The organism is Cedecea sp. P7760 (assembly GCF_013386425.1).
In the GTDB taxonomy this organism is placed as follows: domain Bacteria; phylum Pseudomonadota; class Gammaproteobacteria; order Enterobacterales; family Enterobacteriaceae; genus Cedecea; species Cedecea selenatireducens.
Genome location: NZ_JACARU010000023.1, coordinates 1 through 57,671, shown reverse-complemented (window position 1 = coordinate 57,671; position 57,671 = coordinate 1). Strand labels below are relative to the sequence as shown.

49 protein-coding genes and 1 other RNA gene (1 of these 50 running past the window's edge) are annotated in these 57,671 nt (G+C 55.2%); 28 read left to right on the top strand and 22 right to left on the bottom strand.

The window, feature by feature from the left end:
- Together ispA and xseB are read right to left on the bottom strand one after the other, a co-directional pair.
- Positions 1-858, bottom strand: the 5' portion of a protein-coding gene (ispA, locus tag HX778_RS09475; protein ID WP_038475101.1) for a (2E,6E)-farnesyl diphosphate synthase. It extends 42 nt beyond the left edge of the window; 858 of the gene's 900 nt are visible here — the first part of the coding sequence; its start codon is at positions 856-858; the stop codon falls past the left edge of the window.
- A gap of 1 nt (position 859) precedes the next feature.
- The gene (gene xseB, locus HX778_RS09470) at positions 860-1,102 is read right to left on the bottom strand and encodes an exodeoxyribonuclease VII small subunit (RefSeq protein ID WP_038475099.1); all 243 of its coding nucleotides are present in this window, start codon (positions 1,100-1,102) and stop codon (positions 860-862) included.
- Positions 1,103-1,323: 221 nt separating this feature from the next.
- On the opposite strand from xseB, the gene thiI reads away from it, so the two are divergent.
- Positions 1,324-2,772 (top strand): tRNA uracil 4-sulfurtransferase ThiI, encoded by a 1,449-nt coding sequence (gene thiI, locus HX778_RS09465; RefSeq protein WP_038482909.1) that lies wholly within the window; start codon positions 1,324-1,326, stop codon positions 2,770-2,772.
- Between the two features lie 296 nt (positions 2,773-3,068).
- Here thiI and yajL read toward each other — a convergent pair whose 3' ends face one another.
- On the bottom strand, positions 3,069-3,665 hold the full coding sequence (gene yajL / locus HX778_RS09460) for a protein deglycase YajL (RefSeq protein WP_176981842.1): 597 nt from the start codon (positions 3,663-3,665) through the stop codon (positions 3,069-3,071).
- A complete protein-coding gene (panE, locus tag HX778_RS09455) occupies positions 3,625-4,542 on the bottom strand; it encodes a 2-dehydropantoate 2-reductase (protein ID WP_176981905.1) in 918 nt (305 codons plus the stop codon). The genes yajL and panE overlap by 41 nt, the downstream gene beginning before the upstream one ends.
- 140 nt (positions 4,543-4,682) lie before the next feature.
- Between panE and HX778_RS09450 the strand changes: the two genes are divergently transcribed.
- A complete protein-coding gene (locus HX778_RS09450; RefSeq protein WP_008454581.1) occupies positions 4,683-5,174 on the top strand; it encodes a YajQ family cyclic di-GMP-binding protein in 492 nt (163 codons plus the stop codon).
- Between the two features lie 15 nt (positions 5,175-5,189).
- Here the strand turns inward: HX778_RS09450 and HX778_RS09445 are convergent, their stop codons facing one another.
- The 6 genes from HX778_RS09445 to cyoA all read right to left on the bottom strand — a co-directional run bounded on the left by HX778_RS09445 (position 5,190) and on the right by cyoA (position 11,653).
- Entirely contained in the window at positions 5,190-6,554 is a 1,365-nt protein-coding gene (locus HX778_RS09445) for an MFS transporter (protein WP_038475095.1), read from the bottom strand.
- Between the two features lie 299 nt (positions 6,555-6,853).
- Positions 6,854-7,741 carry a heme o synthase gene (gene cyoE, locus HX778_RS09440; RefSeq protein ID WP_038475093.1) on the bottom strand — a complete coding sequence of 296 codons (888 nt, stop codon included), beginning with the start codon at positions 7,739-7,741 and terminating at the stop codon, positions 6,854-6,856.
- 11 nt (positions 7,742-7,752) lie between these two features.
- The gene (locus HX778_RS09435) at positions 7,753-8,082 is read right to left on the bottom strand and encodes a cytochrome o ubiquinol oxidase subunit IV (protein WP_038475091.1); all 330 of its coding nucleotides are present in this window, start codon (positions 8,080-8,082) and stop codon (positions 7,753-7,755) included.
- A complete protein-coding gene (locus HX778_RS09430) occupies positions 8,082-8,690 on the bottom strand; it encodes a cytochrome o ubiquinol oxidase subunit III (protein ID WP_038475089.1) in 609 nt (202 codons plus the stop codon). The genes HX778_RS09435 and HX778_RS09430 overlap by 1 nt, the downstream gene beginning before the upstream one ends.
- On the bottom strand, positions 8,680-10,671 hold the full coding sequence (gene cyoB, locus HX778_RS09425) for a cytochrome o ubiquinol oxidase subunit I (RefSeq protein ID WP_154185351.1): 1,992 nt from the start codon (positions 10,669-10,671) through the stop codon (positions 8,680-8,682). The genes HX778_RS09430 and cyoB overlap by 11 nt, the downstream gene beginning before the upstream one ends.
- 19 nt (positions 10,672-10,690) lie before the next feature.
- Positions 10,691-11,653 (bottom strand): cytochrome o ubiquinol oxidase subunit II, encoded by a 963-nt coding sequence (cyoA, locus tag HX778_RS09420; protein ID WP_176981841.1) that lies wholly within the window; start codon positions 11,651-11,653, stop codon positions 10,691-10,693.
- Positions 11,654-12,195: 542 nt separating this feature from the next.
- Here cyoA and HX778_RS09415 point away from each other — a divergent pair.
- Positions 12,196-13,896, top strand: coding sequence for a molecular chaperone HscC (locus HX778_RS09415; RefSeq protein ID WP_176981840.1), 1,701 nt, complete (start codon positions 12,196-12,198; stop codon positions 13,894-13,896).
- 2 nt (positions 13,897-13,898) lie between these two features.
- Complete coding sequence (locus HX778_RS09410) at positions 13,899-15,218, top strand: J domain-containing protein (protein WP_176981839.1); 1,320 nt, start codon at positions 13,899-13,901, stop codon at positions 15,216-15,218.
- A 47-nt stretch (positions 15,219-15,265) separates the two neighbouring features.
- Here the strand turns inward: HX778_RS09410 and HX778_RS09405 are convergent, their stop codons facing one another.
- Entirely contained in the window at positions 15,266-16,777 is a 1,512-nt protein-coding gene (locus HX778_RS09405) for an anion permease (RefSeq protein WP_176981838.1), read from the bottom strand.
- A 645-nt stretch (positions 16,778-17,422) separates the two neighbouring features.
- Between HX778_RS09405 and HX778_RS09400 the strand changes: the two genes are divergently transcribed.
- The gene (locus HX778_RS09400; RefSeq protein WP_176981837.1) at positions 17,423-20,200 is read left to right on the top strand and encodes a flavocytochrome c; all 2,778 of its coding nucleotides are present in this window, start codon (positions 17,423-17,425) and stop codon (positions 20,198-20,200) included.
- 77 nt (positions 20,201-20,277) lie between these two features.
- On the opposite strand, the gene ampG is transcribed toward HX778_RS09400, so the two are convergent.
- On the bottom strand, positions 20,278-21,753 hold the full coding sequence (gene ampG, locus HX778_RS09395) for a muropeptide MFS transporter AmpG (protein WP_176981836.1): 1,476 nt from the start codon (positions 21,751-21,753) through the stop codon (positions 20,278-20,280).
- 57 nt (positions 21,754-21,810) lie between these two features.
- Complete coding sequence (locus HX778_RS09390) at positions 21,811-22,389, bottom strand: lipoprotein (RefSeq protein WP_038475068.1); 579 nt, start codon at positions 22,387-22,389, stop codon at positions 21,811-21,813.
- A 305-nt stretch (positions 22,390-22,694) separates the two neighbouring features.
- Between HX778_RS09390 and bolA the strand changes: the two genes are divergently transcribed.
- From bolA to HX778_RS09345, 9 genes are all read left to right on the top strand, one after another.
- Positions 22,695-23,012, top strand: a complete 318-nt coding sequence (gene bolA / locus HX778_RS09385; protein WP_038475066.1) for a transcriptional regulator BolA — start codon at positions 22,695-22,697, stop codon at positions 23,010-23,012.
- A 350-nt stretch (positions 23,013-23,362) separates the two neighbouring features.
- Positions 23,363-24,661, top strand: coding sequence for a trigger factor (gene tig / locus HX778_RS09380; protein WP_038475062.1), 1,299 nt, complete (start codon positions 23,363-23,365; stop codon positions 24,659-24,661).
- Between the two features lie 295 nt (positions 24,662-24,956).
- Positions 24,957-25,580, top strand: a complete 624-nt coding sequence (gene clpP / locus HX778_RS09375; RefSeq protein WP_038475060.1) for an ATP-dependent Clp endopeptidase proteolytic subunit ClpP — start codon at positions 24,957-24,959, stop codon at positions 25,578-25,580.
- A 132-nt stretch (positions 25,581-25,712) separates the two neighbouring features.
- Entirely contained in the window at positions 25,713-26,987 is a 1,275-nt protein-coding gene (gene clpX, locus HX778_RS09370) for an ATP-dependent protease ATP-binding subunit ClpX (RefSeq protein ID WP_038475058.1), read from the top strand.
- Positions 26,988-27,163: 176 nt separating this feature from the next.
- Positions 27,164-29,518, top strand: a complete 2,355-nt coding sequence (lon, locus tag HX778_RS09365) for an endopeptidase La (protein WP_052048985.1) — start codon at positions 27,164-27,166, stop codon at positions 29,516-29,518.
- Positions 29,519-29,727: 209 nt separating this feature from the next.
- Positions 29,728-30,000: a nucleoid-associated protein HU-beta gene (gene hupB, locus HX778_RS09360; RefSeq protein WP_008454620.1), complete on the top strand. Its 273-nt coding sequence runs from the start codon at positions 29,728-29,730 to the stop codon at positions 29,998-30,000.
- A 235-nt stretch (positions 30,001-30,235) separates the two neighbouring features.
- Positions 30,236-32,110 carry a peptidylprolyl isomerase gene (ppiD, locus tag HX778_RS09355; protein ID WP_176981835.1) on the top strand — a complete coding sequence of 625 codons (1,875 nt, stop codon included), beginning with the start codon at positions 30,236-30,238 and terminating at the stop codon, positions 32,108-32,110.
- A gap of 139 nt (positions 32,111-32,249) precedes the next feature.
- The gene (locus tag HX778_RS09350) at positions 32,250-32,612 is read left to right on the top strand and encodes a helix-hairpin-helix domain-containing protein (protein WP_176981834.1); all 363 of its coding nucleotides are present in this window, start codon (positions 32,250-32,252) and stop codon (positions 32,610-32,612) included.
- Positions 32,613-32,743: 131 nt separating this feature from the next.
- Entirely contained in the window at positions 32,744-33,145 is a 402-nt protein-coding gene (locus HX778_RS09345; RefSeq protein ID WP_176981833.1) for a YbgC/FadM family acyl-CoA thioesterase, read from the top strand.
- A gap of 34 nt (positions 33,146-33,179) precedes the next feature.
- Here HX778_RS09345 and queC read toward each other — a convergent pair whose 3' ends face one another.
- Both queC and HX778_RS09335 read right to left on the bottom strand, forming a co-directional pair.
- Entirely contained in the window at positions 33,180-33,875 is a 696-nt protein-coding gene (gene queC / locus HX778_RS09340; RefSeq protein ID WP_038475047.1) for a 7-cyano-7-deazaguanine synthase QueC, read from the bottom strand.
- 75 nt (positions 33,876-33,950) lie between these two features.
- The gene (locus tag HX778_RS09335) at positions 33,951-35,654 is read right to left on the bottom strand and encodes an SgrR family transcriptional regulator (protein ID WP_038475044.1); all 1,704 of its coding nucleotides are present in this window, start codon (positions 35,652-35,654) and stop codon (positions 33,951-33,953) included.
- A 93-nt stretch (positions 35,655-35,747) separates the two neighbouring features.
- Here HX778_RS09335 and cof point away from each other — a divergent pair, with 93 nt between their 5' ends.
- Entirely contained in the window at positions 35,748-36,572 is an 825-nt protein-coding gene (gene cof, locus HX778_RS09330) for an HMP-PP phosphatase (protein WP_176981832.1), read from the top strand.
- A 90-nt stretch (positions 36,573-36,662) separates the two neighbouring features.
- Here cof and HX778_RS09325 read toward each other — a convergent pair whose 3' ends face one another.
- A complete protein-coding gene (locus tag HX778_RS09325) occupies positions 36,663-37,718 on the bottom strand; it encodes a PLP-dependent cysteine synthase family protein (RefSeq protein WP_176981831.1) in 1,056 nt (351 codons plus the stop codon).
- A 115-nt stretch (positions 37,719-37,833) separates the two neighbouring features.
- On the opposite strand from HX778_RS09325, the gene HX778_RS09320 reads away from it, so the two are divergent.
- The 5 genes from HX778_RS09320 to amtB all read left to right on the top strand — a co-directional run bounded on the left by HX778_RS09320 (position 37,834) and on the right by amtB (position 43,838).
- The gene (locus tag HX778_RS09320; RefSeq protein WP_038475037.1) at positions 37,834-38,295 is read left to right on the top strand and encodes an Lrp/AsnC family transcriptional regulator; all 462 of its coding nucleotides are present in this window, start codon (positions 37,834-37,836) and stop codon (positions 38,293-38,295) included.
- 74 nt (positions 38,296-38,369) lie between these two features.
- A complete protein-coding gene (locus tag HX778_RS09315) occupies positions 38,370-40,151 on the top strand; it encodes a SmdA family multidrug ABC transporter permease/ATP-binding protein (protein ID WP_038475035.1) in 1,782 nt (593 codons plus the stop codon).
- Entirely contained in the window at positions 40,141-41,916 is a 1,776-nt protein-coding gene (locus HX778_RS09310; RefSeq protein ID WP_176981830.1) for a SmdB family multidrug efflux ABC transporter permease/ATP-binding protein, read from the top strand. Before HX778_RS09315 ends, HX778_RS09310 begins: the two co-directional genes overlap by 11 nt.
- Positions 41,917-42,175: 259 nt before the next feature.
- Positions 42,176-42,514, top strand: coding sequence for a P-II family nitrogen regulator (glnK, locus tag HX778_RS09305; protein ID WP_002891893.1), 339 nt, complete (start codon positions 42,176-42,178; stop codon positions 42,512-42,514).
- 31 nt (positions 42,515-42,545) lie between these two features.
- The gene (gene amtB / locus HX778_RS09300; protein ID WP_038482900.1) at positions 42,546-43,838 is read left to right on the top strand and encodes an ammonium transporter AmtB; all 1,293 of its coding nucleotides are present in this window, start codon (positions 42,546-42,548) and stop codon (positions 43,836-43,838) included.
- Between the two features lie 61 nt (positions 43,839-43,899).
- Here the strand turns inward: amtB and tesB are convergent, their stop codons facing one another.
- Positions 43,900-44,760 (bottom strand): acyl-CoA thioesterase II, encoded by an 861-nt coding sequence (gene tesB / locus HX778_RS09295; protein WP_038475030.1) that lies wholly within the window; start codon positions 44,758-44,760, stop codon positions 43,900-43,902.
- 200 nt (positions 44,761-44,960) lie between these two features.
- On the opposite strand from tesB, the gene HX778_RS09290 reads away from it, so the two are divergent.
- The gene (locus tag HX778_RS09290; protein WP_038475027.1) at positions 44,961-45,533 is read left to right on the top strand and encodes a YbaY family lipoprotein; all 573 of its coding nucleotides are present in this window, start codon (positions 44,961-44,963) and stop codon (positions 45,531-45,533) included.
- Between the two features lie 27 nt (positions 45,534-45,560).
- Here the strand turns inward: HX778_RS09290 and HX778_RS09285 are convergent, their stop codons facing one another.
- Positions 45,561-45,872 carry an MGMT family protein gene (locus tag HX778_RS09285; protein ID WP_038475025.1) on the bottom strand — a complete coding sequence of 104 codons (312 nt, stop codon included), beginning with the start codon at positions 45,870-45,872 and terminating at the stop codon, positions 45,561-45,563.
- Positions 45,873-46,043: 171 nt separating this feature from the next.
- On the opposite strand from HX778_RS09285, the gene ffs reads away from it, so the two are divergent.
- Positions 46,044-46,140: signal recognition particle sRNA small type (gene ffs, locus HX778_RS09280), an RNA gene on the top strand.
- Positions 46,141-46,158: 18 nt separating this feature from the next.
- On the opposite strand, the gene HX778_RS09275 is transcribed toward ffs, so the two are convergent.
- A complete protein-coding gene (locus HX778_RS09275) occupies positions 46,159-47,052 on the bottom strand; it encodes a DMT family transporter (protein ID WP_176981829.1) in 894 nt (297 codons plus the stop codon).
- A 105-nt stretch (positions 47,053-47,157) separates the two neighbouring features.
- Here HX778_RS09275 and HX778_RS09270 point away from each other — a divergent pair, with 105 nt between their 5' ends.
- The 3 genes from HX778_RS09270 (at position 47,158) to HX778_RS09260 (ending at position 48,211) form a co-directional block, all read left to right on the top strand.
- Entirely contained in the window at positions 47,158-47,604 is a 447-nt protein-coding gene (locus tag HX778_RS09270) for an Lrp/AsnC family transcriptional regulator (RefSeq protein WP_176981828.1), read from the top strand.
- A gap of 131 nt (positions 47,605-47,735) precedes the next feature.
- Entirely contained in the window at positions 47,736-47,990 is a 255-nt protein-coding gene (locus HX778_RS09265; protein WP_038475018.1) for a hypothetical protein, read from the top strand.
- Complete coding sequence (locus HX778_RS09260; RefSeq protein WP_038475016.1) at positions 47,987-48,211, top strand: hypothetical protein; 225 nt, start codon at positions 47,987-47,989, stop codon at positions 48,209-48,211. The genes HX778_RS09265 and HX778_RS09260 overlap by 4 nt, the downstream gene beginning before the upstream one ends.
- A gap of 75 nt (positions 48,212-48,286) precedes the next feature.
- On the opposite strand, the gene HX778_RS09255 is transcribed toward HX778_RS09260, so the two are convergent.
- Positions 48,287-49,714, bottom strand: a complete 1,428-nt coding sequence (locus HX778_RS09255) for a PLP-dependent aminotransferase family protein (protein ID WP_176981827.1) — start codon at positions 49,712-49,714, stop codon at positions 48,287-48,289.
- 91 nt (positions 49,715-49,805) lie between these two features.
- On the opposite strand from HX778_RS09255, the gene HX778_RS09250 reads away from it, so the two are divergent.
- Both HX778_RS09250 and HX778_RS09245 read left to right on the top strand, forming a co-directional pair.
- Positions 49,806-50,420 (top strand): YitT family protein, encoded by a 615-nt coding sequence (locus tag HX778_RS09250; protein ID WP_038482897.1) that lies wholly within the window; start codon positions 49,806-49,808, stop codon positions 50,418-50,420.
- Between the two features lie 63 nt (positions 50,421-50,483).
- On the top strand, positions 50,484-51,302 hold the full coding sequence (locus HX778_RS09245) for a GNAT family N-acetyltransferase (RefSeq protein WP_176981826.1): 819 nt from the start codon (positions 50,484-50,486) through the stop codon (positions 51,300-51,302).
- A gap of 38 nt (positions 51,303-51,340) precedes the next feature.
- Here the strand turns inward: HX778_RS09245 and gdhA are convergent, their stop codons facing one another.
- Together gdhA and HX778_RS09235 are read right to left on the bottom strand one after the other, a co-directional pair.
- On the bottom strand, positions 51,341-52,684 hold the full coding sequence (gdhA, locus tag HX778_RS09240) for an NADP-specific glutamate dehydrogenase (RefSeq protein ID WP_176981825.1): 1,344 nt from the start codon (positions 52,682-52,684) through the stop codon (positions 51,341-51,343).
- Between the two features lie 150 nt (positions 52,685-52,834).
- On the bottom strand, positions 52,835-55,060 hold the full coding sequence (locus HX778_RS09235) for a TonB-dependent siderophore receptor (protein ID WP_176981824.1): 2,226 nt from the start codon (positions 55,058-55,060) through the stop codon (positions 52,835-52,837).
- A gap of 390 nt (positions 55,061-55,450) precedes the next feature.
- Between HX778_RS09235 and cstA the strand changes: the two genes are divergently transcribed.
- A complete protein-coding gene (cstA, locus tag HX778_RS09230) occupies positions 55,451-57,556 on the top strand; it encodes a pyruvate/proton symporter CstA (protein WP_176981823.1) in 2,106 nt (701 codons plus the stop codon).
- Positions 57,557-57,671 lie beyond the last annotated feature (115 nt).

Genomic DNA, 57,671 nt, shown 5'->3' with positions numbered 1-57,671 from the left:
TGCCGCCGTGTCCAGCGACAGCTCAGCAAGCTCGGCCAGAGCCTGCAGTGCTTCCTGATAGAGATCCTGCGCTTTTGCCTGAGCCTGTTCAAGCCCCAGCAGCGCCGGGTAGGTACTTTTGCCCAGCTGTTGATCGGCCCCCTGGCGTTTGCCAATGACAGCGGTATCACCAATCACGTCGAGAATATCATCCTGCACCTGGAAGGCGAGGCCGATACTTGCGGCATAGCGATCCAGAATCGGCAGGGCTTTGCGCCCTCGCTCTCCGGCACTTAATGCGCCCAGGCGAACCGCCGCGCGAATCAGAGCACCGGTTTTATGCAGATGGATACGCTCCAGCGCCGCCAGATCAATTTGCTTGCCTTCGGCGGCCAAATCCAGCGCCTGACCGCCGCACATGCCCGCCACGCCGCTGGCGGTTGCCAGTTCTGAAACCATAGCTAAGCGATCGGCAATCTCAACGCCCGGCATTGGCGCATCACTCAGTATAGAAAACGCCAGCGTTTGCAGGGCGTCGCCGGCCAGAATTGCGTTCTCTTCGCCAAATTTAATGTGGCAGGTTGGCTGACCGCGACGTAAATCATCGTTGTCCATCGCCGGTAAATCATCGTGGATCAGGGAGTACGCGTGAATACATTCCACGGCGGCGGCCGGTGCATCCAGCGCTTCGTCCGCTACGCCAAACATTTCACCGGTGGCGTACACCAGGAAAGGGCGCAGGCGCTTACCGCCTAATAGTGAGCCATAGTGCATCGCTTCAACCAGTGGACTGTTCTGAAACGGCAGCGGCGCCAGAAAGCGTGAAATGGCGTCATTGACCCGAACAACATGGGCCTGAAGCTGTTGATTGAAATCCATGTTACTCGGCGTCCGGGGTAAAAGGAGTCAGAGAGGCGTCTTCGCTGTCGCTCAGTAGGATCTGTACGCGCTGCTCCGCCTGCTGGAGTTTCACTTGCCCCTGGCGAGCCAGCTGCACGCCGCGTTCAAATTCGTTTAACGCCTCTTCCAGGGCGAGGTCGCCGCTTTCCAGACGAGTAACTATTTGCTCCAGTTCGACCAGCGCGGTTTCGAAGCTGGCCGGGGATTCAGTTTTTTTCGGCATAGTGAATGTCTGACTCTGTTTTAATTCGACGCCGACATGGTAGCGGAGTCAATGTGATTATCAAGCAGGCTCGTGCAAGTCGGTTAAGGTGCGCAGTCTTTGCGGGATGGTGATATACTTGCGCGCCTCGGATGCAGGTGGCATTACGCCGCTGCAAGTACTTCTTTTTATGCCCGCGTGCTGCGCAGTCAGCCCGGCTGACTAAACGAACCCTTACCGCCATGAAGTTTATCATTAAATTGTTCCCGGAAATCACCATCAAGAGCCAATCTGTGCGCATTCGCTTTATTAAGATGCTCACCGGGAATATTCGTAACGTTTTAAAACACTACGACGAGAGCCTGGCGGTCGTTCGCCACTGGGACAACATCGAAGTTCGCGCCAAAGATGAAAACCAGCGTATCGCGATTCGTGAAGCGCTGACCCGCATTCCGGGTATTCATCACATCCTTGAAGTAGAGGATGTACCGTACACCGACATGCATAACATCTTTGAGCAGGCGCTGGAACTTTATCGCGATAAGCTGGAAGGTAAGAGCTTCTGCGTGCGCGTAAAACGTCGCGGTAAACACGAATTTAGCTCTATTGAGGTTGAGCGCTACGTTGGCGGCGGCCTGAATCAGCACATTGAATCCGCGCGCGTTAAGCTCAACGATCCGGATGTGACGGTTAACCTGGAGATCGAAAACGATCGCCTGCTGCTGGTTAAAGGCCGCTACGAAGGCATCGGCGGTTTCCCTATTGGTACCCAGGAAGACGTGCTGTCGCTGATTTCCGGTGGTTTCGACTCCGGCGTTTCCAGCTATATGCTGATGCGTCGCGGCTGTCGCGTGCATTACTGCTTCTTTAACCTTGGCGGTGCCGCGCACGAAATCGGCGTTAAGCAGGTGGCTCACTACCTGTGGAACCGTTTCGGCAGCTCTCACCGCGTGCGCTTCGTGGCGATCAACTTTGAGCCGGTGGTCGGCGAGATCCTCGAGAAAGTTGAAGATGGCCAGATGGGCGTAGTGCTGAAGCGTATGTTTGTGCGTGCGGCCTCTCAGGTTGCCGAGCGCTATGGCGTTCAGGCCCTGGTGACCGGTGAAGCTTTAGGCCAGGTATCCAGCCAGACGCTGACCAACCTGCGCCTGATCGATAACGTTTCCGATACGCTGATCCTGCGTCCGCTTATCTCTCACGACAAAGAGCACATCATCGATCTGGCGCGCGAAATCGGTACCGCTGATTTTGCCCGCACCATGCCAGAATACTGTGGCGTTATCTCGAAAAGCCCAACTGTAAAAGCGGTGAAGGCGAAGATTGAAGAAGAAGAGCAGAAGTTCGACTTCTCTATTCTGGAGCGCGTGGTTGCGGAAGCGACCAATATCGATATCCGCGATATTGCGACCCAGACTCAGCAGGAAGTGGTTGAAGTCGAAACGGTTAAAGCGTTTGGGCCAAACGAGGTGCTGCTGGATATTCGTTCCAACGACGAAGTGGACGAGAAACCTTTTGTACAGGAAGGCGTTGAGGTTGTGGCGCTGCCGTTCTACAAGCTGAGCACCAAGTTTGGCGATCTGGACCAGAGCAAAACCTACCTGCTGTGGTGTGAGCGCGGCGTGATGAGCCGCCTGCAGGCGCTGTACCTGAGCGAGCAGGGCTTCAAGAATATTAAGGTGTACCGCCCGTAAAGGACTGACCCTCACCCCAGCCCTCTCCCTAAAAGGGAGAGGGAGAATTCAGGTTGTTATACCTGCCTAAAAGGGAGAGGGAGAATTCGGGTTAGTCTCCCCGCCCCTTCGGGGAGAGGAGGAACACCGTTCTGGTTCCCTCTCCCCTTTGGGGAGAGTAAGAACACCGTTCTGGTTCCCTCGCCCCTTTGGGGAGAGGAGGAACACCGTTCTGGTTCCCTCTCCCCTTTGGGGAGAGTAAGAACACCGTTCTGGTTCCCTCTCCCCTTTGGGGAGAGGGGTAGGGTGAGGGGCTCTTACTGATAATCCCTGAAGCTATAAATCCCCGCAGCCAGCACCAGCTGCTGCGACACTTCATGAGCCTTCTCGCGGCTCACCAGCAGGTCGATAATCTTCAACGCAAAATCAATCGCGGTTCCCGGCCCCTGGCTGGTGAGCAGGTTGACGCGTGGGTCCCAGACAACGCGTTTATCCTGCCATTGCCCTTCCGGGATGGTGTCTTTCAGGTCAGGAAAACCGGTCATGTTGCCTATCGGGAACAGCTCGTGCGGGACCAGCACCGTCCCCGCTGCCGCGCAAATCGCCGCCACAATACGGCCAGACAGATGAAACTGGCGTACGGTTTCGACCAGTAATGGGCTGTCGCGGAAGCATTCAGCGCCTTTAAGGCCGCCGGGCAGCACGATGATGTCGAAGTCACCGTCGGCAACCTCAACCAGCTGCGCATCCGCCAGCAGCTTCACGCCGCGTGAGCAAACAATTTTCAGGTCGCCGTCGGGGGCTACGCTTGCCGTCGTCACCTTGATTCCGGCCCGGACCAGCAGATCGATAGTCGTAACCGCTTCGGTCTCTTCAGTGCCAGGTGCCAGGCAGACCAGCGCTTGTGCGCTCATATTCATTCTCCTTACGTTTAACCTGCTCATAGAGGCGGGCGTTCACCGGCACAGGGATGCCGTGTGCTCTCGCTCTGCGCAGCAGGTAGCCGGTGATATAGTCAATTTCCGTGTGGCGCTCCAGGAGGATATCCTGCAGCATCGATGATGTGTTTTCTGAAGTACTATCAATGACCTGCCAGACGTAATCAAGAAGGCTTTGCTGCGAGGTATGGTGCCCCTCACGCTCCATCACCTGCGCCACTTCTTCACAGATGCTGGCAATTTCTTCTGCGTGGTTTTTCAGTTCGCCATTAGAACAGTCGTACAGCGCGGTCAGTGGGTTGATCGCGCAGTTTACCGCAAGTTTGTTCCAGCTTGCCGGCTGGATATTATTGTGCCATGCGACGTCCGGTAGCGCGGCATGCAGCATATCTGCAAGGTAGCTATAGTCGCTGGCTTTCGCGTTGCCGGGGCCGACGTGGGTGGTGCCTGTGGCCACATGAACAATCACATTGCCGTCTCTTTTAGCCGCCTGAGTCGTTAACCCAAGCAATAAGGGCTGAGGCAAACCGCCTAGCTCATCCAGCGTGCCCATGCCGTTATGCAGCAGCAGGATAGGGCAGCTTGAAGGTAGCTGAGCGGCCAGCGTGCGCACGGCATCGGAAACCTGCCAGGCTTTGAGCGTCACTAATAAGAGATCGCTGGTGGCGAGAAATTCGGGATCGTTAGCCGTGAAGGACTCGTTAAAAACGCTACCGTTAGTATTATCAAGCAGATTGACGTGGCAGTACGGCTGCGGTACGCGCAGCCAGCCCTGAAGCTCATGGCCTTGTTTATGTAGTGCTGCCAGCCAAAGCTGACCCAGCGCACCGCAACCCAGCACGGTGATTTTCATCATTGCCTCCCCATTCGCCGACTTCGCGAATGCTAAACTTACTTTCTATTATAGCGTTATCGACTTTCCAGCTCTTTAACAGGTTGTTTTGCGCCGTCCAGCGGGTATTATGCAACGCAAACCAGAGAGGGAGAAAACACATGCCATCTTTTGATATCGTTTCTGAAATCGACCTGCAGGAAGTGAACAACGCGGTAGAAAACGCCGAGCGCGAGCTGGCCACCCGTTTTGACTTCCGCAACGTGCCGGCAAGCTTTGAGCTGAATGAAAAAAATCAGACCATTAAAGTCGCCAGCGAATCTGACTTCCAGGTAAACCAGCTGCTGGATATCCTGCGCGCCAAGCTGCTTAAGCGCGGCATCGAAGGCAGTTCTATTGATGTGCCTGAAGAGTTTGTTCACAGCGGCAAAACCTGGAGCGTGGAAGCTAAGCTGAAACAGGGTATTGAAGCAAGCGTTGCTAAGAAAATCATTAAGCTGATTAAAGATAGCAAGCTAAAGGTTCAGACCCAGATCCAGGGCGAAGAGATCCGCGTCACGGGTAAGGCTCGCGATGATTTACAGGCAGTAATGGCGCTGATTCGTGGCGGCAATCTGGGGCAGCCGTTCCAGTTTAAGAACTTCCGCGACTGATGGTTTGAGGGGCGTTTACGCCCCTTTCACCACCTGCTCAATCTCATATCTGTTCGTCAGCTTGCTGTCGATTTTCACATACGCGCTGCGTTCTTCTGGAATGATATTCGCTTCGCTCACGCCCGGCTGAGCCAGCAGCCTTTCCCGCAAATTCTCGTCGTTCACGCTGCTTTCCGGTAGCTCAATACGCAGGCTACTGACGTACGGTGGTTCCTGCATCGTCCAACTGACGAATAGCCAGACCATTGCCAGCACCGCGCCCGCCAGGAAGACGGTTTGTGAATCAAACAGCCCGTTCAGCCAGCCGCCGAGCGACCCGCCGATAGCCACGCCGATAAACTGGCTGGTGGAGTAGATCCCCATCGCGGTGCCTTTATAGCCCGCCGGAGATTCTTTGCTGATAAGCGAGGGCAGAATAGCTTCCATCAGGTTGAACGCGAGGAAGAACAGCTGCACGCCAATCACCAAATCCCAGAAATGCGGGCCTGCGCCCCAAAGCACGATCTCGGCAATCAGCAGCACCGCCACGCAGCCCACAAACACGTGCTTCATGCGGCGTTTAACTTCGGCATAAATGATGAACGGCACCACCGAAACAAACGAAATCAGCATGGTGCAAAGGTACACTTTCCAGTGCTGAGCTGCTGGAAAACCGGCCTGCTCGAGCTGGCCCGGCAGGGCGACAAAGGTGGACATCAGCATGATATGCAGGCACATGATGCCGAAATTCAGCTTTAACAGCTTCGGCTCCATCATCACTTTGCGGAAGCAGCCCTTAACCATCCCCGACTCGCGGTTTAGCACGTGCGTTTCGGTATTCGGCACCACCCAGAGAGTGATCAGAATGCCGCAGCTGGCCAGGACGGCAATCATCCAGAACAGCGCCTGCAGGCCAAGCGCCTGGGTAATGATCGGGCCGAGCACCATGGCGATAGCGAAGGTTACGCCGAAGCTGACGCCGATAAAGGCCATGGCTTTGGTGCGGTTCTGTTCGCGGGTTAAATCGGACAGCAGGGCCATCACCGCGGCGGCGATAGCGCCGGAGCCCTGGAGCGCACGGCCTAAAATCACGCCCCAGATGGAGTCGCTAAGGGCGGCAATAATGCTGCCGAGCACAAAGATTGCCAGCCCGCCGACGATCAGCGGCTTGCGGCCAATGCGGTCTGAGAGCAGGCCAAACGGGATCTGGAAGACGGCCTGCGCCAGGCCATAGATACCAATGGCAAGGCCGATAAGCGCTTCGCTTGCGCCCTGCAGCGCCATCCCCCAGGTGGTAAGAACCGGCAATACCATAAACATGCCCAGCATGCGCAGGGAAAAGACGGTGCCTAAACCCCACGTCGCTCGCAGCTCGACGGGCGTCATTTTGTAATCGTTCATTACCACCTCAGATAAAAAGTCGGCCTTAGTGTAGTGCGAGGGCAGGGGAGGGTAAATCGTTAGTTATTTAACAGATATTACAGCGCGGATGCTTTGATGATATTGATAAAAAAGGGCACCGAGGTGCCCTTTCAGAGCGTTGAGAGAGTTCTCTATGCCTAAAAGCATTTTTCGCCAACGACTATACAATAAAGGATTCAGTTTTCTGGCGTTAACCAAACAAGTCAAAACCACGTTTTTGGCTTGTTTGCCACCAAATTAAAAAGGGCACCGAGGTGCCCTTTTATGCTTTTCGTGACTTACCAGACGTAAGTCAGCAGATTATGTGAGTCTGGCACCATAAAGTCGACCGACATCATGACGCTGAGCGAGGTAATGGCCACGATAGAGAAGATGAACAGCTTGCGCGCCCAGACCTTATCGTCTTCCACCTTATAGCCTCGCAGCGCCATGCCCAGCCACCAGACGCTGACCGCCGCGGCGACGATCAGGTATTTGTATCCGGCATACCCGCCCAGGGAGAGCATCAGCGTTGCCACCGCAAAAGCGATGATGTACAGCGTGATGTGGTTCTTGGCGACGGAAATGCCTTTTACCACCGGCAGAACCGGGATGTTGGCGGCCTGGTAATCTTTAAAGCGGAAGATGGCAATCGCGTACGAGTGCGGCATCTGCCACAGGCTAAAGATAGCCAGCAGGATAGCGGCGCCGGTGTCGAACTCGTTGGTTACGGCGCAGTAGCCAATAACCGGAGGAGCCGCGCCGGACAGGCTGCCAATCAACGTGCCGTAGACAGAGTGGCGTTTCATGTACAGGCTATAAACCCCGACATACACCACAAAGCCCATCACGGCCAGCCACATCGCCAGCGGATTAGCGCCAAACCACAGCAGCATGAAGCCAGCAATACCCAACAAGGTGGCGTACACCAGCGAAATTTTCGGTGAAATCAGGCCTTTAACCAGCACCCGATTCTTCGTTCTCTCCATCTTCTGGTCAATGTCGCGGTCGATAAAGTTGTTGTAGACACAACCCGATGCGACCACCAGTGACACGCCAACCAGCGTATAGAGGAACAGCGGGTAATTAATGCTGCCCTTCGAGGCCAGTAAAAATCCCCCAATGACAGAAATTAAATTACCGAAAATAATTCCTGGTTTCGTTACTTGCAGGTATTGCTTAATCATACATGCCGCTCTTAGTGAACCATCATGTTCAGGTTGAGGTTCCACATAATCCAGATCGAGCCGATCACCAGAATGGCAATAATCAGCACCGTAAAGGCGAAGGCCACCAGGTTCCAGCGCTCACTCGAAGAGGTGTTCAGATGCAGGAAGCACACGAGGTGCACCAGAATCTGTACTACCGCTGTCACCAGCACCACGGCAAGCATGGTGCCGTGAGAGGCCGTCCCTTCCATCACAATCCAGAACGGGATAGCCGTCAGGATGATGGACAGGATGAAGCCTGTCATGTAGGTCTTCACGCTACCGTGGTGGGCGCCGCTATGTTCAGTTGAATGACTCATTACATTGCCCCCATCAGATAGACTACGGAGAATACACAGATCCAAACCACGTCAAGGAAGTGCCAGAACAGGCTCAGGCACATCAGACGCGCACGGTTGGTGTTGGTCAGGCCGCGACGGGAAACATGAATCATCATGAAAGCCATCCACACCAGACCGGAGGTGACGTGCAGACCGTGGGTGCCAACCAGCGCGAAGAACGCTGACAGGAAGCCGCTGCGATCCGGCCCGAAGCCTTCCTTGATCAGGTGATGGAATTCATAGATTTCCATCCCTACGAAGCCCGCACCGCACAGGAAGGTCAGCGCCAGCCAGGAGATAACCTGGCTTTTGTTGCCTTTGTTCATGGCGATGATCGCCATGCCGTAGGTGATGGAGCTGACCAGCAGCAGGGCAGTTTCGACCATCACGAACGGCAGTTCGAAGATGTCTTTCCCTGACGGGCCGCCTGCGGTGCCGTTCACCAGAACGGCATAGGTCGCGAACAAGCAACAGAACAGAATGCAGTCGCTCATCAGGTAGATCCAGAAACCAAAGACCTTATTGGTTCCTGCATCGTGGTGCCCGTGCTCCGCGGCGTGGGCGTTATTTACAGTCTCAGTTGCCATTTTTCAGCCCTGCTTTGGTGAGTTCTTCGAAATGCTGATTTTCCAGTTTTTCGACTTCAGCCACCGGAACATAGTAATCCACATCTTCGTCGAAGCTTTTCGCAATCCAGGTGATGATGATGCCGGCAAAGCCAACGATCGCCAGCCACCAGATGTGCCAGATCATGGCAAAGCCAAACACGGTGCTGAATGCAGCGATGATAATACCGGCAGCGCTGTTGCGCGGCATATGAATCTCTTCATAGTGCGCAGGCTGTTTGTACGCTTCGCCTTTCTCTTTCATCTCCCAGAATGCATCACGCTCGTGAACGTGCGGCAGATGGGCGAAGTTATAGAACGGAGGCGGAGAAGAGGTTGCCCACTCCAGCGTACGGCCACCCCATGGGTCACCGGTCAGATCGCGGTTCTGCTCGCGGTCACGGATAGAGACGTAGAACTGAATCAGCTGGCACAGAATGCCCAGAGCGATCAGCGCCGCACCACAGGCCGCAACAACCAGCAGGGTGTGGAACTGTGGATCGATCTGCTGGCTCAGACGACGGGTCATACCCATGAAGCCCAGCACGTACAGCGGCATAAACGCCACGAAGAAGCCGATAATCCAGAACCAGAAGGCGCGTTTGCCCCAGGTTTCGTTCAGCGTGAAGCCGAACGCTTTTGGCCACCAGTAGGTCAGACCTGCGAAGCAACCGAAGACCACGCCGCCGATGATAACGTTGTGGAAGTGTGCAATCAGGAACAGGCTGTTGTGCAGCACGAAGTCCGCACCCGGCACCGCCAGCAGAACACCGGTCATGCCACCGATAGAGAAGGTGACGATGAAGCCAATGGTCCACAGCATCGCAGAGTTAAAGACGATGCGGCCCTGATACATGGTGAACAGCCAGTTGAAGATCTTCACCCCGGTCGGGATGGCGATAATCATGGTGGCAATACCGAAGAAGGCGTTTACGTTCGCACCGCTGCCCATGGTGAAGAAGTGGTGCAGCCAAACGATGAACGACAGAACGGTAATCGCGATGGTCGCCCACACCAGAGAGGTGTAACCGAACAGACGCTTTTTAGAGAAGGTTGCAACCACCTCAGAGAACACGCCAAACACCGGCAGCACCAGGATGTAAACTTCCGGGTGGCCCCAGGCCCAGATGAGGTTGATGTACATCATCATGTTGCCACCCATATCGTTGGTAAAGAAATGGGTGCCAAGGTAGCGGTCGAGGGTCAGCAGCGCGACGGTCACGGTGAAGATTGGGAACGCGGCGATAATCAGTACGTTAGTACACAGCGAAGCCCAGGTGAACACCGGCATTTTGAACATAGTCATACCCGGGGTACGCATGTTCAGAATGGTCACGAAGAAGTTAATACCTGTCAGCGTAGTACCGATACCGGAGAGCTGGAGACTCCAGATCCAGTAGTCGACCCCGACGCCCGGACTGTACTCAATGCCCGATAGCGGTGGATAAGCCACCCAGCCGGTCTGTGCGAATTCGCCCACGCCCAGTGACAGGTTAACCAGCACCACGCCGACAACGGTGAACCAGAAGCTCAGGTTGTTCAGGAACGGGAAGGCAACGTCACGTGCGCCAATCTGCAACGGCACAACCAGGTTCATCAGGCCGATAACAAAAGGCATCGCCACGAAGAAGATCATGATAACGCCGTGGGCGGTAAAGATCTGATCGTAGTGATGAGGTGGCAGGAAGCCGGCTTCGCCCGCGGAGGCCAGCACCTGCTGGCTACGCATCATGACCGCATCGGCAAAGCCGCGCAGCAGCATGACGATAGCGACGATAACGTACATTACGCCAAGGCGTTTGTGGTCAACGGAAGTTAGCCACTCTTTCCATAAATATTCCCACTTACCGAAGTAAGTGATAGCCGCAAGCAGCGCCAGTCCCCCGACGATGATTGCCGCAACCGTAACCATGACAATTGGCTCATGGTACGGGATTGCATCCAGTGTAAGTTTTCCGAACATCGTATTATTCCTCGGCCCCTTAGTGAGAGGTTTCCGCGTGACTCATGTCCATGCCTTCCATACCTTCCATGCCTTTCATATCGTCATGGGAAGCCTGTTCACCTTCCGGCCTGGCCATGTGCATGCTCCCGTGTCCCATGAATTTGTTAATAACGTCTTTAAACAAATCAGGTTTAACACTGGAGAAGTATTCGACTTTGTTGTATTCGCTTGGCGCGGCCAGTTTCTCGTAGGTCGCCATATCGTTCATGACTTCTGGAGACTGTTTCGCTTTAGCCACCCATTGGTTAAAGGTGTCCATGTCCGGCGTGGCAATTGCCTTGAACTTCATGCCGGAGAAACCTTTACCGCTGTAGTTTGACGAAATACCGTCGTAGGTGCCGGCTTCATCAGCAATCAGGTGCAGTTTGGTCTGCATGCCTGCCATTGCGTAGATTTGGCTACCCAGGCGCGGGATAAAGAAGGAGTTCATCACCGAGTTAGAGGTGATTTTGAATTCCACTGGGGTGTTGGCCGGGAAGGCTATCTCATTCACCGTAGCGATACCCTGCTCCGGATAGATGAAGAACCATTTCCAGTCCATGGCGATAACTTCGATGGTCACCGGCTTCGCTTCATGTTCCAGCGGACGGCTAGGTTCAAGAGCGTGAGTGGTTTTCCAGGTCAGTACCGCGAGGAAGATAACGATAAGGATAGGAATCGTCCAGACGACAGCTTCAACCTTGTTCGAGTGCGACCAGTTTGGGCTGTATTTGGCGTCTTTGTTTGAAGCCCGATACTTCCAGGCAAAACCGATAGCCATTGCAATTGCAGGGATAACGACAATCAACATCAGGCCGATGGCCGTCAGTATCAATGAACGTTGTTCCAGTCCGATCTGTCCTTTGGGATCCAGGAGTGCAGAATCACAGCCACTAAGTAAAAATGCGCCTGCGATTAATGACAACCATCCCAAACTTTTATTGTATTTCCTGAGTCTCATTTAACGACCTCAATTCCGGGGAGCTCTATTGTCGTTTAAAGTGTGCCGGCATTTTACGGGAAGGTTACATTACTGTAAACATGAATGGCGCAGTGTCAGTAGGGTGTTACCGGGTTCTGCCGCCGATGTCACACAGAATGCAACAAACTGTAAAATCTAGCGTTGGCACGCGGGCCCTGAAGGTTATAACGAAAACCTATGTTTGCGGAAATAGACCGGGGAAATTGGTATAACCAATCAGTTTGAAATACATTTGGTTAACAATGCGGCAGCATTTGTCACATATTTCCAACAAATATTAATTTCGCACCGGGCTGAATCGTTAAGGATAATCTTTTAATGCTTATTGAACAAAGTAATTAAAGAAAACTGTATTTAATTACGATAAATAGTCCTCGACGGTAACACTTATAGACCTGAGTAATTAATAGACAATAAAAGTAACTACCCGGTATTAATTACTTCATCTTAATGACAAACATCGATGAATACGGCGGGATTGAGGCCGCTGAATATCCATCACTCTTTACAGGGATAAGGCAATGACAGGATACGTATCACCCATTATTGGCATCGATCTCGGCACCTCCAATAGCGCAGTCTCCTGGTTCAGCGAGGGCGCAGCGACGCTGGCTTTAGGCCAAAAAGGTGAGCGCTTAACGCCTTCCGTTGTCGGGCTGGATGATGAAGGGCACCTGCTGGTGGGCGAGGCGGCAAAGGCTCGACTGGTTAGCCATCCTCATCTGACGGTTGCCAGTTTTAAGCGCTATATGGGCACCGAGAAAGTTTTCACCCTCGGCAAACAGTCATTTCGTGCCGAAGAGCTTTCCGCATTAGTGCTGCGAAAATTAAAAGCCGATGCCGAAGTTGCGCTTGGTTGTGAAGTCACGCGTGCGGCTATTACCGTTCCGGCTTATTTCAATGACTCCCAGCGCAAAGCAGTTAAAGCCGCAGGGCAAATGGCCGGGCTGGAGGTTGAACGCCTCTTAAACGAGCCTACTGCGGCAGCACTGGCCTACGGATTAGCCGACAGCCGCGAGCAAAAATTCCTGGTCTTCGACTTAGGCGGCGGTACATTTGATGTTTCCATCGTGGATATGTTCGAGGGCGTGATTGAAGTCCGCGCCAGCAGCGGTGATGCCTGGCTTGGCGGCGATGATTTTACCGAAGCCCTGCGCCAGTGGATGCTGAGCGGCTATCCCCAGCTGACGCTGGATAACCCAGAGCTTGCCGCAAACCTGACCCGCCAGGCCGAATCCCTGAAACAGCAGCTCAGCAGTCAGGACAGAGCCAGCGCGAAGCTGGTTTATGCAGGGGAAGAATTTAGCTGGGATCTCAACGAAGAGACTTTCCAGGCGTGCTGCAGCGCGCTGCTGTCCCGCCTGAAAAAACCGGTTGTTCAGGCGCTGCAGGATGCGCAATTCGACGTTGCGCAACTCGATCACGTTATTCTGGTCGGCGGCGCAACGCGTATGCCTCTGGTACGCCAGCTGGTGACCCGAATGTTTGGTCGCTTCCCGCGTAATGAACTGAACCCCGACGAAGTCGTGGCGCTGGGGGCAGGCGTTCAGGCCGGACTGATTGCAGAAGACAAAGCTCTGGACGACGTGGTGCTTACCGACGTCATGCCTTATTCACTGGGCATTGCCGTATCGCGTCGAAACGGCGACAGGGTAGAAGAAGGCTTTTTCTCGCCGCTGATCGAGCGCAATGCTTTTGTGCCGGTAAGCGTAATGCAGACCTTCAGCACCATGAACGACAACCAGCGGCAGATAGATATTGAGGTCTACCAGGGGGAATCGCGCAAAGTCAGCGACAACCTGCTGCTGGACAGCATGTCGATTAAGATCCCTGCGCGCAAAGCGGGAGAGGTGAGCGTGGACGTACGCTTCACCTATACCCTCGACGGCATTCTGGAAGTGGAATGCAAGATTAGCGGCGAGCAAAGCGCCTCGACAATGGTGATTGAAAAAGCGCCGGGCACGCTCAGCGCCGAGGAAATTGCGAAGCGTTTAAAACAGCTTGATGCCCTTAAACAGCATCCTCGGGATGTGCCCGAAAACCGCCAGCTGGCTGCCGAGGCGGCAAAACGCTATGAGCAGACGCTGGGAGAAAGACGCCAGATTATCGATCATTACGCCACGCAATTTGAACAAGCGCTGGAGCGCCAGGACCTGCGAATTATTGCCGCCGCGCGGGACGAACTGCGCCGGGTGTTAGACCAGCTTAACGACGGACTGTAAACATGGCGACGATATGGGATGTGCTGGGCATTGAGCCCACAACGGATGAACGTGAAATTCGTCGCGCTTATGCCCGCGAGTTAAAGCTGCGGCGGCCGGACAAAGATCCGCAGGGTTTTCAGGCCCTGCGCGAGGCGTTTGATAGCGCCAAACGCTATGCCAGTTCGGCGGTCGTCCTGTATGAAGACGCTGAAAGTCTGCCGGAGAAACCTGAACCTACGCCTATGGTGGATTATGTTCGGCAACTGATGCAGGAGCAGGCATCTTCGCCAGAAACACCCTGGAGCAAAAATGAACTCTGGGAAAAAGCGCAGGCAATTTCGGCGCTTTTAATCAGGGATGAACTCGAAGGCTTGGGTGAGCTGCACCGCTATCTTGATAATGAAATCCCCGATGCGCTTGAGGCCAGGCATGCGTTTAGCCTGATGCTGGCCGAATCGCTAAGCGAGCAGTCCTGGCTTTACCGCAGCCTGTTAAATGAAGTTTCTGCGGTAATGGACTGGCAAATTGATAACTACCGTTCATCTCAACTGCCGGACTGGATAGTTCATGCTCTTGAGCAGCAGATTGCTATTACCGACCAGGAAAACTATTGGCAATATCTGGCCCGGCAGTACGGCGGCAGCCGTTATGGACAGTTGAAATGGCGTTTGCTGACGGAAAAGGGCACGGAGATTTCATGGTGGGTCAGGCTGATTCCGGATCTCCTCTCGCAGCTGGCGGGTCAGGTGGGGGAATTACGCCAGCAGTCCCCTGCATTGCTGGAGCGCCTTAATCCATCGCTTCTTGATGTACTACAAAAACCAACTCTGGCGCTTAGCTGGGGAGCCATCATTGCCGTATTTTTCTGGGGATATACGGCCTGGTTGCCGGGCCATGAGTCACCGAAAATGGCGCTTCAGGCCGGCGTCATGCTGGTCGTAGTGGCGACTTTTCTCTGGGGATATCCATTTCTTGAGCGCCGGTTTGAATCCGGAGGCGCGGCAGGCAAATGCGTTCATGCTTTTTTCTGGCTGGCGTCGGGGCTGCTTCTGGTGATGGCTTTCTATAGCGCCTGGCGTGGGGCGAGCGCATGGCAGGGAAAAGATGCCATAACGATGCGGGCGCTGGTTATCATGATCTTCCTTATTGTCCCGGTCGGGTGGGCGCTTTGGCAGCGGCGCAGGGACTGGCGTAACTTGCCGATCAGAATTGTGGTGGTGGTCCTGATGTTCCCCGTTTTGTTTATCCGCCAGCTTCCTCCACTGGTGAATATCCTGGGCATGATATTGCTGCCGATGCTTTACGGCATCATTATCGAAATGGTCTATTTCATAAAATAAAAAAGCCCCCGGTATACGCCGGGGGCTTTCATGTCAAAAGCCGTGCATCAGAACATCAGCACCATCCACGGGTAGCTGATAAGCATCAGTGAACACAGGAAAATGGCGCCAAAGATGGTGCCCATTCGCCAGTAGTCTTTGGTTGGCAGATAGCCGCTACCGTAGTAAATCGGGCTTGGGCCGGTGCCGTACGGGGTGATGATCCCCATTACGCCGAGCGACGTGACCATCATCAGGCAGAAGACCGGCATATTAATCCCCGGAATAGACGCGGCAATGGTCAGGGTCGCTGGCAGCAGGGCGGTGGTGTGCGCCGTGGTGCTGGCAAACAGATAGTGCAGCAGGTAGAACGCAACCAGCAGCATCACCGCCGACACCTGCGGATCGAAGCCGTGCAGCAGCGCGGCACCTTCTTTCCCAAGCCAGGCGATAAAGCCCACGCGTGCCAGGCCATCAGCCAGCGCCACCAGGGTGGCAAACCAGGCGAAGGTATTCCAGGCTGGTTTATTGCTGATAATGTCGTTCCAGTTCAGTACCCCGGTCCACAGCATCAGGATAATCACCAGCAGGGCAGCCATCGCTGGTTCAATCCACGCGGCAGCGAAAATCCACATTAGCAGGGCGCTACACACGAACAGCAGCAGCAGGATTTCGTTGCGAGACAGTTTGCCCAGTTTTTCCAGCTCAGCGGCAGCCCATTTCGGCACTTCGTCATTGACCTTCACTTCAGGCGGATAGAACCAGTAGGCCAGCAGCGGCATCGTCAGGATCAGCAGCACGCCCAGCGGCAGGAAGGCCAGGAACCACATCCCCCAGGAGATCTCGAAGCCGATGATGCTTTTCACCAACGCCAGCGCCAGCAGGTTAGGCGCCAGCGCGGAGAGGAACATCGAGCTGGTGATACAGGCGGCGCTGATTGCGACCCACATCAGGTAAGAGCCAATTCTGCGCGAGCTTGGATCGTTCGGCAGAGAGCCATAAAGCGGCGGCAGGTTGGCAATAATCGGGTAGATGGTGCCCCCGCTGCGCGCGGTGTTAGACGGCGTGAACGGCGCAAGGAGCAGGTCGGCGAAGGTAATCGCGTAACCCAGCGTCAGGCTGCGTCGGCCCAGATACTTCACCAGAATCAGCGCCAGTCGACGGCCAAACTGCGTCTTGTCGTAGCCGGCGGCAAACATAAAGGCGCCGAAAATCAGCCAAACGGTGGAGTTGCTAAAGCCGCTGACTGCCCACTGGAACGACTGGCTGGCCAGTTTGAACTTAGGATCCGCCAGTTCCGCCGGGCTGAACAGCAGCCACTGGCTAAACAGCGCAATCACCACGACGCCCGTTAGCCCGATCACCGCCCCCGGGAGCGGCTCGAAGATCAAGCCGACAATCACGCCAACGAAGACGGCGAAGAAGTGCCACGCATACGGCTCTAACCCTGCGGGAACCGGAAGCAGTAATATAATTATGCTGATCAGGATCGGTAAAAATAGCAATATAAAGCGCTTTTTATTCCCCGCGTTTGGGGGCGGGGATTTCGCCGTCTCGCTTATTGTTGAGGTGTTAGTCATAGCCTGTGCCTTAAAGTTATCATGATGAATTCGATTAATATTCCCTGCGAAACCTGTTTCCTGACTTTTATTTCTACCTAATCTTTTATAGGCAGAATTTGATGCATTCATGATAGTTTTTTTAATCGGTGCAAATCTAACCGCTCATCGCACCAGATTCCAGCCTCCCTTTAACCTCATATTTAATGTGTGATCACCTGCTGTTTCTTGATTTCGTCATCATACTGAAACAACAGGTGATTATCCCTTATTCTACGCATTGCTAAACCTTGTCAGGTATTTGATTTTGGTTTTTGTTAAGCAAAAAACCAACGTTTTTATTTAACTAAAAAAATTGCTCTGTTTATATCCATAGTCTTTACACGGTTAAAGATCAAATCGTAAGCTGATGTCAATCTACCGCTTCGCTTACGGCCAGGCCGTATTCAGCCAAAGTGGCTTCATATAAAACCTTTTATTATTTATGGTTATTATTTGTATTTGCTTTTTTTAAGGCGTTGACTAACATTCGAAAAATATATTCCGCGAAATAGCCGTTTCTGTTCACTAATTCAAATTACGTTACTCCCTGATAATTGTGTTGCCTGCCGGGGCTATTCACCGAGTGCCGGACAATGTCGACCTCACCTGCTGGAATGATAAAGAATGAACTCCAAAACCCCGATCCTGAAGCCGCTAACCTTGCCCAACGGCGCGGTGCTGAAAAACCGCCTGATCATGGCGCCAATGACCACCTGTACCGGTTTTTACGACGGCAGCGTGCCGAGTGACCTGGTTGAATATTATCGTGAACGTGCCGGCACCATCGGCACCGTTATCGTCGAATGCTGCTTTATCGACCCTAAAGGTCCCGCTTTCCCCGGTGCTCTGGCCATCGACAGCGATAACAAAATCCCCGGCCTTGCGCGCATTGCCAGCGCGATTAAATCCCAGGGATCGAAAGCGATTCTGCAGATTTACCACGGCGGCAGGATGGTTGAGCCTGAGCTGATTGGCGGCAGGAAGCCCGTTGCGCCGAGCGCTATCGCCGCGCCGCGTGAGGGAGCCACAACGCCTGAAGCGTTAACCGCGGAAGAAGTTGACGTGATGATCACCAAATTTGGTGACGCCGTGAACCGTGCCATTAAAGCCGGGTTTGACGGCGTGGAGATCCACGGCGCGAACACCTACCTGATCCAGCAGTTCTACTCGCCAAACTCGAACCAGCGTGACGATAAGTGGGGCGGCAGCCGTGAAAACCGCGCCCGCTTCCCGCTGGAAGTGCTCGAGATCACCCATAAAATGGCGAGCCGCTTCGCAGATGCTTCCTTTATTATCGGCTACCGCTTCTCGCCGGAAGAGATTGAGGTGCCGGGCATTCGCTTTGATGACACCATGTACCTGCTGGAAAAGCTGGCTGAAAGAGGTGTGGATTACCTGCACTTCTCCGTGGGCTACTTCAAGCGCGCCTCAATAGTTGATACCAAAGACCCAACGATGCTGATCGACAAATACCAGGCGATGCGCTCAGAAACGCTGGCGAAAGTACCCGTTATCGGCGTAGGCGGCGTGGTTAATCGCAGCGACGCCGAAGAGGCGCTGGGCTTAGGCTATGACCTGATTGCCGTCGGCAAGGCCTGCATCGCTTATCCGGACTGGGCCGATCGCATCCTGAAAAATGAAACGCTCGATCTGTTCATCGACAGCACCAGGCGTGAAGAGCTGCTGATCCCTGAGCCGCTGTGGCGCTTCTCGCTGGTCGACGCCATGATCCGCGACGCCAGTACTTCTGGCCGTAAATACAAGGCCGGGGTCTTCCAGGAAAAAGTGGAGGCCGAAGCGCTCAAGCTTAAAATTAGCGTCACCCTCGACACCGACCGTATCACCGACATTACGCTGGTGCAGGACGATTCAGTGGATGTCGATTTCACCCCAAGCTTTGAGATCCTGCGTTCTCGCATGCTGGTGGCCAACAGCCCGTATGTTGATGCGGTGACCGGGGCTACGGCGCAAAGTGAGGCCTTGAAGAAAGCGGTATCCCGCGCGATGACCACCTCCAGCAAAGAGCACGTTATTGAAGAAGGCGGCAACCCGGATGCGCCGCAAAGCTACGATGTGGCGGTAATCGGCAGCGGCGGCGCAGGACTTGCGGCGGCTATTCGTGCTTCTGACGCCGGCGCTCGCGTGGTGATTATTGAGAAGATGCCAACCATCGGCGGGAACACCATCAAAGCCTCCGTGGGCATGAACGCCGCAGAAACTCGCTTCCAGGCGATGAAGGGCATCAAAGACAGCAAAGAGCTGTTCTACGATGAGACGCTGAAAGGCGGCAAGTTCAGAAACAATACCGAGCTGCTGAAAGAGTTCGTCGAGCGCGCGCCCGGCGCCATCGACTGGCTGGCAAGCCTGGATATTGTGCTGAACGACATCACCATCACCGGCGGGATGAGCATCGATCGTACCCACCGCCCTGCAGATCGTTCGGCGGTCGGCGGCTTCTTAATCAGCGGCCTGGTGAACAACGTTAACCAGCGCAGCATTGACGTTCTGCTGGATACCACCGTGGAAGATATCCTGCATGAAAACGGCGTGGTAACCGGGGTTAAGATCGCCAACGAATATAATGAACACCATGTTCTGCTGGCGAAAAGCGTAGTTGTCGCCACCGGCGGATTTAGCGCCAACCGTAAAATGGTGGTGCATTATCGCCCTGAGCTGAAAGGCTTTGTGACCACCAACCATAAAGGGGCGACCGGCAGCGGCATCGCTCTGCTGGAAAAAATCGGGGCGGGCACGGTGGATATGGATCAGATCCAGATTCACCCAACCGTGGAACAAACTACCTCTTACCTGATTTCCGAGTCCATCCGCGGGGGCGGGGCTATCCTGGTGAGCCAGGAAGGGCAGCGTTTCTACAATGAGCTGGAAACCCGCGACAAGGTGTCCGCCGAAATCATCGCCCTGCCGGAAAAGAGCGCCTGGATTGTGTTCGACGAGCAGGTGCGCCAGAACAACAAAGCGGCCGACGAGTACATTGCCCGTGGCTTTGTCCTCAGTGCCCCAACGCCGGAAGAGCTGGCCCTGAAGCTGAACATGGACGGTCACGCACTGCAGCAAACGCTGGATTGTTATAACGGCTTCGTGGCGCAGAAAAAAGACGAAGACTTCGGGCGTACTACCGGCATGCGTTTCCCTCTGAATACCGGGCCTTACTATGCAATCCGCATTGCGCCAGGGGTTCACCACACGATGGGCGGGGTGACCATCAACACCAGCGCAGAAGTGGTGACCGGGCAGCAACAGGTTATTCAGGGCATCTGGGCTGCGGGTGAAGTGGTGGGGGGTATTCACGGCGCTAACCGCATCGGCGGTAACGCGGTGGCCGATATCATCATCTTCGGCACGCTCGCCGGGCAAAATGCGGCGGCACACGCGCTGGCTTAAGGCCATAAAAAAGCCGGGAAGGATCTCCTCTCCGGCTTTCTCGGACCGGGCGGTAATCTGCCCGGTTTTTTATTCTTTTAGATAAGCGCCGTTTTGCGCAGGGCCAGGAAGTCCAGCACGCCGCCAAACAAAATGCCGCCGATGGCAAACAGCGCGCCCCATTCCAGAAGCTGCAAACCAAACGTCCACTCGGTAAGCCCCAGCGCATTACAGATAATCACCAGCAGCCATGCCGCCAGCAGCAGGCAGCCAAAGCTCAGAATACGCAGCGCCAGGCGATAGGCCGGAGCAAATTCACTTCGAGACATAAAGGTTTCGGTTTGCTGGGTGAATTCCAGCGTGCTTTTACACACCAGCAGTAAAAGGATCCCCGGCACCGCCGCAACGACCGAAAACAGGTAGAAGGTTGGCCAACCGTGCGCCTCAACAAACCAGCCGGCAATCGGGCCGACATAGACGCGCCCCACGGCGGACAGCGCAGAAAGCAGCGCAAACTGGGTTGCAGAGAAGGATTTATTGCACAGGGTCATCAGCAGCGCCACAAACGCCGCGGTGCCCATGCCGCCGCACAGATTTTCAAAGAACACCGCGCTCGCCATGGTGAGCATGTCTTTGTCCGTCACCGACAGCAGCCAGTAGCCGGCGTTAGACACGCCCTGCAAAATGCCAAAAATTAGCAGCGCGCGGAACAGCGTCAGCTTTTGCATCAGCATCCCGCCGAGCAGCGCCCCGATAATGGTGGCACACAGCCCAAGGGTTTTATTCACCATGCCCACTTCACCGGCATCAAAGCCGACGCCGCGGATCAGAAACGTGGTGGTCAGGCTCATGGCAAAGGCATCGCCCAGCTTATAAAGCACGATCAGCAGCAAAATCAGCCAGGCGTTGTTGCGGCCAAAGAAGTCGCGCAGCGGCTCAACGACGGCGCGTTCCAGGCTTTTAGGCACCGGGATTGCGTCCGTGGGCTCAGGCGCTAAAAAGGTCGCGATAATGCAAGGGACCAGCAGGGCTGCCATCAGCCAGTAGGTTGCCTGCCAGCCTAAATAGCGGTCCGCAATCCACAGCGCAAGGCCGCCGGAAACCAGCATCGCCAGGCGGTAGCCCAGCACGCTGATGGCGGCGCCGGTGCCGCGCTCTTCGGCAGACAGAACGTCGGTCTTCCAGGCATCAAAAACGATATCCTGAGAGGCAGAACAGAAGGCGATGATTACCGCCAGAGCCGCCATCCAGCGCAGCTGGGAGGACGGTTCAAGGAATCCCATGGCGGCAATAGCCACCAACAACAGAATTTGCGTAATTAACAGCCAGCCACGGCGACGGCCGAGCAGCGGCGGCGTGTAGCGGTCCATCACCGGCGACCAAAGAAACTTAAAGACGTAGGCCTGGCCCACGAGCGAAAAGAAACCGATGGTTTTCAGGTCGATATTTTCGACGGTCATCCAGGCCTGTAGCGTGCCGGAAGTCAGGGCCAGGGGGAGGCCGGATGCAAAGCCCAGAATCAGCAAAATGGCTGATTTCGGCTGCTGAAAGATGCGCAGATAATGATTGGACATAGGGGAATTGTGCAAACTCTGTTGTTGGCCCGCGCGAGCAGGCCAACGGGGTAAAAATTAACGAGCGTTCTGTTTGATGAAGTCGTGAACGCTGGTGTCCTGAGCCATATCCGCAATGGTATCGGTCAGTACGGAGTTAACCGCGTTAGCGATATTCTTGTTGGTGGCCTGGAACGCGCCTTCAACGTTGTAGTTGGAGCGGTAGTTCTTGGTCATCTTGTTGCCGTTCTTCGCGGTAGCAATGATGGAGATATCCGCTTTGGTGGCGATGTTGTAGCGCACGTTGCCCTGGGAAACGTCGGCGTACAGCTGGTTAACGATGATCTGCAGGTCAACCGGGCTGTTCGGCCCAATCATATAACCGCGCGCGGTCATCTGCTTCTCCAGCACTTCCTGCAGCAGGAAGCGCAGATCGCGTGATGGCGTCAGCGTGACCAGCTGGTTATCACGGGTCACTTTCGCCAGCGCCTGGTCGGTACGCTGATCGGCACCGTTGATGCTGAGCGTAACGCCCATCAGGCTTGGATCCTGCTGTGGCAGAGTGATTTTTGGCGCAACTTCAATGGTGGTTGGCGGTGTTGCACAGCTGGCCAGCATAAACATGGCAACCAGCGGGAAAAGTAATTTTTTTAACATGTTCGCTTTCTCAATGTACTCAAAGGGCAGGCTGATAAAAAATCACGCCATCATAACACTGCGGCTGTCCAGGGGAAGTGCCTGACGCACGGAATTTCATCGCGTTGCCTTTTTTCTGGGCCGCAGCAAAACCTTCTGACAGTTTTATGCCGGTTTAGTGCCTTAACTGCATGAGACTTCAGGCAACTGGGTAAAGAACGGCCGCCGAAAGCTAAATTTTTGTTGTGTTTAGCGTAAAAGCTGGCTAAAAGCGGCTAATATTTAAAGGGATGAGTGGCATCTCTACGTTGTCGAGGAGAAAGTTCATGCTGATACGCGAGCAGATAGAAGAGAAGTTAAAAGCAGGCTTTACCCCCGCGTACCTGGAAGTCGTGGATGAAAGCTATCGTCACAATGTCCCGGCGGGCTCAGAAAGCCATTTCAAGGTTGTGCTGGTCAGCGATCGTTTTACCGGCGAACGTTTTTTAAACCGCCATCGCATGATTTATGGCACATTGAGCGAAGAACTGGCCGGCCCGGTGCACGCGCTGGCGCTGCATACCTACACCATTAAAGAGTGGGAAGGGTTGCAGGATACGGTGTTCGCTTCACCGAACTGCCGTGGCGCGGGCAGTATCGCCTGATTTACCGCTAAGCGTTTGCAACTAAGGGAACTTTTCCGTTATGTTGCGGTATGTATACTGCGTTTTCAAAAACGGCCTGCGGGCCGTTTTGTTTTGTCTGGCTCTTCCAGGGAGGCGGGCAAAGAAAGAATAAATGACAGAGAAGTGTGAAAAAGGCCGCAGCCGTGCGCTATTGCCGTTCTCGACTCACCCCAGCGATGCCGCTATAATGCTGCGTCTTATTTTTCGGAATGTCTTCGGGATGATTCTGACGACAAGGAATGTGTTTCTGTTTCAGAGAACATCCTGGTTCTGTGAAGCCACCGGGCTTCCGGAGTTGACCGAGCACTGTGATTTTTTGAGGTAACAAGATGCAAGTTTCAGTTGAAACCACTCAGGGCCTTGGCCGCCGTCTCACGATTACTATCGCTGCAGACAGCATCGAAACCGCTGTAAAAAGCGAGCTGGTCAACGTGGCAAAAAAAGTTCGTATTGACGGCTTCCGTAAAGGCAAAGTGCCGATGACCGTCGTTGAGCAGCGCTACGGTGCTTCCGTTCGTCAGGACGTGCTGGGCGAGCTGATGAGCCGCAACTTTATTGATGCGATCATCAAAGAGAAGATCAATCCAGCTGGCGCACCTAACTACGTGCCGGGCGAATACAAACTGGGCGAAGACTTCACCTACGCGGTAGAGTTTGAAGTGTACCCAGAAGTTGAGCTGCAGGGTCTGGACGCTATCGAAGTTGAAAAACCGGTTGTTGATGTGACCGACGAAGACGTTGACGCGATGCTGGACACCCTGCGTAAGCAGCAGGCGACCTGGAAAGACAGCGACGCTGCAGCGACTGCAGAAGATCGCGTCACCATCGATTTCACCGGTTCCGTTGACGGCGAAGTGTTCGAAGGCGGCAAAGCCTCTGACTTCGTACTGGCAATGGGCCAGGGCCGCATGATTCCGGGCTTTGAAGACGGTATCGTTGGCCACAAAGCGGGCGAAGAGTTCACTATCGAAGTGACCTTCCCTGAAGAATACCACGCTGAAAACCTGAAAGGGAAAGCGGCGAAGTTCGACATCGTGCTGAAGAAAGTTGAAGCGCGTGAACTGCCGGAATTCACCGAAGAGTTCATCAAACGTTTCGGCGTTGAAGATGGCTCCGTTGCAGGTCTGCGTACCGAAGTCCGCAAAAACATGGATCGTGAACTGAAAGGCGCAGTGCGTAACCGCATCAAGTCTCAGGCAATCGACGGTCTGGTTAACGCGAACGACATCGACGTGCCGGCTGCGCTGATCGACGGCGAAATCGACGTTCTGCGTCGCCAGGCTGCACAGCGCTTCGGCGGTAACGAGAAGCAAGCTCTGGAACTGCCACGTGAGCTGTTCGAAGAGCAGGCTAAACGCCGCGTTGTTGTTGGTCTGCTGCTGGGCGAAGTGATTCGTACCCACGAGCTGAAAGCTGACGAAGAGCGTGTTAAAGGTCTGATCGAAGAAATGGCTTCTGCCTACGAAGATCCGACTGAAGTCATCGAGTTCTATGGTAAAAACAAAGAGCTGATGGACAACATGCGCAACGTTGCTCTGGAAGAGCAGGCTGTTGAAGCCGTTCTGGCTAAAGCGAAAGTGTCTGAAAAAGCGACCACTTTCAGCGAGCTGATGAACCAGCAGGCGTAAGTGCTTTTTGGCTTACAGGCCAAAAACAGCTGCATCAGGCCCGTCACCTTCCGGTGGCGGGCTTTTTTTATTGCTAAATCACACGATAAGCCATCAATAAATCCCCTTTTCAGGGTTAGCGTATCAAGAAAAGGTTGTTATGCTTGAAACAGGGCAAATCATCCCCATTATTCGGGTGTGGTTCCATTAATAATCCCTGACTGACTCCGTCCAGAATCGGCGCAAGGAACATAGTCAATATCCTGCGTCTCAAGTAGAATCAGTACAGTAGGCTTAATTACTCCAGGAGACGGACATGTCATACAGTGGCGAACGAGATCAATTAGCACCCCATATGGCCCTGGTGCCGATGGTTGTTGAGCAAACATCCCGCGGCGAACGTTCATACGATATCTATTCCCGTCTGCTTAAGGAACGCGTCATCTTCCTGACCGGCCAGGTAGAAGATCATATGGCTAACCTGATTGTGGCGCAGATGCTGTTTCTGGAAGCAGAAAACCCGGAGAAAGATATCTATCTCTACATTAACTCTCCAGGTGGCGTAATTACGGCCGGGATGTCGATTTACGACACCATGAAATTTATCAAGCCGGACGTCAGCACCATTTGTATGGGGCAGGCTTGCTCGATGGGCGCCTTCCTGCTGACCGCAGGGGCGAAAGGTAAGCGTTTCTGCCTGCCTAACTCCCGCGTCATGATTCACCAGCCGCTGGGGGGTTATCAGGGGCAGGCGACGGATATTGAAATCCACGCTAAAGAGATCCTGAAAGTGAAAGCACGTATGAACGAGCTGATGGCAGAGCATACGGGCAAAACGCTTGAACAAATCGAGAAAGACACAGAGCGCGATCGTTTCCTCTCCGCAAGCGAAGCGGTAGAGTATGGTTTAGTTGATTCGATCCTGACTCACCGTAACTAATGCCCGAAGCTTTGGGCCGTTATACTATAGTAAATGTAGCGGCCTGACTTAACGCTTCACTATCGGCTGCGCCGTAGAATGGCACTTGTGCTGCCGGTGGTAGCACACAGAAACAGAGAAGAGGTTTTACTGATGACAGATAAGCGCAAAGACGGTTCAGGCAAACTGCTGTACTGCTCTTTTTGCGGCAAAAGCCAGCATGAAGTGCGTAAGCTGATTGCCGGGCCGTCAGTGTATATCTGCGATGAGTGTGTCGATTTATGTAACGACATCATTCGCGAAGAGATTAAAGAAGTGGCCCCGCACCGTGAACGCAGTGCGCTGCCAACGCCGCACGAAATCCGTAACCACCTTGACGATTATGTTATCGGGCAAGAGCAGGCTAAAAAAGTGCTGGCGGTTGCGGTTTACAACCACTACAAACGTCTGCGCAACAGCGACACGTCTAACGGCGTCGAGCTGGGTAAAAGCAACATCCTGCTGATCGGGCCAACCGGTAGCGGTAAAACGCTGCTGGCAGAAACCCTGGCTCGCCTGCTGGACGTTCCGTTCACCATGGCGGATGCGACCACGCTGACCGAAGCAGGTTACGTGGGCGAAGACGTTGAAAATATCATTCAGAAACTGCTGCAGAAATGCGACTACGACGTACAGAAAGCCCAGCGCGGCATTGTGTACATCGATGAGATTGACAAAATCTCCCGCAAATCTGACAACCCGTCGATCACCCGTGACGTTTCCGGTGAAGGCGTGCAGCAGGCGCTGCTGAAACTGATTGAAGGCACCGTGGCTGCCGTTCCACCTCAGGGTGGCCGTAAGCATCCGCAGCAGGAATTCCTGCAGGTTGATACCTCCAAGATCCTCTTTATCTGCGGCGGCGCGTTTGCTGGCCTGGATAAAGTTATCGCTAACCGCGTGGAAACGGGTTCTGGTATTGGCTTTGGTGCAACGGTAAAAGCTAAGTCTGAGAAAGCCAGCGAAGGCCAGCTGCTCGGCCAGGTAGAACCGGAAGATCTGATCAAATTTGGTCTGATCCCTGAGTTCATCGGTCGTCTGCCGGTAGTGGCTACGCTCAGCGAACTGAGTGAAGACGCGCTGATCCAAATCCTGAAAGAGCCGAAAAATGCCCTGACCAAACAGTATCAGGCATTGTTCAATCTGGAAGGCGTGGAGCTGGAGTTCCGTGATGAAGCGCTGGATGCGATTGCCAGGAAAGCGATGGCGCGTAAAACCGGTGCTCGTGGCCTGCGTTCCATCGTTGAAGGCGCGCTGCTGGATACCATGTACGATCTGCCTTCCATGGATGACGTGGAAAAAGTGGTGATTGACGAGTCCGTCATCGCTGGCCAGTCCAAACCGCTATTAATTTACGGTAAGCCGGAAGCGCAGCAAGCATCCGGTGAATAATTCGCCAGAATAACCAGTCAGTTAATACAAAAATGGGGGATTTTATCCCCCATTTATTTTTCCTGCATTCCCGCAGTTGAATGTCCGGGAAACAGCCCCATATACTGATTTACTTGTTGGTGGAGCGGAAGCGTTCACCAAATCACCTGGCGGACATTAAACTAAGAGAGAGCTCTATGAATCCTGAGCGTTCTGAACGCATTGAAATCCCCGTATTGCCGCTGCGCGATGTGGTGGTTTATCCGCACATGGTTATTCCACTGTTTGTCGGGCGCGAAAAATCCATTCGCTGCCTGGAAGCTGCAATGGACCATGATAAGAAAATCATGCTGGTGGCGCAGAAAGAAGCTTCGACGGATGAGCCAGGTGTTAACGACCTGTTCACAGTTGGAACCGTGGCTTCTATTTTGCAGATGCTGAAACTGCCGGACGGCACGGTAAAAGTGCTGGTTGAAGGCCTTCAGCGCGCACGCATCACCACGCTTTCTGACAACGGCGAGCATTTCTCAGCCCAGGCTGAGTACCTGGAATCGCCGGCGATTGAAGAGCGCGAGCAGGAAGTGCTGGTTCGCACCGCAATCAATCAGTTCGAAGGCTACATCAAGCTGAACAAAAAAATTCCGCCAGAAGTGCTGACGTCGCTGAACAGCATCGACGATCCTGCACGTCTGGCCGATACCATTGCCGCCCATATGCCGCTGAAGCTGTCGGACAAGCAGTCCGTGCTTGAGATGTCCGATATCAACGAGCGTCTTGAATATCTGATGGCGATGATGGAATCGGAAATCGATCTGCTGCAGGTTGAGAAACGCATTCGCAACCGCGTCAAAAAGCAGATGGAAAAAAGCCAGCGTGAGTACTATCTGAATGAGCAAATGAAAGCAATTCAGAAAGAACTTGGCGAAATGGACGACGCGCCTGACGAAAATGAAGCGCTGAAGCGCAAAATTGACGCGGCGAAAATGCCGAAAGAAGCGCGCGAGAAAACCGAAGCCGAGCTGCAAAAGCTGAAAATGATGTCGCCGATGTCTGCGGAAGCGACCGTGGTGCGCGGCTATATCGACTGGATGGTTCAGGTGCCGTGGAATGCCCGTAGCAAGGTCAAAAAAGATCTGCGTCAGGCTCAGGAAATCCTCGATACCGACCATTACGGCCTCGAACGTGTGAAAGATCGCATCCTGGAATATCTCGCAGTCCAGAGCCGTGTTAACAAGCTGAAAGGGCCAATTCTGTGCCTGGTTGGGCCGCCAGGGGTAGGTAAAACCTCTCTGGGCCAGTCCATCGCAAAAGCCACAGGCCGTAAATACGTGCGTATGGCTTTGGGTGGCGTGCGTGACGAAGCGGAAATCCGCGGTCATCGTCGGACTTACATCGGCTCCATGCCGGGTAAACTTATCCAGAAGATGGCAAAAGTCGGGGTGAAAAACCCGCTGTTCCTGCTGGATGAAATCGACAAAATGTCTTCCGATATGCGCGGCGACCCGGCTTCCGCTCTGCTGGAAGTCCTTGATCCAGAACAGAACGTGGCGTTTAACGACCACTATCTGGAAGTGGATTACGATCTCAGCGACGTAATGTTTGTGGCGACGTCTAACTCCATGAACATTCCGGCTCCGCTGCTTGACCGTATGGAAGTCATTCGCCTGTCCGGTTATACCGAAGATGAAAAGCTGAACATTGCCAAACAGCACCTGTTGCCGAAGCAAGTTGAGCGTAATGCCCTGAAAAAAAGCGAGATTAAAGTTGATGACAGCGCCATTGTGGGCATCATTCGCTACTACACTCGCGAAGCCGGGGTGCGTAGCCTGGAGCGTGAAATCTCCAAGCTGTGCCGTAAAGCGGTGAAGCAGCTGCTGCTGGATAAAACGCTCAAGCACATCGAAATCAACGGCGACAACCTGAAGGACTTCCTGGGGGTACAGCGCTTTGATTACGGTCGTGCCGACAGCGAAAACCGCGTAGGGCAGGTGACCGGGCTGGCGTGGACGGAAGTGGGCGGCGACCTGCTGACCATCGAAACCGCGTGTGTGCCGGGTAAAGGCAAGCTGACCTACACCGGCTCCCTCGGTGAGGTGATGCAGGAGTCTATCCAGGCTGCGCTGACCGTGGTACGCGCTCGTGCGGAGAAGCTGGGCATTAACGGCGACTTCTACGAAAAACGTGATATCCACGTGCACGTCCCGGAAGGGGCAACGCCGAAAGATGGCCCAAGCGCCGGTATCGCCATGTGTACCGCGCTGGTCTCTTGTCTGACCGGTAACCCGGTGCGTGCCGATGTGGCGATGACGGGGGAAATCACGCTTCGTGGTCTGGTCCTGCCAATCGGCGGCCTGAAAGAGAAGCTGCTGGCAGCTCACCGTGGCGGCATCAAAACCGTGCTGATCCCGGATGACAACAAGCGCGATCTGGAAGAGATTCCGGACAATGTGATTGCCGACCTGACTATTCATCCTGTGAAGCGTATTGAGGAAGTTTTGGCCCTCGCGCTGCAGAATGAGCCTCACGGCATGCAGGTAGTCACTGCAAAATAGTGACCTGACGCAAATACAGCCAATAAAATTAGGGCTGGTAGGTGAATTGTCACTTGCCAGCTTTTTTTTGTGTCGCTAATTTAGTTGCTGGCTGAGTTTATCGTCCACAACTCCTGTTGTAAGGGCATGACGAGCCTGTTATAACTGCTGCGCGGTCGCACTTGAGGGACATCAGGTGCGATATAAATTATAAAGAGAGGAAGAGAAGAGTGAATAAATCTCAACTGATAGACAAAATTGCCGCAGGTGCTGATATTTCTAAAGCCGCGGCTGGACGTGCGTTAGATGCTGTTATTGCTTCTGTTACTGAATCTCTGCAGTCCGGGGAAGACGTAGCACTGGTAGGTTTTGGTACCTTTGCTGTTAAAGAGCGTGCTGCCCGTACTGGCCGTAACCCTCAAACCGGTAAAGAAATCACCATCGCCGCAGCAAAAGTACCAGGCTTCCGTGCTGGTAAAGCGCTGAAAGACGCTGTTAACTGATTTATTAGCCCCGGCTGGCTGGGGTATAGGGTGTCAGGTATCGCAGGGGCGCATCGTTTGATGTGCCTTTTTTATTGCCTGAGCTTAATTTTACGCAGGTGTTGATGATTTGCAGCGGGTTTCTTGTCACAATACGTCCTTGCGCGCAGCACGGGGCAGCTTGAGTTTCTAAGGATGCCAGCTTAGCACCTGCGCAGGTTTACCAAGTCATACTACAGCGGAGTGTTGTTACACCATGATGGACAATTTACGAGCGGCGGCTAACCACGTCGTGCTCAAGATCATTCTGGGTTTGATTATCTTGTCATTCGTTCTGACTGGCGTAGGTAGCTACCTGACTGGCGGTAACAATAATTATGCCGCAAAAGTAAATGGCCAGGAGATTGCGCGTGGCCAGTTTGAGAACGCGGTTGCTAACGAACGTAATCGCCAGCAGCAACAGCTGGGCGATCAGTTCTCCGTTCTCGCGGGTAACGAAGGCTACATGAAGCAGATGCGTCAGCAGGTGCTCAACCAGCTGATTGATGAGGCGCTGCTCGATCAGTACGCCAAACATCTCGGCCTCGGCATCAGCGACGAACAGATAAAAATGGCTATCTTCAGCCAGCCTGCCTTCCAGACTAACGGCAAATTTGATAACGCTCGCTACAACGCGATTATCGGCAATATGGGGCTGACGGCTGACCAGTATGCTCAGGCTCTGCGCAACCAGCTCACTACCGACCAGCTGATTAAGGCCGTTGTCGGCACCGACTTTATGCTCACCGGCGAAACCGACGAGCTGGCGGCGCTAGTTTCCCAGCAGCGCGTTGTGCGTGAAGCGACGATTAACGTGAAAGCGCTGGCCGCGAAGCAGGAAGCGTCCGAGCAGGAAATCAACGCCAACTACGAGCAGAACAAAAACCGCTACATCACGCCTGAGCAGTTTAAAGTCAGCTACATCAAGCTGGACGCGGCTTCCATGCAGGAAGAGGCAAGCGATGCGGACGTTCAAGCTTACTACGATCAGCACAAAGACGAGTTCACCCAGCCGCAGCGCAACCGCTACAGCGTGATTCAGACCAAAACCGAAGCTGAAGCGAAAGCGATTCTTGACGAGCTGAGCAAAGGCGGTGATTTTGCCGCGCTGGCTAAGGCGAAGTCTGCTGATATCATCTCTGCCCGTAACGGCGGCGACATGGGCTGGCTGGAAGCCTCCACCACGCCTGACGAGCTGAAAAATGCCGGCCTGAAAGAAAAAGGCCAGCTGTCCGGCGTCGTTAAATCCTCCGTTGGCTTCCTGATCGTTCGTCTGGACGATATCCAGCCTGCCGTTGAAAAACCGCTGGCGGAAGTCCGCGACGGCATCGTGGCTAAAGTGAAGCAGGAAAAAGCCGTTGACGCTTACTATGCTCTGCAGCAGAAAGTCAGCGATGCCGCGAGCAACGACAACGAATCTCTGGCAAGCGCCGAGAAAGTTGCCGGCGTTAAAGCGGTGCAAACCGGCTGGTTCGGCCACGACAGCCTGCCTGAAGAACTGAACTTCAAACCGGTTGCCGACGCTATCTTCAGCGGCGGTCTGGTTGGTGAAAATGGTTCCCCTGGCAGCAACTCCGACATCATTACCGTCGATGGCGACCGTGCTTTCGTGCTGCGTGTCTCCGAGCATAAAGCCGAAGCGGTTAAACCGCTGGCAGAAGTCCGTGACCAGGTTATCGCCGCCGTGAAGCAACAGAAAGCGGAGCAGCAGGCGAAGCAGGATGCCGACAAGCTGCTGAACGCGTTGAAAATGGGCAAAGGCGCTGACGAAATGAAAGCGGCGGGCCTGAACTTTGGTGAAGCGAAAACCCTGAGCCGCACCGGGCAGGATCCTATCAGCCAGGCTGCATTTGGGCTGCCTCTGCCGGCAAAAGACAAGCCGAGCTTTGGCGTTGCCAATGACATGCAGGGCAACGTCGTGCTGCTGTCGCTGGATGAAGTGAAAGCAGGCTCTATGCCGGACGAGCAGAAAAAAGCGATGGTGCAGGGGATTACCCAGAACAATGCCCAGATTGCTTTCGAAGCGCTGATGTCCAACCTGCGTAAAGAAGCGAAGATCAAACTGGGCGATATCATCGACCAGCAGCAGTAATCCTCGCAAATTTTTGCAACGCAGTGTAATCCCAGAAGGCCGCTTTCGCGGCCTTTTCCATATTTAAAAACCGGCGTTTGTTCCTGCTTTTGCACCCCGGTATGGTGGCCTCGCTGTCAACATACATGGAGGACACAGCATGACATCAGGTATCAAAGCGTTTTCACTTTCCCTCGTACTGGCCGGTTTACTCGGTTGCGCACCGGCGCATGCCGCCGCAGAAAAAACGGCTCCGGCCTCGGCTAAAACTACTGTTTCTTCGTCGCAGCCTAAGGCAGTACCTGCAAAAGGGGGTGAGCAAGGGGAGGCGCTGGTCAGCATTAACAATGCCCCGGCAGAGGAACTTGCCCAGAAGATGAACGGCGTAGGGCTGAAAAAGGCGCAGGCCATCGTGAGCTATCGCGATGAGTTTGGTCCTTTTAAAACGCTCGACCAGCTGCAGGAGGTGCCGGGAATCGGCGCATCGCTGGTAGAACGTAACCTGGCTCGCATAAAACTTTGAGTTTCCGTGCTCAGGCTTCTACCTGAAGAGAAAAGTTTGCTACGCTGAATGAGAGGTCATACCAGTTTCTGGGGTATGGCCTCGCTTACCTTCACCTGATGACAACAAAAACAGTACAAGGGTTTCGCGCTATGCAAACACATATCAAAGTTCGTGGATACCACATGGACGTCTACCAACATGTTAACAATGCCCGTTATCTCGAGTTTCTCGAGGAGGCCCGCTGGGAAGGGCTGGAAAAGACGACGGGCTTCCAGTGGATGACGGAACACAACATCGCTTTCATCGTGGTGAACATTAATATCAGCTATCGCCGCCCGGCGGTGCTTGGCGACCTGCTGCGCATTGACAGCAAACTTCAGCAGATTAACGGCAAAAGCGGCGTGCTTAGCCAGGTTGTGACGCTGGAGCCAGAAGGGGAAACCGTGGCCGATGCGCTGTTGACCTTCGTCTGCATTGATTTAAAAACGCAAAAGGCCGTTCCGCTGGAAGGCGAACTGCGCGAGAAGCTGGAACAGATGATGAACGCTTGAGGAGAGGGCGTGGTCGTCACCACGCCGTTATGACTTATTTCAGGCCAGTTTTTTGCTGCATGGTAGCCATCACTGCGGATTTGTTGGCCAGATAGTGGTTCAGGCCGTTAGCACGCAGGTTGCAGGCGGCACATTCCCCGCAGCCATCACCCTGAATGCCGTTGTAGCAGGTGAGCGTCTCGTGGCGGATAGTTTCCAGGTGCTGCCAGTAATCGGCCAGCGCCCAGGTTTCTGCTTTATCCAGCCACATCAACGGCGTTTCAAAACGAATATCTCTTGCCATTCCGAGGCTCACCGCGTGGTTCAGCGCTTTGACAAACTCATCGCGGCAGTCCGGGTAGCCGGAGAAATCTGTTTCGCAAACGCCGGTTATCACGGATTCAGCTTCAACCTGGTAGGCGTAGATCGCCGCCAGCGTCAGGAACAAAATATTGCGCCCCGGTACAAAAGTGCTTGGGAGACCGCTATCTTCAGGGTTGTAGCCCGGCACAGGAATGCTGTCCCGCGTCAGGCTGCTGACCGCCAGTTCGTTAAGCAGGGTAACGTCCAGGACTTTATGCGCGCGGGCACCAAGCTTCAGCGACAGCTTTTGGGCTACGTCAATCTCTGCGCGGTGGCGCTGACCATAATCAAACGTCACGCAGTGCACTTCATCATATTGCTGTAAGGCCTGAATCAGGCAGGTGGTGGAGTCCTGCCCGCCGCTGAAAACCACGACTGTACGTTTCATTCTCTATCCTGTCGTTTACTGAAGTATCCGGAAAGGCGTTATGGTAACGCCCGGTTGCCACATGAACCAGCTTCTTCACGCCATACCCGGCGGCGGGAGCCAGGCCTCGCAAAAATCAAACCAGCCCCAGGCGTTCAGCTCAATGCCGTTGACGCCGGGTGGGGCGCTTATCTGGTAGCGATAATTAAACAGTGGCGTGACCACCGCATCCCGCATCAGGCCGTGAAATACCTCTTTAAGGCCTTCGTGGCGTTCATCGGGCGAGACATAAGCCTGCACCGCATCCAGCGTGGCCTGCAGGTGCGCATATTGCCCCGCGCTTAACAAATTAGGCCATAACACATCGCTGCGCAGCCATTGCTCAAGCGTGTATTCCGGCGCTTCACCGATAAGCCGATCCCCCATCACGATATCCGCTTCGGCAAGATGCTGGCAGCCGGCCCAGGTTTTGGCGTCGTGGAAAATAACCGTCAGTTCGCAGCCACGCTCGGCCAGGTAGTGCTTAAGCTGAAGCGCCATGGCGTGAAGCTCAACCGGTAAATGGTAAACCAGCGTGAGCTTTTTCGGCAATCTGACGGCCTGATGCCGATCCCAGCCGGGGATCTGCCAGCCGGGGATCATCTCGGTGTTCGGGGTAATAAGCTCGCTTTTGAGCGGCAGCGAGCCGATCATCTCAGGCTCCCGGACAATCTGCATAATTGTTCTTGCCTGCTCCGGGCTGAGCCGACCCTGAGGCCTGATCCCGAGGTAGCAAAACCCCAGGCTGATGCTGCTGCTTACCGGGCGCAGGTTCTCCAGCTCATCCTGCTGGCCGATGGCGATTTGCACCGGATGCAGGCAGCTGGTGCCTAGCGTGGTTTCGAAAAGCTGCGGCGTTATCCAGTATTCAACGGCTTTCAACAGCGGGTGTTTCAGGTGATAGCTTTCAAAACTTTCCAGCCGCACCAGATTTGGCTTAAAGCTGGCGATGCGGAACGGGCCGCAGCCTGACTGTGTATCCATTGGATGGGCCAGGCGGCTACAGTAGCTCGCCAGGCGGTGTGCAAGCCAATAGTCAGGCCGATGCAAAATAAAGCGCAGGCACTGTGCGTGCGGGATCTCGATGCGTTTGACGCTGATAAACAGCCGCCGCAGAGCGGGCAGCTCCAGCAACATCATCAGGCGCTGCTGGAGCTGGTGAGTTTCGACGGGTTCGCCGTTGTGCCAGTGAAGCGTTGAGCGAATAAAAAAGTCCCAGCACAGGCCCTTGTTTGAGATTTGCCAGTGGTGAGCGAGATCGGGCTGCGGCTGCGGGCTTTCCCGGCTAAAGCGAGTCAGGCCTGAAAAGATCTGCCCGGCCAGATGCTGCTCGGCGCGCCCCGGTAAAAAGCCAGGGCCAACGGGATCCAGAGGGCGGTAGTAAGGTATGCGTAGCGTAGGTACATCATTTTGCCACTGGCCGCCAAGAAACGGCTGCAGGAGCTGGCGCAGCTGTTCCGGCGCAAGCTGAGCCAGTTCCAGCGCATTTTGATGCTGGCCCTTACCCAAAACCTGCTCCATCATGCCGGAACGGACGCTTTCCGGCGAAACCAGAAACGTCAGGTCACCGCGTTTGCCGCGTCCGGACTGCGCCCGCCAGCGAAGCCATCCCGCGTCTTCCAACTGATTAAGCAGCGTTCTGACGTGGCGATCGCTACAAAAGCAGCGCTCTGCCAGCTCGGCGACGGTCACCTGCTGAGGTTCCCCGCCGGAAGGCTGCCATAAACGCTGAAATTGATTGAGTCGATTCAGAAGTCGCATAATAAACCCGGAACATTTTTCCCCAAGTATTCACTATTAGTTCCGTATATTCCAGGGGATACTTTTGCCTGTCACGTCACTTCTGGAGTAACCATGGCTCGTCTGGCTGCATTTGATATGGACGGCACGCTGCTGCTGCCCGACCATCACCTTGGGGACGCAACCCTGAACACGCTGAAGCGCCTGCGTGAAGAGCGCCAGATAACCCTGGCTTTTGCGACCGGTCGTCACGAGCTGGAGATGCGCCATATTCTGGGCAAGCTCGATCTTGAAGCCTTCCTGATCACCGGCAACGGCACCCGAATCCACAGCACGAACGGCGAGCTAATGCACCGTAACGATCTCTCGCCGTGGGCGGTAGAGACGGTATTGCACGGCCATTGGGACACGGACGCCAGCATGCATGCCTTTAACGATACAGGTTGGCTCACCAGCCATGAAATCCCGGAAATGCTTCACGCCCATGTGTACAGCGGCTTCCGGCCTCATATCGTCGATCTCCGTACGTTACCGGCTCATGAAGTGACGAAGATCTGTTTTTGCGGCGATCATGACGATCTGTGCCGCCTGCGCATTCAGCTTAATGAAGCGCTGGGCGATCGGGCATTTATTTGCTTCTCGGCAATGGACTGTCTGGAAGTGCTGCCGATTGGCAGCAACAAGGGCGCGGCGCTCGGCGTTCTGAGCGAACACTTAGGTTTCACCCTGCAGGATTGCATGGCATTTGGCGACGCGATGAACGACCGCGAAATGCTCTCGGCGGTAGGGCACGGCCTGATCATGGGCAACGCTATGCCGCAGCTTAAAGCGGATTTACCTCATCTGCCGGTTATCGGCCACTGCCGTAACCAGGCGGTCTCGCACTATTTGACGCACTGGCTGGACACTCCACATCTCACCTATTCCCCCGAATATTGAGACCTTACAGCACCGGGCATCTAGCCCGGTTTTTTATACCCGCCTATACTCGTCATACTTCAAGCCGCAGGGGTGTTGGCTGAGCTCGCGTTATCCTTGTATGGATATGATTCGGGCAATCTCAGCCTTAAACGGTGAGAGATCCCCAATATGCTCGTTAACCCAGGCCGGATTATAGTAGGACTCAAGATAGCGCTCGCCGCTGTCACAAAGCAGCGTCACGATAGAGCCGGTGCGGCTTTCCTCGCGCATTCTGACCGCCAGCTGCAGTACGCCCCACATATTGGTGCCGGTTGAGGCGCCCACCTTGCGGCCAAGCTGAGATTCCAGCCATTGCATGGTCGCCACGCTCGCTGCGTCCGGGACGCGCATCATTTCGTCAATCACATCAGGAATAAACGAAGGTTCACAGCGCGGGCGGCCAATGCCTTCGATTTTGCTGCCGACTTCGCTTTTCAGGCTGCAGTCGCGGTGCTGCCAGTAATCGAGAAAAACCGAGTTCTGTGGGTCAACGACCACCAGCTTAGTGTCATGGCCCTGGAAGCGAAGGTAGCGGCCAATAGTCGCTGAAGTGCCGCCGGTGCCGGCGCTCATCACAATATAATCCGGGACAGGATGTGGCTCATGGCTCATCTGGCGGAAAATACTGTCGGCGATGTTGTTGTTACCGCGCCAGTCTGTAGCGCGTTCGGCATAGGTGAACTGATCCATATAATGGCCGTTCAGCTCGCGGGCAAGCATTTCCGAAGCGGCGTAGATTTCGCAGGCGCTGTCTACAAAATGGCAGCGGCCGCCGTAGAATTCAATTTGTTCAATTTTGCGTTTTGCGGTGCTGGCGGGCATCACCGCGATAAACGGCAGGCCCAGCAGGCGAGCAAAATAGGCTTCAGATACCGCCGTCGAGCCAGAAGAGGCTTCGATAATCGTGGTGCCTTCTTTTATCCAGCCGTTACACAGCCCGTAGAGAAACAGCGAGCGCGCCAGGCGGTGCTTCAGGCTGCCGGTTGGGTGCGTGCTTTCGTCCTTCAGATACAGCTGAATACCCGGAAAACCCGGTAACGCCAGGCGAATAAGATGCGTATCCGCAGAGCGTTGATAGTCGGCGTTGATCTCACTAATAGCGTTAGTCACCCAGGTGCTGGTCATGGAAAATTCTCGTTTGTTAATTTGTGCTTAGCGTAATTCAAAGTCGGGATAAAAAAGTTGCCATTTTGCCTTTTTAAGGCTTTCATTAGAGAAAATATTTCTCCCTGGTTGCCCCGTGATAGATAAAATTGACCGTAAGCTGCTCTCGATGCTGCAGCAGGACTGTACCCTGTCTTTGCAGGCGCTGGCGGATGCCGTTAATCTGACCACCACGCCGTGCTGGAAACGATTAAAACGCCTGGAAGATGAAGGCTATATTCGTGGCAAAGTCGCGCTGCTGGACCCGGAAAAACTCGGCCTTGGCCTCACGGCGTTTGTGCTGATTAAAACCCAGCAGCACAGCAGCGAGTGGTACTGCAAGTTTGTCTCGGTGGTGGAAGCCATGCCCGAGATATTAGGCTTCTGGCGTCTGGCAGGTGAGTACGACTACCTGATTCGGGTGCAGGTGGCGGACATGAAGCGTTACGACGATTTTTACAAGCGGCTGGTCAATGGCATCCCGGGATTAAGCGATGTCACTTCGAGTTTTGCCATGGAACAGATAAAATACACCACAGCATTACCTCTAACGTTATGATTCCGCTAACCGCGGAACGGTAGCCTTCACTCTTTAGCCCTGGCCGGCTGACAGCATTTCAGGACCTAAACTTCGTGCGATTATTTGCTCAATTAAGCTGGTACTTCACCCGCGAGTGGCGACGCTATCTCGGCGCGGTGGCATTGCTTATTATCATCGCTATTCTGCAGCTTGTGCCGCCAAAAGTGGTGGGCGTGATTGTGGATGGCGTCACGCAGCAGCGTCTCTCCGCTCAGCAGGTGCTGATGTGGATCGGCGTGATGCTGGTTATTGCCGTGGTGGTTTATCTGGTGCGCTACGTCTGGCGCGTTCTGCTGTTCGGGGCGTCTTATCAGCTTGCGGTCGAGCTGCGGGAAAACTATTACCGCCAGCTAAGCCGGCACCATCCTGAATTCTATCTCCGTCACCGTACCGGCGACCTGATGGCGCGCGCCACTAACGATGTGGATCGCGTGGTGTTTGCCGCCGGGGAAGGCGTGCTGACGCTGGTGGACTCGCTGGTCATGGGCCTGGCGGTACTTATCGTCATGTCGACCCAAATCAGCTGGCAGCTGACCCTGCTGGCGCTGCTGCCGATGCCGATTATGGCGGTCGTCATTAAGCGCGACGGCGCGCGACTGCATGACAGGTTCAAGGTCGCCCAGGCGGCGTTTTCCGCCCTGAACGATCGCACGCAGGAAAGCATGACCAGCATCCGCATGATCAAAGCTTTTGGCCTGGAGGATCGTCAGTCGGCGCTGTTTGCCTCCGAGGCGCAGGACGCCGGGGCGAAAAACATGCGTGTGGCACGTATTGATGCGCGTTTTGATCCCACGATTTATGTCGCAATCGGTGCCGCAAACCTGCTGGCCATCGGCGGCGGAAGCTGGATGGTTATCGACGGCACGCTTACCCTCGGGCAGCTCACCAGCTTTGTCATGTACCTTGGGCTGATGATCTGGCCGATGCTGGCCCTGGCATGGATGTTTAATATCGTCGAGCGTGGGAGCGCGGCCTACAGCCGTATTCGCGCCATGCTGGAAGAAGAGCCGGGCGTGGTTGACGGCGATAAAACGCTGCCGGAAGGGCGCGCTGAACTGGTAGCCTCGATTCGCGAGTTCCGCTATCCGCAGGCCGCTCAGCCCACGCTGCAGAACGTTAACTTCACCCTTAAGCCTGGGGAAATGCTCGGCCTGTGCGGGCCAACGGGCTCGGGGAAAAGCACCATTCTCTCCCTGATTCAGCGTCATTTTGACGTTCAGGAAGGGGATATTCGTTACCATGACCTTCCGCTCACGGCGTTGAAAATTGACGGCTGGCGCAGCCGCCTGGCTATCGTCAACCAGACGCCGTTCCTGTTCTCCGACACCGTTGCCAGCAACATTGCGCTGGGTAAGCCGAACGCCACCCAGCAGGAGATTGAGCATGTCGCCCGTCTGGCAAGCGTCCATGAAGACATTCTGCGGTTGCCTCAGGGTTATGACACCGAAGTGGGCGAGCGCGGCGTGATGCTTTCCGGTGGGCAAAAGCAGCGAATTTCCATCGCGCGCGCTCTGCTGCTGGATGCCGAGATCCTGATTCTGGACGACGCACTCTCTGCCGTTGACGGCCGTACCGAGCACCAGATTCTGCACAACCTGCGCCAGTGGGGCGAACACCGCACGGTCATTATTAGCGCCCATCGCCTGTCGGCCTTAACGGAAGCCAGCGAAATTCTGGTCATGCAGCACGGGCATATCGCCCAGCGCGGCAGCCACGAAGGCCTGGCGTCTCAGCCCGGCTGGTACCGTGATATGTACCGTTATCAGCAGCTGGAGGCCGCGCTGGACGAGGCGCCGGAGCAGGAAGACGTCAGGGAGAGCGCCGATGAGTCGTAAACAACAGTGGCCTACCATTAAACGCCTGCTGGCTTACGGGTCACCGTGGCGCAAACCGCTAGGTGGAGCGATGCTGATGCTTTGGGTGGCGGCCGCGGCGGAAGTCTGTGGGCCGGTGCTGGTCAGCTACTTCATCGATAACATGGTCGCTAAAAACCAGATGCCGCTCGGCCTCGCCGCCGGGCTGGCCGTGGCCTACATTCTGCTGTCGATAAGCGCCGCAGGGCTGCACTATCTCCAGGCGCTGCTGTTTAACAAAGCGGCCGTGGGCGTGGTACAAAAACTGCGTACCGACGTCATGGATGCCGCATTGCGCCAGCCGTTAAGCGCATTCGATACCCAGCCCGTTGGGCAACTTATCTCCCGCGTGACGAACGACACCGAAGTGATTCGCGACCTGTATGTCACCGTCGTGGCGACGGTGCTGCGCAGCGCGGCGTTAATTGGTGCCATGCTGGTGGCGATGTTTACGCTCGACTGGCGAATGGCGCTGGTGGCGATAACCATTTTCCCGGCGGTGATCGTCGTGATGTTTATCTACCAGCGCTACAGCACGCCGATTGTGCGCCGCGTCCGCAGCTACCTGGCGGACATTAACGACGGATTTAACGAAGTCATCAACGGCATGAGCGTGATTCAGCAGTTCCGTCAGCAGGCTCGCTTCGGCGAGCGCATGGGGCAGGCGAGCCGCTCTCACTATTTAGCGCGCATGCAAACGCTGCGGCTCGACGGCTGGCTTCTGCGTCCGCTGCTGAGCCTGTTTTCGGCGATGATCCTGTGCGGCCTGCTGATGCTGTTTGGCTTCACTTCCCGGGGCACCATTGAAGTCGGCGTGCTGTATGCCTTTATTAACTACCTTGGCCGCCTGAACGAACCGCTGATCGAACTGACGACTCAGCAGTCGATCCTGCAGCAGGCGGTGGTTGCCGGCGAGCGCGTGTTTGAGCTGATGGACGGTAAACGCCAGGATTACGGCAATGATAACCGGCCGCTCGCCAGCGGCGCTATTTCCGTCGACAACGTATCGTTTGCCTACCGTGGCGATCGTCTGGTGCTGCAGGACATTAGCCTGGAAGTACCTTCGCGCAGCTTTATTGCGCTGGTCGGGCATACCGGCAGCGGCAAAAGCACCCTGGCTAACCTGATGATGGGCTATTACCCGCTCACAAAAGGGGAAATTCGCCTTGATGGGCGGCCGCTGGACTCCCTCAGCCATGAAACGCTGCGCCGCGGCGTGGCGATGGTGCAGCAGGATCCGGTGGTGATGGCTGATTCGTTCTTCGCCAACGTGACTCTGGGGCGAGATATCAGCGAAGGGGCGGTCTGGCAGGCGCTGGAAACGGTACAGCTGGCCGAACTGGCTCGTGCACTACCGGAAGGCATTCATACCCGTCTGGGCGAGCAGGGCAATAACCTCTCCGTCGGCCAGAAGCAGCTGCTTGCGCTGGCGCGCGTGCTGGTTGAAGCGCCGCAGATCCTGATCCTCGATGAGGCCACGGCGAACATCGACTCCGGTACCGAGCAGGCTATCCAGCGTGCATTGGCGGTGGTTCGTCAGCACACGACGCTGGTGGTGATTGCCCACCGTCTGTCTACCATTACCGACGCGGACACCATTCTGGTGCTGCATCGCGGTCAGGCCGTGGAGCGCGGCACCCACAGTGAACTGCTGGCGCAGCAGGGCCGCTACTGGCAGATGTATCAGCTGCAGCTGGCGGGTGAAGAGCTTGCCGCCGCCGCGCAGGAAGAATCGCTGACCGCCTGATGCACCACAAGCAGGCAATAAGCCGCTAAATAACCAATGCCTCTCCGCGTTGGTGCAACACGAAAACGCATCCTGCACCGCAGTGGTGCGTTTTTTCTTTTCAAACTATTCCCGCCCGACCTCACTCCTCGCCCGGCTTTCCGGTAAGCCGCCTGAAACCTGAAAACGTGCTGAATCACGCTGGTTTTTTATTCCTGGCATGGGCTTTGCTTTGCTCTCTACGTGCAGGTAACGACCTAATTCTGAGTGGAGAGGATTTATGAAGCTGGTAACCGTGGTAATCAAACCGTTCAAGCTTGAAGACGTGCGTGAAGCGCTCTCTTCAATCGGTATTCAAGGGCTTACCGTGACCGAAGTTAAAGGTTTCGGCCGCCAGAAAGGCCATGCGGAGCTTTACCGTGGTGCCGAGTACAGCGTCAACTTCCTGCCCAAAGTAAAAATTGATGTCGCTATTGCTGACGACCAGCTCGATGAAGTTATCGACGTGATCAGCAAAGCCGCCTACACCGGCAAAATCGGTGACGGGAAAATCTTCGTTGCAGAACTGCAACGCGTTATTCGTATTCGTACCGGCGAAGCCGACGAAGCCGCTCTGTAACTGCTGGCAAGCCTTGATTGGGATGGGAAAAATGAAAAAACTAGCTGCACTCCTTGGTTTAGGCGGACTGGCATTACTGCCGACGCTCGCCTTCGCTGCGGACGCGCCTGCGGTCGCGGACAAAGCTGACAACGCCTTTATGATGATATGCACCGCGATGGTGCTGTTTATGACCATCCCCGGGCTGGCGCTGTTCTATGGCGGCCTGATTCGCTCCAAAAACGTGCTGTCGATGCTGACGCAAATCTCCGTTACCTTCGCGCTGGTTTGCGTGCTGTGGGTGCTTTACGGCTACAGCCTGGCGTTCGGTACCGGGAATAACTTCTTCGGTAACTTCGACTGGGTAATGCTGAAAAACATCGAGCTGAAAGCGCTGATGGGCACTTTCTATCAGTATATTCACGTCGCCTTCCAGGGTTCCTTCGCCTGTATCACCGTCGGGCTGGTCGTCGGCTCTCTCTCCGAGCGCGTACGTTTTTCTGCGGTAGTCATTTTTGCGGCCGTTTGGCTGACGCTTTCCTATGTGCCGATTGCGCACATGGTGTGGGGCGGCGGTATCCTGGCCACGCACGGCGCGCTGGACTTTGCGGGCGGTACCGTGGTGCACATTAACGCCGCTGTGGCTGGCCTGGTGGGCGCTTACCTGGTGGGTAAACGCGTTGGTTTCGGCAAAGAAGCGTTCAAGCCGCACAACCTGCCAATGGTGTTTATCGGCACCGCAATCCTCTACTTCGGCTGGTTTGGCTTTAACGCCGGTTCCGCAAGTGCGGCAAACGAAATCGCTGCGCTGGCGTTCGTGAACACCGTCGTAGCAACGGCCGGGGCGATTCTCTCCTGGGTCTTTGGCGAGTGGGCGCTGCGCGGTAAACCTTCTCTGCTGGGGGCCTGTTCCGGCGCTATCGCAGGCCTGGTCGGCATCACTCCGGCATGTGGTTACGTTGGCGTGGGCGGTGCATTACTGATTGGTCTGGTTGTAGGTCTGGCGGGCCTGTGGGGCGTGACTACGCTGAAAAAATGGCTCAACGTTGATGATCCATGTGATGTGTTCGGCGTGCACGGCGTCTGCGGCATCATCGGCTGCATCATGACCGGCATCTTCGCGGCAACTTCTTTGGGTGGCGTAGGCTATGCCGAAGGCGTGACCATGGGACATCAGGTTCTGGTGCAGCTGGAAAGCGTGGCGATTACTATCGTCTGGTCAGGCGTTGTCGCGTTCATCGCGTTCAAGATTGCTGACCTGACCGTTGGGCTGCGTGTGCCAGAAGAGCAGGAGCGCGAAGGCCTGGACGTCAACAGCCACGGCGAAAACGCTTACAACAACTAATCCGTTATGAATATTAAGAACCTCGCCTGGTCGGCGAGGTTTTTTTTTATTTCAGCGTCAACTATCCGCGATGGCGCATGACGCCTTCCTGAACCGTAGACGCCACTAACACTCCATCCTGAGTATAAAACTCCCCGCGCACAAAGCCGCGAGCGCTCGAAGCCGACGTACTTTCAACGCTATAAAGCAGCCAGTCGTTCATGTCGAACGGACGGTGGAACCACATAGAGTGATCGATGGTGGCGACCTGCATGCCAGGCTCCAGGAACCCTACGCCATGCGGCTGTAAGGCAACCGGCAGGAAGTTAAAGTCTGACGCATAGCCGAGCAGATACTGATGCACACGCAGATCCTGCGGCATGCTGCCGTTAGCGCGGATCCAGACCTGGCGGGAAGGTTGGTCGACGTGGCCTTTCAGCGGGTTATGGAAGACCACCGGGCGGATCTCCAGCGGCTTCTCGCTAAGGAACTTCTCTTTCGCGTGCGGCGGCAGGAATTTCTCCAGAGAGCGGGCGATGTCTGTTTCAGACACCAGGCCGTCCGGCTTCGGCGCTGGCGGCATCTCCTTCTGGTGCTCATAGCCAGATTCAGGCGCCTGGAATGACGCGGTCATGTAAAAGATCGGCTTTCCGTTCTGCACCGCAGCGACGCGACGAGCGCTAAAGCTGTTGCCGTCGCGCAGGGTTTCTACGTCATAAACAATCGGTTTTTGGCTGTCGCCAGGGCGTAAAAAATAGCTGTGGAAAGAGTGAACGAGACGGTCTTCCGGCACGGTTTCTTTTGCCGCGTAAAGCGCCTGGCCGACAACTTGCCCGCCGAATACCTGGCGTAAGCCTAAATCCTCGCTTTGGCCACGAAACAGTCCCTCTTCAATTTTTTCCAGGTTAAGTAACGCCAATAAATTGCTGAGCGCCTGACTCATAAAATGTCCTCAATAAGGGGGAATGTGGCAAATTTCCGTGATTATAACATGCCCACAAACTATGCATTTGACGAGTCGCGGTTGGGAACATTCCTGGTTTTGGGCAGAATTCAGTGATCTGTGCCACACTTAAGCCGTTAAGCGTGTTTTTCAACGGGGTTCGTCCCCGGCGCTACATTGATAATAAGGAGAAAAAATCAATGAAACTTGTGCCTATGTTAAGTGCTTTGGCTATCGCGGTTGCTGTTGCAGGTTGTGCACACAAAAGTGCTGATGTCCCAACGCCTGCGCCGAGCGCCTCCGCCGGGGCTGCATCTGCCCAGCAGGCCGACATCGCATTGCCTAACGTATCCGGTACGGTATGGATCCGTCAGCGGGTTGCTCTGCCGCCGGACGCGGTGCTTACTGTGACCGTCTCCGACGCTTCACTGGCCGATGCGCCGTCTAAAGTGATTGCGCAAAAAGTGGTGCGTACCGAAGGCAAACAGGCGCCTTTCAGCTTCGTGATACCGTTCAATCCGTCTGATATTCAGCCGAAGGCACGTATCCTGCTGAGCGCAGCAATTACCGTTAACGATAAGCTGATGTTTATCACCGATACCTTCCAGCCGATCATCAATGAAGGCGGGACGAAGGCGGATCTGACGCTGGTGCCGGTACAGAATACCGCTATCCCGCTTCAGCAGAGCGGTGGGGCGGCAAGCACCGTGCCGTCAACCTCGCCAACTCAGGTAACGCCATCTTCGGCGGTGCCTGCGCCAACGACTTACTAAAGCTAAACGCCTCCGAATGGGGGCGTTTTAATATTTCCAGCGGTAACGCAGCATATCGATATGCCCATCCCCTGACACCATCACGCCTTCTGAAAGCAGCGCCTGGCGCTGACGCTGGAGATCCGGGCCGGTTAACGAGATAACACCTTGTCGATTCACTACTCGATGCCACGGCAAACGGCTGCCTTCCGGCAGGCGCTTAAGCACGCCTCCAACCTGGCGAGCGGCCCTCGGTGACCCGGCAAGCGCTGCAATTTCGCCATAGGTCGTGACGTAACCTTCGGGAATGGCGGCAACAATTTGGTAAACCCGCTGCGGGAAGGAATCGTGATTATCCATAGTGAACTCCTGACAAAATCGCTTCTAAGGATAATCGGCGGTGGGGAAAGCACCAAGTTAAACCGTTGATGCGCAATAAACCAACACCTGACCGCCGCTGGCTTGCAATTGCCGGAGTCTATGTGGATAATGCGCCAGCGCGTTGGATAACAACGCTCTCAATGGGGGCCCTGTTGGTTCTCCCGCAACACTAACTTGTGAACTCGGTCAGGTCCGGAAGGAAGCAGCCGCAGCAGGCGTCGTGTGTGCCGGGATGTAGCTGGCAGGGCCCCCACCCAATTCTGGCTTACCCCTTCGCCAGCACCGTTTTAGTCCTGCGTTTTTCTCCCCAACCCAGATTGATCCCCGCTGCCGCCAGCAGAATCATTGCGCCGCCGATAAACTGAATCGGGCTCAGGCTGTGATTGAAGACAAAGCGATCCACTATCACTGCCACAATCGGGTAGATAAACGAGAGCGAGGCGGTAATCGACGTAGGCAGCTTCTGAATCGCGCCGTACAGCAGCTGGTACATAATGCCGGTATGAACGATGCCCAGCATGGCCACGATTCCCCAATGCGTGAACGTCATGTGCTGCTGGAAATTCACCAGCGGCAGCAGCAGCAGCGTGCCAACGGCTACCTGAACGAGGGCAATTTGCTGCGGAGGCACGCCTTTCAGCTGGCGGGTGATAAGCGCCGTCAGGGCATAAAAGAACGCGGCACCCAGTGCCATCACAATGCCCAGCAGCCAGCCGCTATTACCGTCATGGCTCAGCCCGCTCGACAGCACCAGCAGCATGCCGGCAAACGATGCAGCCAGCCAGAGCCACCTGCTGCGGCTGACTTTCTCTTTCAGAATAAAAACGCCCATCCCGACCAGCATCAGCGGCTGCGTATTGTAGAGCACCGTGGCCAGCCCGATGGACGTTCGTGAATAGGCGGCGAACAGCAGCAGCCAGTTCACGACCAGCGCCACGCCGCCGAGGGCGGCGATCAAAACAACTTTGCGATTCAGATGGCTGCGCCAGTTGCCGCTAAGCATGCCCAAAATAAACAGCGTGATAGTTGCGAAAACGCAGCGCCAGAAAACGACGTTGGCAATAGGCTGCCGAGAAAACACCACCAGTGCGCCGATGGTGCCGGAGATGAGCATCGCCGCAATCATTTGCAGGCTGCCGGTTCTTATCTCACGAGTCATTTTGTCTCTCCAGAATAAAGAGCTTTATTCTGCGCACTGTGGCAGGCTCGTTAAAGTGCTAAAATTAGGTCATGAAATCCTTTTGCCTTTATAAATGAGATAAAAATGAGTGATTACCTTCCTGATGATATCGACAGGCATATTCTGGCTATTCTTGCGGCAGATGCCCGTATCTCGCTGAAAGTATTAAGCGGAAAAATTGGTCTTTCTTCGCCGAGTACCGCAGAACGAGTGAAGCGGCTGGAAGAGCGCGGCGTGATTAACGGCTACACCATGAACGCTAATCTGCCGGCCATGGGTTACACCCTGCAGGGACTGGTACGTATGAAACCTTTACCGGGCATGTTGCACAAAGTGGAGAAGATGATTCAGGCGATTCCTGAATGCATAGAATGCGACAAAATTACCGGTGAGGATTGCTTCATCATCAGGCTGGTGATTCGCTCTATTGAGCAACTGGATGAAATCCTTGATGAGCTGGCCGAGTTCGCCCAGTGCAATACTTCTATCGTCAAAAGCACGCCGGTAAAGCGAAGGCTGCCGCCTTTGTAATGGCTTAACCCGGATATATTTTCCGGGTATTTGAATTATGACAGAAATATTAAATTTACCGTGCTGGCTGGATCTTATTTATTCTCTATAGTATTAAACATCAACCTCTGTTTAAGCATTAAGGATTTGCAATGACGACGGCTACGTTGAACGTAAAAATAAGTATCGAGTTAAAAGAGAAGATTCGTCACTATGCGGAAGAAAATAGTGAAACCCTGGCAAGCGTAACGGAGAGACTTCTGTCAAAAGCTTTTGATGATCTTGACGGTGATGTGGGCGTCGACGAAGATGACGTAGACAGCCAGCACACCTCTGAGACTCGCGTAACGCCTTTAAACGATCGTGAGATCAAGGCATTGCGTAAACTACTGAAGAAGAAAAAATGAACGCCGGTACGGACAGTACCGCCTACGACTACCAGCAAGCCTGTGAATTATTACGATCGGGCTACCTGAAAAAAGTGAAACTGGGCTGGAATATTGGCAGCGATGAGTTTTTCCGTATCGCTTCTGACTGGTGCGATACCGGGGCCAGTATTAAAAAAGAGGGTGAACATTTCACCATTACCCTAAAAGGGTTTGCCATTCCGCGAATTTCACAGCATTAATTTTTATCGTCGCTTATTGCTAATCTTACAGAATATTATTTCCCTCTTATATTTTAGAGGGAAATAATCCGCTTTCTAAAATACCATTCCCCTCAGACTTTCATTTCTCGTTGCCGCCAGGTGCTGCCACAACGGTTGCAGCCGCTGGAGAGCAAGCTGCATCTCTTTGGGCTCAAGGCTAAAGGGCAGGCGTAAAAATCGTTCAAAGGCTCCCTCAACGCCAAACCGGGGCCCGGCGCCGATGCGAATCCCCTGACTTTCTGCCGAGGCGGCAAAAATCGTGGCCAGCGACTTCGGCAGTTCCACCCACCACGACAATCCGCCTTCCGGGGGCGATGTTTGCCAGTCAGGGAACAGCGTTTGCATCGTGGCGAAGCTCGTCTCACAGCGCTGGCGGAGCATTTCTCTGCGTTGAGGCAGAAAAAGCGCCGCATCGTTGAAGAGTTGAATGGCGGCCAACTGCTCCAGCAGCGGCGTACCCAAATCAAAGGTATTGCGGATTTGTATCAGCGAACTGATGGTTTTAGCCGAGGCTCTAATCCAGCCCAGGCGCAGCCCGCCCCAGAAGCTTTTTCCGGCTGACCCGAGTGAGATGGTGCTATCTTCGGAGCCAAAGGCGGCCAGCGGAGCAGGCGGTGGTGCATCAAACCAGAGGTCAGCCATAGTCTCATCCACAACCAGCGTTGTATGGCTGCGGGCGGCAATCTCGCTCACCTTTTGGCGCGTGGCGGCGTCCATACAGCGGCCGGTGGGGTTATGAAAATCTGGAATTAAGTAAGCCAGCCGCGGCGAGGTTTGCGCGATGGTTGCCGCCAGTCCTTCAACATCCCAGCCGCTTGCGGGCAGGCTGACGGGAACAGGACGGCAGGATGCTCCGCGAATAGCCGCCAGCGCCATCGGGTAAGTGGGGTGATCGACCACCACGCGATCGCCTGGGCCAGTAAATAGCCGCAGAACCAGTCCCAGCCCGCTGACGGCGCCGTTTACCACCATGATTTGGTCGGGCGTGGTGGGTAAGCCACGGGACGCATAGTGCCGCGCTATGGCTTCTCTAAGCTCCGGCAAACCCTGACTGTCATAGCCGGTAGAGGATAAATGTTCCGGCAGGAAAGTGAGCGCGGTGGAATAGGCCCGATGAATTTCAGGCCCGGCGCTGAGGGCCGCAGTGGAAAGATCCAGTACCGGGGCGTTGCCGGGCAGCGGAGATACAGCCGGGCTGCTTTCGGGCAGCATGGTAACCGAGCCAGAACCCTGTCGGCTGAGCAGATAGCCCTCCTCACGCAGCTGTGCCAGCGCAGAAGTCACCGTGGTGCGGCTTACGCCCAGCGCGCCCGAAAGCTCTCTTTCACCCGGCAGCCTGCTGTCGAGCGGCAGCCTGCCGTCCAGAATCAACAGCCGCAGCCCGTCGGCTAACTGGCGATACACCGGCGAGCGGGATGACGCCTGGTGCCAGTGGCCCAGCAGGCGTGTTAAAGACGAAGTACCGATTCTGCGCAGCGTCATAGCAGTCCACTTTCTGATAACTGGACCTTAATACTAAGTCCATTTTGCGAGAGGGTATAGCCATAAAAATACAACGAGGATATTTATCATGATGGCTCGCCGCCTGCTGCAGCTCTATACCGGCCTGGTCTTTTACGGTGTTTCAACCGCGATGTTTGTTCGCGCAGATTTGGGGGCCGATCCGTGGAACGTCTTCCATCTCGGCGTGGCGAGGCTGCTTTCGTTAAATCTGGGCCTGGTGATGATAATCGTTGGCGCGCTGGTGCTGCTGCTGTGGATCCCGCTGCGCCAGCGTCCTGGGCTGGGCACCATCAGCAACGTGATTGTTTTAGGGCTGGCGGCGGATGCCACGCTGGCGTTAATGCCGCCGCTGGAATCGCTTGTGGCTCGTTCGTTTTTGCTGGCAGGCGCTTTGGTCGTGAATGCGCTGGCGACCGGAATGTACATTGGCGCAGGTTTTGGCGCCGGGCCACGAGACGGCCTGATGACCGGGATTAATGCCAGAACAGGCTGGTCCGTGCGCAGCGTGCGTACCGCCATCGAGGTGACCGTGCTGCTCTCCGGCTGGCTGATGGGCGGCAGTTTTGGCGTGGGCACCGTGCTTTATGCTCTGGCTATCGGGCCGCTGATCCAGCTTTGCCTGCCGTGGTTTCGCGTTAAGCCGTTGAATAAATCGGGGTCTGCAGCACCCGAGCCGATATCGTGATCCTTCGACATGTGCTAAACACTCTGTTCCGAAGAATAAAATTCGCTTCGAGCGGGGGATAGCATGCAGCACGAGATCGTCAGCAAACCGGCGCTTAACTGGAACAGTTTCCAGCTGGCAGAGATATTGACCCACTGCTTTGAACAGTACGTGGTGCCGTTCCGACTTGACGGGGAAACCTTCGGCTGGCGATTCGTCTCTGAAGATCTTTTCCCCGGAGATAGCCTCGTCTGGCTTGACCGCGGGGAGCCTAAAGCCATGGCGCTGGTGACCCGGCGCGGGCAAACCTGTCGCCTTGCCGCGTTTGCCATTCGTCCGGAGCTGCGCGGGCAGGGGTTAGGCAAAATCTTCATTCAGCAACTGATCGACGAAGCGAGGACTCGTGGCGATAAGCAGTTTTTCCTTGAAGTGATCTTAGGCAACGAGGGCGGGCTGGCGCTGTATGAGCGAATGGGCTTTGTGCGCCAGAAAACGCTGGTGGGCTTTCACTCCTCTGGCGTGCCGGAAGGCGAAGCCGACGGGGAGCTGGCAGAAGTCGACCCGCTGCAAATGACTCGTAGAATGGTGGCCAGTAACGACGCTCCGCTGCCGTGGCTTTGTGCGGCTGAAACGCTGTATAAGCTGCCCGGTAAGGCCTTTGTGCTGGATGATGTGGCCTATGCGATGGTTATCCCAGGTGAGATACCGAAGTTAAGAGGGCTGTTTGTTGAGCCGCATGCGCGACGGAAAGGGAAGGCCAAAAAACTGCTGGCTTTACTTCAGCATCGGTTCCCTGGAATAGTGACTATCCCCAGCCTGCCCGAAGCCGTTGCGCCGTTATTTTTAAGCAGCGGTTTTACTCAGGATGCGCTCCAGCAGTACGAAATGAAGCTGACCTTGTAGATGAAAATGGGTGAGGGCGAAGGCCCTCACCGCGTAAGTTACAGCACGCCCTGAGCCAGCATCGCGTCCGCAACTTTGACGAACCCGGCGATGTTTGCGCCGCGCACGTACTGCGTTTGTTTCCCTTCTCCGCCGTACTCCACGCAGGCCTGGTGAATATCAAGCATGATGTGGTGCAGGCGAATATCCACTTTTTCAGCCTTCCAGCTCAGGCGAGCGGCGTTCTGCGCCATCTCCAGCCCTGACGTTGCCACGCCGCCCGCGTTTGCCGCTTTGCCCGGCGCAAACAGCACGCCGGCTTCCACAAACAAATCCGTAGCGGCGATCGTTGTCGGCATATTTGCCCCTTCGGCTACGGCCTTCACGCCGTTGGCGATGAGCGTTTGTGCCGCGTCGACGTCCAGCTCGTTTTGAGTTGCGCATGGCAGAGCAATATCAACCGGCACGCTCCACGGCTGCTGGCCTTCCAGGTAAGTGAGGCCAAATTCGCGGGCATAATCTGCTACGCGGCCGTCGCGGCTGGCTTTGATTTCGCACAGGCGTGCCAGTTTTTCTGCGCTAAAGCCTGCTTCGTCGACCACGGTGCCGTTGGAGTCGGAGGCGGTGACCACGCGTGCGCCGAGCGACATGGCTTTTTCAATCGCATACTGGGCCACGTTGCCGGAGCCGGAAACCGCCACGCGCATGCCTTCGAAGCCCAGACCGTGGCGCTGTAGCATGGCGTCGGTGAAGTAAATCAGCCCGTAGCCGGTCGCTTCCGGGCGAATCAGGCTACCGCCGAACGACAGCCCTTTGCCCGTGAACACGCAGGCGGTGTTGTTGGAGAGTTTTTTCATCATCCCCGCCATGTAGCCGACTTCGCGGCCGCCAACGCCGATATCGCCCGCCGGAACGTCGGTGTCCGGGCCCAGATGGCGGTACAGCTCAAGCATTAGCGCCTGGCAAAAACGCATGATTTCGCCTTCGCTTTTGCCTTTAGGGTTAAAGTCGCTGCCGCCTTTGCCACCGCCCATCGGCAGCGTGGTGAGGGCATTTTTAAAGGTCTGTTCAAAGCCGAGAAACTTCAGGATCGACAGGTTAACGGAAGGGTGGAAGCGCATCCCGCCCTTGAAGGGGCCAATCGCCGAGCTGAACTGCACGCGCCATGCCCGGTTAACCTGCACCTGATTGTTGTCATCCACCCAGGCTACGCGAAACTGGATCACGCGTTCGGGTTCAACCAGGCGTTCCAGCAGCGCCTGCTGGCGGTACTGCGGATTGTTCTCAAGAAACGGCCACAGCGTGCTCATAACTTCGCGAACCGCCTGAGCGAATTCAACCTGATGCGGGTCGCGTGACTGTACTGAGGTTAAAAAGTCTTCGAGAGATAATGCTTGAGCCATCAGAGGTAACTCCTTGTTGAAGGTCGTGTTGTGTGCGTTTTTTGTATGGTTTTTTCGACTATAACATTTTCTTATGAACGGGCATCAAGCGATTTTTTCACCAGCAAGGTGAAGAAAGAGGGGGAGGCTAATTAGCCTCCCGGAGAGGGTTTAGAAGTGCGTATTGACGCTCATGTAATACGTGCGGCCAGACTCGTTGTAGGTCTCGGCACCCGCGCCATACATATAAGCGTTGGTGGTGGCATTCCCGGTGGTCTGGGCGTTACCCGCGCGCCAGTGGCGCTTATCCAGCAGGTTATCAATGCCGGCGGTTAAGCTGACGTTTTTGGTCGCGTCCCAGGTCGCGCTCATGCCAATGATGCTGTAAGGGCTGACCTCGTTGGTGTCGCTGCCGGTAACCGGTTCGCCCTTGTAGTTGTACTTCTTCGGAGCCTGCTTGCCGTACCAGGTCAGGGTGCTTTGCAGCGAAACATCCTGATGAACCTGCCAGCTCAGCGTCGAGTTAAGGGTGTATTCCGGGATGATCGACAGGCGATCGCCGGTTTCCTTATTTTTGCTTTGCAGCATATAAGTCAGGTTGTTGTTCCAGCTTACGGTGTCCGTCAGCGGCAGATTAATGGTGCCTTCCAGCCCTTCCACAACCGCTTTTGGCACGTTGCCCCACTGATAGATATCGGTTTTCTTGCTGTTAGAGGCAACAGGCGAATAGCCGGATTCGATCTTGTTGCGGTAGTCGTTTCTAAACCAGGTGATCCCGGCCTGATAGCCGTCGCGCTTGAACTCCAGCCCAATCTCTTTGTTGACGCTGGTTTCGGCTTTCAAATCCTCGTTGCCCATCAGGTAACAGGCCCCTGCGCTCGCGGCACAGCCCTGGCCACGGCTATAGAGAATGTAGTTCGGGTTAGTCTGATACAGGCTTGGCGCCTTGTAGGCGCGGGCAATACCGAGCTTCAGCGTCAGGTCTTCCACCAGCTCCTGGCTAAGGTTCAGCGACGGGCTCCAGTTATTCCCCACGATGGAGTGATGATCGAAGCGCAGACCCGGCGTCAGCATAGTGCTGCTGGTTATCTCCATGTTGTTCTCGGCGAACAGGGAGAAGATTTCTGCTTTCGAATAAGGGCTGCGGATGGTGGACGACATACCCGGAATCGCACCGCCTTCGCTCAATGACTGGCTGTTCGACGAACCATCCTTCATGCGTTGCTGATTCCATTCGCTGCCGAGGGTGAGGTTTTGGTTCACCAGCAGGTCAAACGGAATGCTCGCTTCGCTGTGCAGCAGCACATCGCTAAGGTTGATATCCGAGAACTGATTATTGGCGAAGATCCCTTCCGTGCCGCCCGCCAGGCCTTCGTTCATGCGCGAGTTGCGGGTGTGTTCGTACTGCACCCAGGAGTTGGTGGTGACGCCGTTATCCCAGCCGCCGGTCCAGGTGACGGCATAGTTCTGGCGGTAGAGGCGGTTAGTCTCTTTGCCGTAGTTATCCTTCACCAGCTGGTTGCTGTTGGTGTTTTGTGTATCACCCGAGTAGAGGTTGCCCTGGCGGCTGTAGCCTGTTTCAAACTCCAGCGCCTGCATCGGTGCAAACTCCCAGCGGATCAGCCCGTTCAGGTCTTTATGGATAACCCCTTCGCGGCCGGCAGGAAGCGTGCTGGCGTAGGATCCGGTGCGCAGCGACTGATGTCCCTGGTTGATGTCCCAGGCATCCGCCTGCGTTTTGTCCAGGTTGCCGTAAAGCCGGAAGCTGACGTCATCCCCCAGTGGCCCCGTCAGGCTGAAGTTGGTGCGTTTTGTCGAGCCTTCGTCTTTGTGTTCCGGCGCGTTGAAATAGGTATTCCAGCTGCCGTGGAACTCGTTGCTGCTGCGTTTGGTAATAATGTTCACCACGCCGCCCGCCGCGCCGTTACCGTAGCGAGCCGCCGCCGGGCCACGCAGGACTTCAATACGCTCGATCATTTCAGGCGGAACCCACGAGGCATCGCCTCGGGTATCACGCTCGCCGCGCCAGCCAAGGCGGACGGAGTTACGGCTGGTGACCGGTTTACCGTCAATCAGGATCAGCGTGTTTTCTGGCCCCATGCCGCGAATATCAATCTGGCGGCCGTTGCCGCGCTGCCCGCTGGTAGAGTTGCCGGTAAGGTTAACCCCTGGCATGGTACGAATGATTTCAGAGACGTCACGCGCGACAGGGTGCTTCTTTAATTCTTCGGAGGTGATAATCGACACGCCGGGTGCCTGCAGCGTTTGCTGGGCAGCGGTGACGACCAGCGTGTCTTCATTTTCTACGGGTGCCGTCTCTGCTGCCGCCGAAAAGGCAGTGCCGTAGAGGCCCAGACTCACCAACGTGGCGAGGGAGTACGATAATGTATTGTTCATTATTTATCCTGAGTGTCACCGCCTGCGTCCCGTAAACTCCTTTCCCAAATGAGGAAGGACGCGGCAAAAGTGCCTGGAGTTGAAAGTGCGGAAACACGCTATTGCAAATGAAAACAATTATCAATGTCTTTCTCAGTTGACATTTAAAACCAATTAATTCCGCTAATTAATCATCCCTGGTTATCAATCCCCGCGTTAACCATTCACCAACCTGATATTCCACAATTGACCTGCCGACTTTACGGTTGCGATACATATTTAGGTGATCTCATTAACAAACTGAGGTAAATGCCCCGCGTTTTGCCCGCTTCAGATTGTGAGAACCGCTATTCCAGGCTAGATACAAAATGTAACAACTCTCGGTATCCACTTAGAAAACGGACAAAATTGATGGATAGATTTGGGAAACACCTCGTCTGGGTCGTGCTTGCTTTGATAGGCGCATTTGCCCTCGGCTACATCGCTCTGAATCGTGGTGAGCAGATAAATGCGCTGTGGATTGTCATTGCCTCAGTCTGTATTTACCTGATTGCCTACCGCTACTACGGCTTGTTTATCGCGAAACGCGTGCTGACGGTGGATGCCACGCGCATGACGCCGGCCGTGCGGAACAATGACGGTCTTGATTACGTCCCAACGGATAAAAAAGTGCTGTTTGGCCACCACTTTGCCGCTATTGCCGGGGCGGGGCCGCTGGTGGGGCCGGTACTTGCTGCGCAAATGGGGTATCTGCCGGGCATGCTTTGGCTGCTGGCGGGCGTGGTGCTGGCAGGAGCCGTACAGGACTTTATGGTGCTGTTTGTCTCCACGCGCCGCAACGGGCGCTCGCTGGGGGAATTGGTTAAAGAAGAAATGGGCAACACCGCGGGCGTTATCGCGCTGGTAGCCTGCTTTATGATCATGGTGATTATCCTGGCCGTGCTGGCGATGATCGTGGTGAAGGCGCTGACCCATAGCCCTTGGGGGACATACACCGTTGCCTTTACCATCCCGCTGGCGCTGTTTATGGGCGTCTATATTCGCTATTTGCGCCCGGGGCGCATTGGCGAAGTGTCGGTGATTGGCCTGGTGATGCTGGTATTTGCCATTATCTCCGGCGGCTGGGTGGCTGAGAGTGAAACCTGGGCACCGTACTTCGACTTCACGGGCGTACAGTTGACGTGGATGCTGGTGGGCTACGGCTTTGTGGCTTCAGTGCTGCCGGTGTGGCTGCTGCTGGCGCCGCGCGACTATCTCTCCACCTTCCTGAAAATTGGCACCATCATCGGGCTGGCGATCGGCATTTTGATCATGCGCCCGACGCTGCAGATGCCTTCATTAACAAAATTCATCGATGGTACCGGCCCGGTCTGGAGCGGTGACTTGTTCCCGTTCCTGTTTATCACCATCGCCTGCGGGGCTGTTTCTGGCTTCCACGCGCTGATAGCTTCCGGCACCACGCCGAAAATGCTGGCGAATGAAAATCAGGCCTGCTTCATTGGCTACGGCGGCATGCTGATGGAATCCTTTGTCGCCATCATGGCGCTGGTGGCGGCCTGTGTTATCGACCCTAGCGTGTACTTCGCGATGAACAGCCCGATGGCCGTACTGGCTCCGGCAGGCACGGCTGACGTTGTGGCTTCTGCCGCGCAGGTAGTGAGCGGGTGGGGCTTCCATATCACCCCGGAAACGCTGACCACTATTGCCAGTGAAGTCGGCGAGCAGAGCATTATCTCTCGCGCAGGCGGGGCACCAACGCTTGCCGTGGGGATGGCGTACATTCTGCACGGCGCGTTGGGCGGGCTGATGGACGTCTCGTTCTGGTATCACTTTGCCATTCTGTTTGAAGCGCTGTTCATCCTGACGGCGGTGGATGCCGGGACTCGCGCGGCGCGCTTTATGCTGCAAGACCTGCTGGGAGTCATTTCACCCGGGCTGAAAAGAACCGACTCGTTGCCGGCCAACCTGCTTGCAACCGGGCTTTGCGTACTGGCATGGGGCTACTTCCTGCATCAGGGCGTGGTCGACCCGCTGGGCGGCATCAACACGCTGTGGCCGCTGTTCGGCATCGCCAACCAGATGCTGGCGGGCATGGCGCTGATGCTCTGTGCGGTTGTGCTGTTCAAGATGAAGAAGCAGCGCTATGCGTGGGTTGCTCTGATGCCGACCGCCTGGCTGCTGGTTTGTACTTTAACGGCAGGCTGGCAAAAAGCGTTCAGTTCGGATGCGAAAGTGGGCTTCCTGGCTATCGCCAACAAATTCCAGGCGATGATCGACAGCGGGAATATTCCGGCGCAGTACACGCAGTCGCAGCTTAGCCAACTGGTGTTCAATAACCGCCTGGACGCGGGGCTGACCATCTTCTTTATGGTGGTAGTTGTGGTGCTCGGCTGGTTCTCGCTGAAAACCGCGCTCAAAGCGCTGAAGTCTGACCAACCAACGTCGAGTGAGACGCCGTACGAGCCAATGCCTGAGAATTATCAGGAGATTGTGGTGCAGGCGAAAAGCGTGCATTGATTTTTACCCTCACCCTAACCCTCTCCCTGGAAGGGAGAGGGGATAGATCAGGCATCTTTATTCCCCCCCCCTTTGGGAGAGGGGATAGGCTGAGTTTCTTTATTCCCCCTCTCCC

What these genes read in the sequence shown, in the direction of transcription:
- HX778_RS09415 (WP_176981840.1), top strand. Translation starts at nt 12,196, where the DNA reads ATGACAGGATACGTATCACCCATTATTGGCATCGATCTCGGCACCTCC.
- HX778_RS09410 (WP_176981839.1), top strand. Translation starts at nt 13,899, where the DNA reads ATGGCGACGATATGGGATGTGCTGGGCATTGAGCCCACAACGGATGAA.
- HX778_RS09255 (WP_176981827.1), bottom strand. Translation starts at nt 49,714, where the DNA reads ATGACGCTGCGCAGAATCGGTACTTCGTCTTTAACACGCCTGCTGGGC.
- glnK (WP_002891893.1), top strand. Translation starts at nt 42,176, where the DNA reads ATGAAGCTGGTAACCGTGGTAATCAAACCGTTCAAGCTTGAAGACGTG.
- HX778_RS09310 (WP_176981830.1), top strand. Translation starts at nt 40,141, where the DNA reads ATGAGTCGTAAACAACAGTGGCCTACCATTAAACGCCTGCTGGCTTAC.
- xseB (WP_038475099.1), bottom strand. Translation starts at nt 1,102, where the DNA reads ATGCCGAAAAAAACTGAATCCCCGGCCAGCTTCGAAACCGCGCTGGTC.
- HX778_RS09275 (WP_176981829.1), bottom strand. Translation starts at nt 47,052, where the DNA reads ATGACTCGTGAGATAAGAACCGGCAGCCTGCAAATGATTGCGGCGATG.
- lon (WP_052048985.1), top strand. Translation starts at nt 27,164, where the DNA reads ATGAATCCTGAGCGTTCTGAACGCATTGAAATCCCCGTATTGCCGCTG.
- HX778_RS09350 (WP_176981834.1), top strand. Translation starts at nt 32,250, where the DNA reads ATGACATCAGGTATCAAAGCGTTTTCACTTTCCCTCGTACTGGCCGGT.
- HX778_RS09335 (WP_038475044.1), bottom strand. Translation starts at nt 35,654, where the DNA reads ATGCGACTTCTGAATCGACTCAATCAATTTCAGCGTTTATGGCAGCCT.
- HX778_RS09250 (WP_038482897.1), top strand. Translation starts at nt 49,806, where the DNA reads ATGGCTCGCCGCCTGCTGCAGCTCTATACCGGCCTGGTCTTTTACGGT.
- HX778_RS09450 (WP_008454581.1), top strand. Translation starts at nt 4,683, where the DNA reads ATGCCATCTTTTGATATCGTTTCTGAAATCGACCTGCAGGAAGTGAAC.
- ampG (WP_176981836.1), bottom strand. Translation starts at nt 21,753, where the DNA reads ATGTCCAATCATTATCTGCGCATCTTTCAGCAGCCGAAATCAGCCATT.
- HX778_RS09435 (WP_038475091.1), bottom strand. Translation starts at nt 8,082, where the DNA reads ATGAGTCATTCAACTGAACATAGCGGCGCCCACCACGGTAGCGTGAAG.
- HX778_RS09290 (WP_038475027.1), top strand. Translation starts at nt 44,961, where the DNA reads ATGAAACTTGTGCCTATGTTAAGTGCTTTGGCTATCGCGGTTGCTGTT.
- cyoA (WP_176981841.1), bottom strand. Translation starts at nt 11,653, where the DNA reads ATGAGACTCAGGAAATACAATAAAAGTTTGGGATGGTTGTCATTAATC.
- amtB (WP_038482900.1), top strand. Translation starts at nt 42,546, where the DNA reads ATGAAAAAACTAGCTGCACTCCTTGGTTTAGGCGGACTGGCATTACTG.
- HX778_RS09265 (WP_038475018.1), top strand. Translation starts at nt 47,736, where the DNA reads ATGACGACGGCTACGTTGAACGTAAAAATAAGTATCGAGTTAAAAGAG.
- HX778_RS09400 (WP_176981837.1), top strand. Translation starts at nt 17,423, where the DNA reads ATGAACTCCAAAACCCCGATCCTGAAGCCGCTAACCTTGCCCAACGGC.
- bolA (WP_038475066.1), top strand. Translation starts at nt 22,695, where the DNA reads ATGCTGATACGCGAGCAGATAGAAGAGAAGTTAAAAGCAGGCTTTACC.
- HX778_RS09245 (WP_176981826.1), top strand. Translation starts at nt 50,484, where the DNA reads ATGCAGCACGAGATCGTCAGCAAACCGGCGCTTAACTGGAACAGTTTC.
- HX778_RS09235 (WP_176981824.1), bottom strand. Translation starts at nt 55,060, where the DNA reads ATGAACAATACATTATCGTACTCCCTCGCCACGTTGGTGAGTCTGGGC.
- HX778_RS09285 (WP_038475025.1), bottom strand. Translation starts at nt 45,872, where the DNA reads ATGGATAATCACGATTCCTTCCCGCAGCGGGTTTACCAAATTGTTGCC.
- HX778_RS09390 (WP_038475068.1), bottom strand. Translation starts at nt 22,389, where the DNA reads ATGTTAAAAAAATTACTTTTCCCGCTGGTTGCCATGTTTATGCTGGCC.
- HX778_RS09270 (WP_176981828.1), top strand. Translation starts at nt 47,158, where the DNA reads ATGAGTGATTACCTTCCTGATGATATCGACAGGCATATTCTGGCTATT.
- yajL (WP_176981842.1), bottom strand. Translation starts at nt 3,665, where the DNA reads ATGAGCGCACAAGCGCTGGTCTGCCTGGCACCTGGCACTGAAGAGACC.
- HX778_RS09345 (WP_176981833.1), top strand. Translation starts at nt 32,744, where the DNA reads ATGCAAACACATATCAAAGTTCGTGGATACCACATGGACGTCTACCAA.
- HX778_RS09325 (WP_176981831.1), bottom strand. Translation starts at nt 37,718, where the DNA reads ATGACCAGCACCTGGGTGACTAACGCTATTAGTGAGATCAACGCCGAC.
- thiI (WP_038482909.1), top strand. Translation starts at nt 1,324, where the DNA reads ATGAAGTTTATCATTAAATTGTTCCCGGAAATCACCATCAAGAGCCAA.
- clpX (WP_038475058.1), top strand. Translation starts at nt 25,713, where the DNA reads ATGACAGATAAGCGCAAAGACGGTTCAGGCAAACTGCTGTACTGCTCT.
- HX778_RS09405 (WP_176981838.1), bottom strand. Translation starts at nt 16,777, where the DNA reads ATGACTAACACCTCAACAATAAGCGAGACGGCGAAATCCCCGCCCCCA.
- HX778_RS09260 (WP_038475016.1), top strand. Translation starts at nt 47,987, where the DNA reads ATGAACGCCGGTACGGACAGTACCGCCTACGACTACCAGCAAGCCTGT.
- panE (WP_176981905.1), bottom strand. Translation starts at nt 4,542, where the DNA reads ATGAAAATCACCGTGCTGGGTTGCGGTGCGCTGGGTCAGCTTTGGCTG.
- queC (WP_038475047.1), bottom strand. Translation starts at nt 33,875, where the DNA reads ATGAAACGTACAGTCGTGGTTTTCAGCGGCGGGCAGGACTCCACCACC.
- cyoB (WP_154185351.1), bottom strand. Translation starts at nt 10,671, where the DNA reads ATGTTCGGAAAACTTACACTGGATGCAATCCCGTACCATGAGCCAATT.
- cof (WP_176981832.1), top strand. Translation starts at nt 35,748, where the DNA reads ATGGCTCGTCTGGCTGCATTTGATATGGACGGCACGCTGCTGCTGCCC.
- cyoE (WP_038475093.1), bottom strand. Translation starts at nt 7,741, where the DNA reads ATGATTAAGCAATACCTGCAAGTAACGAAACCAGGAATTATTTTCGGT.
- HX778_RS09430 (WP_038475089.1), bottom strand. Translation starts at nt 8,690, where the DNA reads ATGGCAACTGAGACTGTAAATAACGCCCACGCCGCGGAGCACGGGCAC.
- tesB (WP_038475030.1), bottom strand. Translation starts at nt 44,760, where the DNA reads ATGAGTCAGGCGCTCAGCAATTTATTGGCGTTACTTAACCTGGAAAAA.
- clpP (WP_038475060.1), top strand. Translation starts at nt 24,957, where the DNA reads ATGTCATACAGTGGCGAACGAGATCAATTAGCACCCCATATGGCCCTG.
- tig (WP_038475062.1), top strand. Translation starts at nt 23,363, where the DNA reads ATGCAAGTTTCAGTTGAAACCACTCAGGGCCTTGGCCGCCGTCTCACG.
- gdhA (WP_176981825.1), bottom strand. Translation starts at nt 52,684, where the DNA reads ATGGCTCAAGCATTATCTCTCGAAGACTTTTTAACCTCAGTACAGTCA.
- cstA (WP_176981823.1), top strand. Translation starts at nt 55,451, where the DNA reads ATGGATAGATTTGGGAAACACCTCGTCTGGGTCGTGCTTGCTTTGATA.
- HX778_RS09445 (WP_038475095.1), bottom strand. Translation starts at nt 6,554, where the DNA reads ATGAACGATTACAAAATGACGCCCGTCGAGCTGCGAGCGACGTGGGGT.
- ppiD (WP_176981835.1), top strand. Translation starts at nt 30,236, where the DNA reads ATGATGGACAATTTACGAGCGGCGGCTAACCACGTCGTGCTCAAGATC.